Source organism: Streptomyces sp. NPDC002564, assembly GCF_042889645.1.
GTDB lineage: Bacteria > Actinomycetota > Actinomycetes > Streptomycetales > Streptomycetaceae > Streptomyces.
Window position 1 is genome coordinate 165,202 of record NZ_JBIARE010000006.1, and the last position, 56,430, is coordinate 221,631.

Here is a 56,430-nt window from a genome sequence, read left to right on the forward strand (position 1 = left end):
CGAGCCTCGCCGCGTACGAGCAGTACCGCACGGACAGCACGAGGGATCCCGAGTGCCAGGAGGCGTTCGCGCTGGCGCGCCGGACGGGGTGTATCAGGCGCTACGAGCGGAGGTTCTTGCGACCGCTGCAGTGATCACCCGGAGGGGGTGAACCACCCCTCGGCGTCGTGGCGCAGCCCCAGCTCGCTCGCCTTGCGGGCCACGTCGTGGAACGGCATGGAGACACGGGCGGCGACGGTCACCAAGGCAGTGAGGGTGAGGGGGGCGTGGTTCCACTCGCCGAGGGTCAGGTCGGGGGTGTCGCTCTGGAGTGCCCGCGTCAGATCCCATTCGGCGTTGCGTGCCCTGGTCCACTCGGGGGTGGTGGGGGCGGGGTCGTAGCCGAGGTAGCGCAAAGCCTGGAGCAGGTCGGCCAGCTCCGGGCCGTACTTGCCGGTGTGCAGGGCGACGGCGTACTGAGCGGCGAGGGGGATCGCGCCGCTCTCAGGGTTCGGCACGTTGTAGGAGAACCGCAGGATGTCGTTGTCCGACTCCCGCAGGGCGGCGAGCGCGGCCGGGTCGGGCTTACAGGTGTAGCCCAGGCTCCGGAGGCGGGCTGCCGCCTCGGCGGCGGAGACGCCGGCGTCCCGTGCCACATCCGCGATGTCGACCAGGGAGATCGAGTCCTCCGGTGAGCGGTCCAACACCACTCCGAGGAATTCGATGTCGTCGAAGGACAGTTGCTCGTCCACCGGCCGTGGAGGCGGCACGTCGAAGCCGAGGGCCCGCAGTCGGTCCGCCGTGGCCACCACGGAGCCGTACCGGCGGGAGACGGCGACGACATAGGCCCACGGCACGGGACGGTCGGGCCAGAGGGATGCGTCTCCGTGGTCCATGAGGGCCAGGTCGTCGTCGGTGATCTCGGTCTGGAGCGGGTCCACCGAGAAGCCGAGCCGGGCGAGCACGTCGGCGGTCTGCCGGGCGGGGAGGCCGCAGTTGGCGGTCACCACGGCCAGCTGGGCGGGTGTCACCCCCTGCTGCATGCCGTGCGGTGCCGACTCGTCGTGCATCATCCACAGGCAGCGGATCACCGCCAGATCCTCCGCCGTCCATCCGTCGCGGTCGGGGACCACCGCCGGGACGGTGAAACCCAGTTCACGCAGCCGCGCGACGGCCCGTGCGGTCGAGCACTCGGCGCGTGCCGCGCTCACACAGACCTGGGCCGTGGTGAGCGGCTTCCCCGGCCCGAGCCAGCGAAAGTACGCGTCGAAGGACCGCAGCAGAGGCAGGTCCTCCGGAAGGACCCCCGCACAGGCGCCCAGCGGCTCGACCCGATAGCCGAGCGTGCTGAGCCGGTCGGCGACCGCCGCCGCGGAGAGGCCCGTGTGAAAGACGCGGATGAAGACGTCGCCGATGCCGAGGGGACGGTCCGCGTCCCACCAGGGAAAGAGCAGGCTGAGGCTGGGGGCGCCGGACCCGAGCAGGAACGGTGACGCCTGAAAACCGGATCGGGCCGCGCCCTCGGGGCCCCGGCGCCAGATCGCGAAGTCCTCGTCCCACGAGAGGAACGATCCGTTCAGGGACACCAGGGCCAGATCCGACGGCCGGGCACAGGGGTCCTGGGCGTCCGGCGCCCCCTCGGCGAGGGGCACACCGAGCCCGGCTCCGTACAGCGCTCGCAGACGCCAGCGCAGCACCGCAGGGGGCATGGTGCAGAGGTACGAGGCCACGTACATCGAGTCCCGTTCCGGGAAGCGGCCCGTGACGAGCGGGAGCAGTGTGGCGTCCGGCGGGAAGAAGCCCACGTCGGTGAAGGGCACCACCGACCCGTCGCCGAGATCCCACGGGATGTCTCCGTCCCGGGCGCGGGCGGCGATGTGGTCGGCCAAGTCCACCGACTGGTTGCAGAACCGGTCGAGCCACGCTCCGGTCAGCAGGGACGGCTCGGCGCCGAAGAGACTGTCGGCCGCCGCCGCGACCCGCTCCTCGATGTGGTCCCACTCGTACTCCTGAATGGTGGAGCGGCTGACGCTGAGCTCCGGTTGGTGCTCGCCGTACAGGTTGATCACGAAGCCGTGCAAGGAGTGCACGCCGCGGGGCGCCGCCCACACGCCGTCCGCAAGGAGCCAGCCCGCGCCGTCCACCCACCACAGATCGGGGTCGGACGACGGCACCACGACACGGCTGCGCCTCTTCACCGGGATGCCCTGGCCGCCCGATGCCTGGACCAGCTCCATCCCCACCTGCGAAGGCTCACCCGGTTCCCACGTGTGACGGCGGGCCCCGTGCTCGGCCGTCGTCCGGTAAGGGGCCACCCAGAGCACCTTTCGGAGCACCTCGACGCAAGAGACCGGCTTCTCGCCCTGCGTGAGCAGCAGCCGCACCGTCGTCCCGCTCTGCGTCCCCGGCCCCAGGTCCTCGACCCGGAACAGGTTGCCGGGGCCCGCGATCGAGACCCTCAGGAGGTTGCCGGGGCGGCCGTCGCGGCCCAGGCGGCAGGTGTGGACGACGATCTCGTCGGCCAGCATGAAGTAGCTCAGCACCCCGATACCGAAACGGGAGTTGGGGTACAGCTCGATCCTCGGGTCCGGCAGTTCCGCCCAGGCCGCCTGCTCCTCCACGTACTCCGGCAGGTCGACGAACCGCGCCCCGCCCTGCGAGAAGACGTCACGCAACTCCCGTACGCCCATGCCGATGCCGTTGTCCCGGCACTCCAGGTAGGGGCGGCCGTCGTCGTCCACGCCCTGCACGAACTCGATGCGGCCCTCCCAGGGCGGCGCCGGGCGGCCGGTGCGGCGCAGGAACTCCCGGCGGCGGTCGGCGTAGCGGACCGCGTCCAGCGCGTTCTGGTAGATCTCGCGGACCGCCAGGTCCCGCTCCCCGTAGAGCTCCTCGCCCATCAGGAGCTCCTGGACGCGGTCCTCGGCGAGCTGGAAGCGGATGCCGTCGGAGAGCTGCTCGGGCGTGTTGGTGCCGAGCCGTACCCGGGAACCGTCCGCGTACGGCGGCAGGGCCGCGAGCAGGGCCAGCGCGGAGCGCGTGGAGCGGTTGATGTCGCGCAGCAGGCCGTCCACTCGTCCGGCGTGCTCCCGCAGCGCGATCTGCACCGCGGGGTGGCCGCAGACGGCGTTCAGCGACCGGCCCGCGCCGGAGGTGCGCCAGTCCGACGCCCGGACCGTGGACCGCAGGGCGGTGAGGTCGACGTCGTCGGAGATGCCGAGGTGCTCCACGACGATCTCCGGAAGGTCGACGGGGTCCACCGCCATGGCATGGGCGGCCTTGTGCAGCGCCGCGACCAGCGGCTCGCGCACCTCGTGCTCGTCGCCCGTGCTCGCCGCGACGGCATCGTGCTCCCGCAGGGAAGCGCCCCGGGACAGTGCGCAGGGTGCCGCGCGGTGTTCTTGGAGGAACCGCATCAGACGGGGCCCGGCGAGTGCCTCCGTGACCCAGCGGGGATGGTCGAGGCCGTGCGCGACGTCCTCGACGAGCGCCTTCAGGGACTCGGCCGCGTACACCTCGGGCTGCCGGATCAGCCAGCGGTGGAACAGCCACCAGCGGATCCGGCGTACCGACTCGTCCCCCGCCCCGGCCTGCTCCAGGGCGCGGAGCCTGCGCTTGACCCGCGGGAACCCCTGGGCGAACTTCCGCAGCGGATCGTGTTCCGGGCCGGGGGCGTGCTCGTTCTCGGTGAACACTCCGATGCGCCGTTCCGCCTCCTGGCACCAGAAGGTCTGGCCCACCAGCGGCAGCAGCACGGCGAGGGCGGCCTCGGTGGGGGACAGTTCGGCGTCGTCACCGAGCCGGGCGGTCAGGAAGTCCAGACGGTCCAGGGCGCGCTGGGCCAGCTCTGCGTCGTGCCACGGGTCGTCGCGCAGCACCGCCGCGGACGCCTCGTAGGCGTCGGCGAGCCGGCCCGCCAGCGTGCCGCACAGTTCGTGCAGGACGTCCCGTGCCCGTCCCTGGCCCGTGTGCTGCCATACGCGGTGCCGGGTCACCGAGCGCACCCACGGGCGTTCCCCGGTCCGGCGGCGGTCGGGTCCCGGAAGGAGGGGGAAGTCGGCCTCGCCCGCCCCTAGTTCACTGATCACCTTGACCTGCTGCGGGGCGCGGGCGTCCCGCTTGTACGCGCGGTGCAGCGTCTCGACGCGCGCCTGGACCTCCAGGGCGAACTCCTGGAGGCGCATCGCGTGCGGGTGCGCGCGGACCACGTCGCAGACCGCCCGCGAGAAGAGGCTGAACGACTCGCCCGGCGTGATGCCGGTGTCGGCTTCGGGGAGCGCCGTCTCGGACTCCCGTACGAAGAGTGCCTGCTGGGCCGCCGAGCACGCGTACACGTACGCGACCTTGCGACGCAGACTCTCGGCGACCTTGCGGCGCGACCAGCGCTGGATACCCGGCGGAGAGCCCTTGGCATCCCGCTGGATGCCCTCCCGGCAGGCGTCCACGAGGAAGACGACGTGGGCCGCCCGGCACTCCTCCAGCTCCTTGCGCCAGCCGATCTCGACGCAGGAGTCGGCGAACGGTTCCACGTCGTACGTGGCGTCCTCGGGGATCAGGTAGTCCTGCCCCTCGAAGTGGTGGCCGTGCCCGCTCAGCACGATCAGCAGCGTGTCGTCGGGTCGTGCGTCCCGCAGGAACTGGCGGACCTGCGCGTGGATCACGCTGGGGATGATGCCCCGCTTGCTCTCGACGATCTCCGGTGGCTGGAAGCCGCGTTCGGCGAACACGTCCCGCATCAGCGCCAAGTCGTCCTGGACGAAAGGCAGGTGGTCGATGCGCGGCTCGTCATAGTCGCTCGCCCCGATCAGCAGGGCCTTGTGCTGGGCCACCGGCGGGCGCTCAGGTGGTCGGGCGCTTGAACGTCAGGGTCAGGCCCCTCGTCCCCTGCACCTGGCCGGTGCCGATGAGCTGGATCGAGCCGCTCGCCGTCACCTGGAACGACAGCTGCGCCTCGGCGAAGGCCAGCGTGTCGTCACGGTCCGCGACCTCCTTGAAGACCTGCTGCAGCGCGTCGACCGTCTCCGCGAGGTTCTTGCGGAGCGGGCCCAGCGGGACCGAGCGCAGCACGGCCTCGCCGTCCCGGTTGAAGAGGCTCTTGGAGTCGCCGCCCGGGCCCGTTCCGTAGTCCTCGTCGGTGGCTTCCACCCAGAAGGCCAGGGACTGCCCCTCGACGCCCGCCCCGAGCCGATCCGCGCCGTTCTCGGTCATCCCGCCCCCTCCGACGTCCACCTGCTCCAACTCTAGTTCCAGGAGGGGCCTTTGGTGTTGGTCCCGGCAGGTTCCGGTGAGATCTCCGGCGGCGTGTCCGCGGGCATCGCCCCGGAAGCGGCGACCACGCGGCCCGACGCCGTGCGCGCCCGGTGCAGGCGCAGCGAGATCGCCGTCGCCGCGATCGCGAGGGCCGTCATCGACGCGCCCGCCCACGCCGTCGCCCCGTAGCCGAGCTTCAGGTCGATCACCGCGCCGCCGAGCCACGGGCCGCCCGTGTTGCCGAGGTTGAACGCGGCCGTCGTGGTCGCGCCCGCGAGCGTGGGGGCGGCGCCCGCCACGTTGAACATGCGGGCGTTGAGCGCCGGGGCCGTGTAGAACGCGGAGACGCCGATCAGGAAGCTCAGCGTGATCGCCGCGGCCGGGGTGGCGGCGAACAGGGCCAGCGAGACCAGGAACACCGTGGACGCGGCGATGCCGCTCAGCAGGACGCCGAAGAGGTGCGCGTCGGCCACGCGCCCGCCGATCGTCGTGCCGACCAGGGCGCCGACGCCGAACAGGCCGAGGATCGACGGGACCCAGCCCTCGGAGAGGCCCGCGACGTCGGTGAGGAGCGGGGAGAGGTACGAGAACGCGCAGAAGACGCCGCCCGCGGCGAGCGCGGTGATCGCGATCGACAGCCACACCTGGCGGTCCGCGTAGATCGACAGTTCCTTCTTCAGCTGCGGCTTCTCCGCGGGCAGCGGGATCCGCGGGATCAGCGTCAGGACGCCGACGAGCGCGATCGCGGAGGCGGCGCCGACCGCCCAGAACGCGGAGCGCCAGCCGAAGTGTTCGCCCAGGAAGGCGCCCGCCGGGACGCCCAGGACGTTCGCGATCGACAGGCCGCCGATCATCACGGCCATGGCGCGGGCCCGCTGGTTGAACTCGACCGTCGCGATGGCGACGGCGGCGCCGACCGCCCAGAAGCCGGCGCAGGCCAGGGCGCTGACCACGCGGGACGCGAAGAGGATCTCGTAGGTCGGGGCGAGCGCGCCCGCGACCTGGCCGAGGCCGAAGACCGTGATGAGGGTGATGAGGGTCGTACGGCGGGGGAGGCGGAGCGTCGCCACGGCGAGCAGGGGCGCGCCGATGACCATGCCGATGGCGAAGGCGGAGATGAGGAGGCCGGCGCGGGGGATGGAGACGTCCATGTCGTCGGCGATGGGCGGCAGGAGCCCGGAGAGCATGAACTCGCTGGTGCCGAGGGCGAAGACGGCGAGGCCGAGCATGTAGACCGCTATGGGCATCCGCGCGGGCATCCGGGCGGGGGTGCGGGGCGTGGGGGCGGGGGTGGGCATAACAGGGGTGAACGTATGGGTGACCCCTGACATTCCCTGGCCCCTGGGCCTTGGGCCTTGGGCCTTGGGCCTTGGCCGCTGACCCTGACCCTGACCCTGGGCCTTGGCCCCTGGGCCTGGAGGGCCACGCAGCGCGGGGCGTCAGGGGCGTCAGGGGCGTCAGGGGCGTCAGGCGCGTCAGGCGCGTCAGGCGCGTCAGGGGCGTCAGGGGCGGTGCAGGGCGTACGCGTGGTTCGGCGTGCGGTCCGCCTGGCGGATGTAGCCCGCCGCCTGCGCCACCGCCTGGGACGCCGTGTTGTCCGGTTCGACGACCGCCAGGAGCGACGTCAGCTCGGGGCGCGTGAGGGCCCACGCGGAGAGCGCGCGCAACGCCTGCGTGGCGTACCCCCGGCCCCGCGCCCCGGGCACCAGGTCGTAGCCGACCTCCGCGCAGCCCTCCTCGTCCGGCGGCCCGTGGAAGCCCATGCCGCCGACGGCCAGCTCGTCGTCGGTGCGGACCAGGGCGAACATCCCCCACTCGGGCCGGTGCACCCCCGCCGCGTACGCCTTCGTCACCATCTCCGCGGCCCGCCGCGTCCCCTCGAAGGGCGCGCCGTCCAGCCAGGTCAGCCCGCCCGTGCCGCCCATGGCGAGATCCGCGGCGGCCGCGGGCGTCACCTCGCGCAGGGCGACGGGCCCGGCGGGCAGCGCGTACGTGTTGTGCCAGCGCCAGCGGGCGAGCCGGGCGCGCCCCGGCAGGGTGCCCCGGCCGGTGGCCCACAGCAGCGTCGCCCACGGCGTGCTCCCCGCGGGGGCCGGCGGCACGTGGGCGAAGAGGTGCGCGAGGAGGTCCTCGCACAGCTCCGCGGGCGGCTCCGCGTCGACGCCGAGCACGCACGCGATGTCGTAGGTGTGGAGGAGGACCTCCGCGATCCCCATCGCCGCGAAGCCCGCCGCGTCCGCGCTCCCGGCGGGGTAGGGGTGGAAGGCGCGCACCCCGCGCGGCGTCGTGCGGACGGCCGCCGCGAGCAGGCGGCCGGTCGCCTCGACGGCGTCGATCGCCCCCTCGGGGCCCGTGCCCTCGTCGAGCACCGCCCCGAAGGGCACGTAGGCGTCGGCCGCCCGGCTCGTCAGCTGGCACGCGTACGCGACGAAGTCGCCCACGATGTGCTCCGCCGTCTTCAGACAGCTCCAGTCGAGCCCGCCCGCGGGCACGCTCCAGTCCTGCCCGGCCACTCCCCGCAGCACCTTCGCCGCATGCTCGACAGCCTCTTCGATCCGGTCCCCGCCCATGGCAAACATGCGCTGAGCGTACGGCGGCCGGCGTCACCCGGCCCCCGGTTTTTCCGGCACGGGGTCACGGTGCCAGGAGCGCCAGTTCCGTCGCCAGGTTCTCCCGCGCGGGCGCCTCCCAGTGAGTCGTCCCGTACGGGGTCCTGAACAGGCGGGGCAGCGCGACGAGTTGGCGCAGCACGTCGGCCCGCCCGGTGCGGAAGGTCTCGTCCGGCACGAAGCCGTACTCCTCGCGGACCGCGGCCGCGTAGGCGGCGTACGCGTCCGGGGCCGCCGCCAGGATCGCCAGGTCGGCGTCGCACAGCGCCTCGCCGTTGCGGTCGCCCTCGGCGGGGTCGTGCGTGACGGTCAGCCGCACCAGGCGGGCGACCTCGGCGGTCTGCTCCCCGGTGAGCCCCGCCTCGGGGAGCGCGCGCTCGGCCAGGCGGGCCGAGCGCTCCTCGTTCTCGGAGCGGTCGGGCGCGTACACCGCGTCGTGGAACCACGCGGCCAGGCGCACGAGTTCCGGGTCCTCGGCGTGCTCCTCCAGGGCGTCGAGGTGCGCCAGGACCGCCGCCAGATGATCGGCGGTGTGGTAGCGGCGCTGCGGTTCGGACCAGCGGGCCAGGAGCTGGTCCGCGTAGGGCGCGGGGTCGGGGGCGTCCCGGCTCGCGCGGAGCAGGGTGACGGCCCAGCGGGCGTGGAGGTCCTTGTCGTCGGCCATGGGGTGATCCTAGTCACCAGGTACCCGAGGGGGGTATGCAGGGCGTTGCCGTCCGACGGCTTGGACTGTTTGGCTGTGGTCATGACGAGTATCGACGAGACGTACGAGCCCGAGCGTGCGGGCCGCATCCTGGCCGCCGAACGCGACGCTCTCGTACCGCTGTTGAGGGCCGCGCCCGCCGAGGCGTTCGCGGTCCGCACCTGTTGTCCCGGCTGGACCGTGCGCCATGTGCTCGCGCACTGCGGCTCCGCGCTGATGCGGGTCGTCGAGAGCCGTTTCGAGGAGGGCGTGTTCTCGCCCGAGTGCAACGACCGCGACATCGCCGAGCGCGCCGACTGGCCGGACTCCCGGGTCGTGGACGAGCTGGAGCGCGGCATGACCGAGGCCGGGCCCGTCCTCGCCGCGGCCGGGGGGCGCCTGGACGGCGTCGCGCTGGGCGAGTGGGTGCACGCCGGGGACGTACGGGAGGCGTGGGGGAAGCCGGGGGCGTACGGCGGGGACGGGCTCGCCGACGTGCTGACCCTGCTCGAACAGGTCAGCAGGTCGGGCCGGGTCGCCACGCTGCCGCCGCTGCACGCCGACGTCGACGGCCGGGACGAGCCGCTCTCCCTGGGGCGGCCCGACGGGCAGCGGTCCCCGGCCCGCTACATCGGGGACGCGCCGACGCTGATCCGGCTCTGCACGGGACGGCCGCTGACCGGCACCCGGTACGAACTCGCGGGCGCCGCGGAAAAGGAGTTGAACCTCTTCGGCTGACCTGGATCATGAGGGGGTCCGTCCCGCCGTCCCGCTGAGGAGCCGCTGCCCGATGTCCACCGGTGCCGCCGTACCCGCCGATCCGAACGTGGTGCACCCGATGCCCGGCCAGGAGCGGGTGGTGCTGCTCAAGCCGCTCGTGACCTCGCCGCTGATCGAGGTCGGGGACTTCTCGTACTACGACGATCCCGACGACCCGACCGCGTTCGAGACGAAGAACGTGCTGTACCACTACGGGCCCGAGCGGCTGGTCATCGGGAAGTACTGTGCGCTGGGGGAGGGCGTGCGGTTCATCATGAACGGCGCCAACCACCGGATGGACGGGCCCTCGACGTTCCCCTTCCCCATCATGGGCGGCTCGTGGAGCGACCACTTCGACCTGATCTCCGGGCTGCCGGGGCGCGGTGACACCGTCGTCGGCAACGACGTCTGGTTCGGCTACCGCTCGACCGTCATGCCCGGGGTCCGGATCGGGCACGGCGCGATCATCGCCTCGGGTGCCGTGGTCGTCGACGACGTCCCCGACTACGGCATCGTCGGCGGCAATCCGGCCCGGCTCATCCGGCACCGGTTCCCGGCCGCCGACATCGAGCGGCTGCTCGAACTCGCCTGGTGGGACTGGCCCGCGGCGCATCTGACCCGGCACATCAGGACCGTGATGTCGGGCTCCGTCGACGAACTGGCCGCCGTCGCGCCCGCATAGCCCGCACCCGCACGGGCCCGCACAGGGGGATGGTGGCCCGGCCGTCAGTGCCCGTGGGGGGTGGTCCTCTCCTCGGGGTCGGGGCCGCCGTGCCCCTCGCCGTCCGCGTGCACGGTGAACTCCGCCGTGCGGACCTCCCCCCGGTGCTTGAAGTCCAGGAACAGGCGGTACGTGCCCGCGCTCGGCGCCGCCGCCGCGAACGAGATGCCCGGGCCCGCCTTCGTCCTGCCGTCGCCGGGCGTGCCGTTCGGGTGGACGTGGAGGTAGGCGAGGTCGCCCGCGCGCAGCGCCACCAGGTGGCCGTACGCGCCGAGATAGGGCTGCAGGTCCGTCACCGGCCTGCCGTTCCTCGCCACGTCCAGGGTCAGGTCGCCGCCCGCGCCCGTCCTCAACGCGCCCTTCAGCGTGACGTCGTAGCCGTCGACCTTCGCGGTCGCGCGGTGCCCGGGCAGGTCCTTCGGGGCGTACGGGCCCGCCACCCCGAGGTCCGCGCCCAGCGTCAGTGCCTCCTGCGCGCCCGACGGCCTGAAGTCGGCGAAGACGCGGTAGCCGCCCGCCTCGGGCAGCCGCACCGGGGCCGACCAGGTGCCGTCCGCCGCGCGGACCGGGTGCAGGTGGCGGTAGGTGGTCAGATCGCGTGAGGCGACGATGAGGTGCAGTTCCTTGTCGTGCTCCTTCTCGTACGCGGTGACGTTGCGGCCCGTGGCGTCCTCGACGACGGCGAAGCGCAGCCGCTGCTCCTTGTCCGCGTCGACGCGGGTGCTCCGCAGGTCCAGCGTGTAGCCGCGGTCGGAGATCTTCAGGCCGCCCGGCTCGCTCGCGCCGTGCCCCGCGTGCCCGTCCCCGTCGTTCCCGACGCTCTCCGGGTGCTTCTTCTCCCGGCCGCCGTCGTGCTCCGCGTGCCCGGCCGCCGGCGCCTCGGCCGTGACGGGGTCGATGCCCCTGCCCACGCCGTACGCGCCGCCGAAGGTCGCGGCGACGGCCGCGGCGAAGGCGGTGATCTTCAGTCCGGTGTTCATGACGGCTCCCTCTGGTCCCTCTGGTCCCTGGTCCCTCTGGACGGTCCGCGATCCGCGGTCCGCGGTCGATGGCCGGTCGGCCGCGATGTCCGCACCTCTGAAGATACCCCCTGGGGGTATCAAGTCAAGCCGGGGCCGCTCTTGCGTCGGGTACCCCCCAGGGGTATACATGGATCTCGCAAGCGGATACCCGCCCCGGGTATCCGTGCCGTCGACCCGTACAGGAGCCCCCATGGCCGCGCTGACCCCCACCCCCGGCGCGCAGGACGCGGCGCCCGCCGCCGAGGTCGAACTCGCCATCGGCGGCATGACCTGCGCCTCCTGCGCCGCCCGGATCGAGAAGAAGCTCAACCGCATGGACGGCGTCGAGGCGACCGTCAACTACGCCACCGAGAAGGCCAAGGTCACCTACCGCGGCGCCGACGTCTCCGTGGGCGACCTGATCGCCACCGTCGAGGCCACCGGATACACCGCCCGGGAGCCCGCTCCCGTACGGGACGCGGCCGCGGACGGGACGGAGCCGGACGACGCGGACGAACTGCGTCCGCTGCGCGCGCGGCTGGTCACCGCGGTACTGCTGTCGGTGCCCGTCATCGCCATGGCGATGGTCCCCGCCCTGCAGTTCACGTACTGGCAGTGGCTCTCGCTCACCCTCGCCGCGCCCGTCGTCACGTACGCCGCCTGGCCCTTCCACAAGGCCGCCCTCACCAATGCCCGGCACGGCGCCGCCACCATGGACACGCTGATCTCGGTCGGCACGTCGGCGGCGTTCCTCTGGTCCCTGTGGGCGCTCTTCCTCGGCACCGCGGGCACGCCCGGCATGACGCACCCCTTCGAGCTGACCATCGCCAGGAGCGACGGCGCCGGGAACATCTACCTGGAGGCCGCCGCCGGCGTCACCGCCTTCATCCTCGCCGGGCGGTACTTCGAGGCCCGCTCGAAGCGGAAGGCGGGCGCCGCGCTGCGGGCGCTGCTCCGGCTCGGCGCCAGGGACGTCACCGTGCTGCGGGACGGCGGGCGCGAGGAGACCGTCCCGGTGGACGGGCTGGCCGTCGGCGACCGCTTCCTCGTGCGGCCCGGCGAGAAGATCGCCACGGACGGCCGGGTCGTCGAGGGCTCGTCGGCCGTGGACGCGTCCATGCTCACCGGGGAGTCCGTGCCCGTCGAGGTCGGCGCGGGCGACGCGGTCACCGGCGCCACCCTCAACGTCGGCGGACGCCTGGTCGTCGAGGCCACCCGCGTCGGCGCCGACACCCGGCTCGCCCGCATGGCCCGGCTCGTGGCGGACGCGCAGAACGGCAAGGCCGCCGCCCAGCGCCTCGCCGACCGGATCTCCGCCGTGTTCGTGCCCGTCGTCATCGGCCTCGCGCTCGCCACCCTCGGCTTCTGGCTCGGCAACGGCGCGGGCCTGACCGCCGCCTTCACCGCGGCCGTCGCCGTCCTGATCATCGCCTGCCCGTGCGCCCTCGGCCTGGCCACGCCCACCGCCCTGATGGTCGGCACCGGACGCGGCGCGCAGCTCGGCATCCTCATCAAGGGCCCCGAGGTCCTGGAGACCACCCGCACCGTCGACACCGTCGTCCTGGACAAGACCGGCACCGTCACCACCGGACGGATGGCCCTGCTCGCCACCCACACCGCCGACGGCACCGCGGAGGCCGACGTGCTGCGTCTGGCCGGGGCCCTGGAGCACTCCTCGGAGCACCCCGTCGCCCGCGCCGTCGCCGCGGGCGCCGCCGGGCGGGTCGGCGGACTGCCCGTCCCCGAGGACTTCGCGAACGTCGCCGGGCTCGGCGTGCAGGGCGTCGTCGAGGGCCACGCGGTGCTCGTCGGGCGCCCGCGGCTGCTCGCCGAGTGGGAGATCCGGCTGCCCGCCGCACTGGAGCGCGCCAGGGCCGCGGCCGAGGCGGCCGGGCGCACGGCGGTCGCGGTCGCCTGGGACGGCGAGGCCCGCGCGGTCCTGGAGGTCGCCGACGCCGTCAAGGACACCAGCGCCGAGGCCGTCCGGCGGCTGCGCGCGCTCGGCCTCACCCCGATCCTGCTGACCGGCGACAACAAGGCCGTCGCGGAGTCGGTCGCGGCCGAGGTCGGCATCGCCCCGGAGCACGTGATCGCCGAGGTCATGCCGCAGGACAAGGTCGACGTGGTCGAGCGGCTGCAGGCCGAGGGCCGCAGCGTCGCCATGGTCGGCGACGGCGTCAACGACGCGGCGGCGCTCGCGCGGGCCGACCTGGGCCTGGCGATGGGCACCGGCACGGACGCCGCGATCGAGGCCGGCGACCTGACCCTGGTCCGGGGCGACCTGCGGGCCGCGGCCGACGCGATCCGGCTCTCCCGCCGCACCCTCGCCACCATCAGGACGAACCTGTTCTGGGCCTTCGCCTACAACGTCGGCGCGCTCCCGCTCGCCGCCGCGGGCCTGCTCAACCCGATGATCGCGGGTGCGGCGATGGCCTTCTCCTCGGTCTTCGTGGTCGGCAACAGCCTGCGCCTGCGGGGCTTCCAGCCGCTGCCCTGACCCCCCGCGGCCGCGCCGCCCGCGCGATCGATTCCCCCGCCCCGGTACGAGCGACTCGGCTCGCGCCGGGGCGTTCTGCGCGTAGGCTGTCAATTGGACTAGACCTATGTGACTGGGCTGTGTGACCGACCGACGTGACCGGCCCACGTGACTGATCTGTGTGACTGACCTGTGTGACTGGGCTCGCGACCAGAAGGAAGAGACATCCATGAGCAAGCGTGCAGTCCTGGAGGTGATCGCCCTCGACGCCGAGGACGCCGTCGCCGCCCAGGCAGGCGGAGCGGACCGCCTCGAGCTGGTGACCGACATGGCCGCGGACGGCCTCACCCCGTCCCGCGAGACCTTCGCCGCGATCCGCTCCTCCGTCGACATCTCGCTGCGCGTGATGCTCAGGCTGGCCGACGGGTTCGCGGCGGGCGACGTCGACGCCCTGGTGCGCCACGCCCGCGGGCTGCGCGACGAGGGCGCCGACGCGTTCGTGCTCGGCTTCCTCGACGAGTCGGGCGCCCCCGACCTGCCCGCCGTCGAGGCCCTGGTCGACGCGCTCGACGGCTGCCGCTGGACCTTCCACCGCGCCATCGACCGCGCCGCCGACCGCGACGCCCTGCGCAAACAGCTCGCCGACCTGCCCGGCCTCGACACCTACCTCACCGCGGGCTCCGCGGCCGGGGTCGACGACGGCCTGCCGACCCTGCTCGCCGAGGCGGCCCGCCGCGGCGAACCGGGCTACGAGCCGCAGCTCCTGATTGGCGGCGGCCTGCGCCTCGACCACCTGCCCGGCCTCCGGGCCGCCGGCGTCGACGCCTTCCACATCGGCGGGGCCGCGCGCCCCGACGGCTGGTCGGCCCCGGTGTCCGCCGCGGCCGTCGCCCAGTGGCGGGCCGCCGTCGACGGTTGATCGTTTCTCCGCGGGACGCGATAGAACTGGATCGACACGGAGGGGACTTCATGCCGACACCAGCACACCACACGCGTCCCGCGGAGCGGACGCTCGCAGCGGGCACGCTGCCCGTGGCCGCGACCCTGCTCACCGGGACGGTCGCGTTCTACATCACACTCGTCGCGTTCGGGAACATCACCGACTTCGGCACCAACCAGCAGTTCGTACGCCATGTCCTGTCGATGGACACCACGTTCAAGGACGACAACCTGATGTGGCGCGCGGTGGAGTCCACCGCGGTCCAGGACGCGGCGTACGTCGGGATCATCGTCTGGGAGACCCTGGCCGGGCTGATCCTCGTCGCCGCGACGGTCCTGTGGGCCCGCGCGCTGCGCCGCCCCGCCCTCGTGCGCCTGGCCCGGCAGGCGGGCACGATCGGCCTGTTGATGATCCTCGTCCTGTTCGGCGTCGGCTTCATCGGCGTCGGCGGCGAGTGGTTCGCCATGTGGCAGTCCAAGGCGTGGAACGGCCTGGACGCCGCCACCCGCGTCATCACCCTCGCCGGGATCGTCCTCGTCGTGACCCACCTGCCGTTCACCGGGACACCGGCGCACACCGCGCCGGACACGCAGGGCACGCAGGACACGAAGGGCACGCAGGGCGCCGATGGTGAGGAGGCAGCCGCAGGGGCGACGGGCTAGGGGGCGTCTCTCCGATCTTCGCGGGTCCGCGACGCCTGGCACGGCACCTCGCCGCACGGCCGGACCGCCCTCGTACCACCAGTACGAGGGCGGCCCGGCCGCACGGCGATGCACCGCACCAGACGCCGCGGCCTGTCCACGAAGATCGGAGAGACGCCCCCTAGCGGCCGGGCCCCGCGCCCCGTGCCCCGCGGTCCGGCCGGGCGGCTCAGCCGAGTTGATCCGGGAGCGCGGCGCTGTGCACGACGACCAGGCCCGACACGGCACGGGTCAGCGCCACGTACAGGCGGCGCAGGCCCGTCCGCTCGTCGGGCTCGCCGTCGACGACGGCGGCCGGCTCGTCGAGCACCACGTAGTCGTACTCCAGGCCCTTGGCCAGGGACGCGGGCACCAGCGTGAGCCGGGTGTCGGGCGTCGTCTCCTCGCCCGGGGACAGACAGGTGATCCCGGCCGCCGCGAGCGCCCCGGCGAGCGCCGGTACGCGCGCGTCGGCGGCGATCAGGCCGATGGAGCCCTCCTGCCGCAGCGACTCCTCGCACGCCGCGAGGCAGGCCGCGTCCAGCTCCCCGGCGTCCGCCACCCGGCGCACGTCGAGCGAACCGGGCGACTCGCGCACCGAGGCGACCGCCGCGAGGCCCGGCGCGATGTCCGGCAGCAGCCGGGAGGCGTACGCGATGACCTCGCGCGGCACACGGAAACCCGCCGTCAGCTCCTCCACCACGGCGTCGCCCTTGCCCAGGTGGCCCAGCGCCTCGGCCCAACTCCGCGTCGCCCAGGGCGTGGTGCCCTGCGCCAGGTCGCCGAGGACGGTCGCCGAACCCGTCGTGCAGCGCCGCCCCACCGCCCGGTACTGCATCGGGGACAGGTCCTGCGCCTCGTCCAGGACGACATGGCCCAGCGAGTGGGTGCGGGACACCAGGTCGGCCGCCTCGTCGACCAGCACCGCGTCCGCGGCCGACCACGGGGCGCTCTTCACGCTCCGCGCGGGCTTCGCCCACAGGATCGTGCGCTGCTCCTCCTCGTCGAGGATCCCCTCCGCGTGCGCGGCCAGGAAGTCGGCGTCGCCGAGCAGCCGCAGCACGAGCTTGGCGGGATCCACGGGCGGCCACACGGCCTTCACCGCCGCCTTCACCGCGGTGTTGCGGGCGACGGCGTCCTGCACGCGGTCGTCGGGCGCCTCGCCCGCCTCCTCCATGCGGACCAGCACCGCGTGCGCGATGCGCTGCGGCAGCGCGTCCCGCGCGGCCCCGTACCGGATGTCCCGCGCGAGCAACTCCGCGGCGATCTCCTCCAGTTCGTACGCGGGAATCCGCCACCTGCGGGAGCCGCGCACGACCACGACCGGCTCGGTGGGCATCGTCACGTGCGAGCGCACCGCGTTGCGCAGCACCCGTGCCATCCGGGCGTCGCCCTTGACCAGCGCGGCGGGCGCCTCGTCCGCCCCGCGCACCTCCACATGGGCGACGAGGTCGCCGACGGTGGCCTGCTTGACCTCCAACTCGCCCAGCGCGGGCAGCACTTGCTCGATGTAGTGCAGGAAGGAGGCGTTCGGTCCGATGACGAGCGTGCCGGTGCGGGCCAGGCGCTCGCGGTGCGCGTACAGCAGGTAGGCCACGCGGTGCAGGCCGACGGCGGTCTTTCCGGTGCCGGGGCCGCCCTGCACGCAGACGCTGCCGCCGAGCCCGCTGCGGACGATCTCGTCCTGCTCGGGCTGGATGGTGGCGACGATGTCCCGCATCGGGCCCACGCGCGGCCGCTCGATCTCCTGCTGGAGCAGCTTGCTGGTGCGCTCGTCCTCGGTGGCGTCGCTGAGGTGCTCGTCCTCGTACGCGGTGAGCTCGCCGCCGGTGTAGCCGAAGCGGCGGCGCAGCGCGATGTCCATCGGGTCCTTCTTGGAGGCCCGGTAGAACGGCTGGGAGACCGGCGCGCGCCAGTCGATGACCATCGGGTCCCCGTCGGCGTCGTGCACGTGCCGCCTGCCGATGTAGAACTGCTCGCCGTCGGCGCCCTCCGCCCGCTCGGCGCCGGGCGCGTGCAGGTAGTCGAGGCGGCCGAAGAACAGCGGGGTGTGGGCGAGGTCGGCGAGCGACTTGATGCGCTCGTCGAGCTGGCGCTCCAGGACGGCGGCGTTCACCCAGTTCGCGGTGACGTCGCGGATGTCGAGGGACTCGGCGTCCTCGCGCATGGCGCGCAGGGCGGACCGGGACGCGGCGAGGTGGCCGCGCTCACGGGCGAGCGGGTCGGCGGGATCGGGTACGGCGTGCGCGTGCACGGGGTGCCTCCGGCGGTTCAGCGGCGGTACTCAGGGCGGGAGACCGCCCGGTTTCCGTCCGGACGGCGGCGCTCCGCAGGGGGAGGCGGGAAGGGGGCATCCTAGAGCGCGAAACGAGCCGGATGCCAATGCATTTACCTCCACGACCCACCTCAGAGACAACCCTCAGGCGAGGCTTGGGGGGGCGCGGGGAACTGCGCGACGAGCCCCGCAGGGGCGAGCTTTCAGGGGCGCGGGGAACTGCGCGTCGAGCCCCGCAGGGGCGAGGTCTGAGGGGCGCGGGGAACGGCGCGACCGGCGACGACGGACCCGCACCGGACGACCACCCCCACCCGCCCCGGCCCGGGAGGGCTACTCCGCCAGCTCCGCGACCCCCGTGACGCGATGCAACGGATACGTGCGGACCTCGTCCGCCGTGTGGTCGTACGCCGTCACGAACCCGCCCTCCACACGGACCGGCGCGATGACACGCTGACTCGCCGTGCCCTCGGCGTTCACATAGCCGATCCACACCGCCTCGCCGGTGAGCACCGCCGCCTGCATGGTCGCCAGCGTCTCCGCGGCCGTGGTGCGCGGCAGCCGCCCGTCCGCCGTCGCCGGGGCCTCCTTGCGCGGCGCCGTGGACGCCAGATCGCCCGCCCGGATCGCCCGCACCGCCGCGTCGACGAGCGTCGGACCGGGCAGCGGCGGCCCGTCGGGCACCGGCTCCGGCGCCGAGCGGGGCGGCGTGCGGTAGGCGTGCGCGCGGGTGATCAGGACGTCGCCCTCCGCGCTCTCCGCGGCCGGCGCGAAGCCCATCGCACGCAGCCCCTCGAGGAGCGTGCCCGGATCCGCCTGGGCGGCCAGCACCGTGGGCGCGAGGCGCCGCAGCCGCAGCCCCTGCGCGCGCTTGTCCGCCAGGATCTCGTTGAGCAGCGCCTCGTCGTCGCAGCGCACGTACGCCGCGGCGGCGCCGATCCGCAGGTGCCCGTGGCGGCGCGCCACGTCGTCGATCAGGTACGCGAGGGGCTGCGGGACCGGCGTACGGGAGTGCGCGGCGAGGAAGGCATGCAGGTCCGACGCGGACTGCCCGGCGTCGAGGGCGCGGCGCACGGAACCGGGCGTGAAGCGGTAGACGGTGGCGCCGCCCTTGGACTCGATGTCGGCGAGGACGGCGAGCGCGTCGCCGAGCGGCCGCTCCAGCGGGCCGGGGGCCACGGCGGTGAGGTCGGCCTGCAGCAGCACGTGGTCGAGGGGCTCGGGCAGCAGGGGCGCGAGGAGCCGGGCGGCACGGGCGGCGCCCACCTCCCGCTCGGCGGGGCTCTCCTGCTGCGCCGCGCCGGGGTCCTGCGGCAGCAGCGCCCGCCCGTGCGTGGCCAGCGCGCCCCGCCCCGTGATGCCGAGCAGCTCGGCCTCGTCCAGGGTCCAGCGGGCGATGCGGGCGCGCAGGTCCTGCGGGGCGGCGGATTCGGCGGGGTCGGCGGGGTTGGCCGGGCCCTCTCTGGAGGGCCGGCCGCGGCCGGCCGGGGGCCGCTCCCAGCGGAGCCTGGCCCCCAGGGCGTCCGGGTCGGGCGCGGCGCCCTCGGGCAGCCCGGCCAGCAGGGCGAGGACCCGGTGGCGGACCTCGGGGGCGGCGGAGCGGTCCAGGTGTGGGCCGAGGGCGGACAGCGTGCGGTCCTTGCCGTCCCGGCCGCCGACCAGGCCCGCGGTGCGGGTGGCGGCCAGCCAGGCGGTGGCAAGCACCGACCAGCGCCGGGGCGCGGGCAGCTCCTGCCAGTCGTCGTAGGCGGGGGTCGCGGCGTACCGCTCGTCGGCCTCGCCGTCGGAGGCCAGCAGGCCCGCCGCGTAGGCCAGTTCGACCCAGAAGGCGGCGAGCGGCTCGGCCGCGTCGAGCGCGACCGCGGTCCGCTTCAGGTCGCGCACGCTCAGGCCGCCCGCGCGCAGCACGGCGGGGCCGCCCTCGTCCCAGTCCTTCAGGAGTTCCTCGACGGTGGCGAGCGCGGTGTAGGCCTGCCCGGCGGCGGTGGCGTCCACAACCTGTGGACGGTGCTCGCGCGCGGCCACCACGGGCGGCGGCGTCGGCTCGGGCGTGCGGTGCGCGCGCCCGGCGCGCAGGTGCAGGGCGGCCTCGCGGGGCAGCACGACGGTGCCGGGCGCGGTAGGCAGCAGCAGGCCCCGGTCCAGGAGCCAGCGCAGATGACGTGCCGGATCGGCGGTGACCTGCCCGTACGGCGGCCCCCACACCAGCCGGGACAGCACCTCCACGGACTCCGCGGGCGCCTCGTCGAGCAGCGCCGACATCCGGGCGCGGTCCGTGAACAGCGCGGTCAGCGACGCCACGGCGGACACCGGGTCGTGCGTGGTGGGCAGCCCCGCCGCCGCGACGATGTCCTGCACCCGGGTCGGCGACATGCCCGCGGTGGCCTCGGCGACGGTCGGCCCCAGGCCGGTCGGCGAGGGGTGCTGCGGGGCGGGGGCGAGGAGCTCGCGGGCGGTGCGCACCAGCCGCAGCCGGTCGTCGGGCCCCCACACCAGGGCCTGCTCGTGCAGGGTGGCGAGGGCGCGGGGCAGCGCCTCCTCGACGGCGGCGTCCCCGTCGTCCCCGGCGAGCAGGGCGCGGACCTCCTCGTACGAGGCGGGGTCGGGCGCCACGGCGAGCACCTCGGCGACCTGCTGCGCGAACCGGTCGAGCCGTTCCAGGGCGCGCACCACCGAGGCGCGGGTGCCCGCGCGGGTGGCGAGCTGGGTGAGGTCGCCCGGCACCGGTCCGAGCAGGTCGGGGCGCGCCCGCAGCAGCCCGGCGAGCTCGCCGTCCGAGCGCGACCGCAGCGCCTCGGCGAGGGACCGCGGCGGGTCCGCCGCACGCGGCGGTGCGGTGGCGCTCGCGCTGGCGCTGTCCGTGGGCTGCGGCTGGGTGCTCATCCGGTTCACGGTAGCGGGTCGGGCGGGCCCGCCGGTGTGCTCACACCCGCCCCGCGGGCCCCGGATGCGCCGCGCGGGCCGCCGCCCTGTCGCCCACGTCACCACCGCGGGCCGCCGCCATGCGGCACACTGGACGTTTGGCCTAAACGAAAGGCGCTCGCGTGAACGGTCCCCTCATCGTCCAGTCGGACAAGACCCTCCTGCTCGAGGTCGACCACGAGCGGGCCGACGCCTGCCGCCGTGCGATCGCGCCCTTCGCGGAGCTGGAGCGCGCCCCCGAGCACATCCACACCTACCGGGTCACCCCGCTCGGGCTGTGGAACGCGCGGGCCGCCGGACACGACGCCGAGCAGGTCGTGGACGCGCTCGTGGAGTTCTCCCGGTACCCCGTGCCGCACGCGCTGCTGGTCGACGTCGCCGAGACGATGGCACGGTACGGCCGCCTCACGCTCTCCAAGCACCCCACCCACGGGCTCGTCCTGACCACCACCGACCGGCCGGTCCTGGAGGAGATCCTGCGGTCGAAGAAGGTGCAGCCCCTGGTCGGCACGCGCATCGACCCGGACACCGTCGTCGTGCACCCCTCCGAGCGCGGGCAGATCAAGCAGACGCTGCTGAAGCTGGGCTGGCCCGCGGAGGACCTCGCCGGATACGTCGACGGCGAGGCCCACACGATCGACCTGGACGAGAGCGGCTGGTCGCTGCGGCCCTACCAGCAGCAGGCCGTCGAGGGGTTCTGGCACGGCGGCAGCGGTGTCGTCGTGCTGCCCTGCGGCGCCGGCAAGACCCTGGTGGGCGCCGGGGCGATGGCGCAGGCCAAGGCGACCACGCTGATCCTCGTCACCAACACCGTCTCCGCCCGCCAGTGGAAGCACGAGCTGGTCAAGCGGACCTCCCTGACGGAGGACGAGATCGGCGAGTACAGCGGGACCAGGAAGGAGATCCGGCCCGTCACCATCGCCACGTACCAGGTGCTGACGACGAAGCGGAAGGGCATCTACCCGCACCTGGAGCTCTTCGACTCCCGGGACTGGGGCCTGATCGTGTACGACGAGGTCCACCTGCTGCCCGCCCCCGTCTTCAAGTTCACCGCCGACCTCCAGGCCCGCCGCCGCCTCGGCCTGACCGCCACCCTCGTCCGCGAGGACGGACGCGAGTCGGACGTCTTCTCGCTCATCGGGCCCAAGCGGTTCGACGCCCCGTGGAAGGAGATCGAGGCGCAGGGCTACATCGCGCCCGCCGACTGCGTGGAGGTGCGGGTCAACCTCACCGACAGCGAGCGCCTGGCGTACGCCACCGCGGAGGCCGAGGAGAAGTACCGCTTCTGCGCCACCACCGCGACCAAGCGGAAGGTGACGGAGGCGCTGGTCAAGAAGCACGCCGGCGAGCAGACGCTCGTCATCGGGCAGTACATCGACCAGCTCGACGAGCTCGGCGAGCACCTGGACGCGCCCGTCATCAAGGGCGAGACGACCAACGCGCAGCGCGAGAAGCTCTTCGACGCCTTCCGCGAGGGCGAGATCTCCGTCCTCGTCGTCTCCAAGGTCGCCAACTTCTCCATCGACCTGCCGGAGGCCACCGTCGCCATCCAGGTGTCGGGCACGTTCGGCTCGCGCCAGGAGGAGGCCCAGCGCCTCGGCCGGGTGCTGCGCCCCAAGGCCGACGGGCACGAGGCGCGCTTCTACTCGGTGGTCGCCCGCGACACCATCGACCAGGACTTCGCCGCCCACCGCCAGCGCTTCCTCGCCGAGCAGGGGTACGCGTACCGGATCGTGGACGCCGACGACCTGATGGCCGGCTGACGGACGGCGGGGCGGCGGCGCCGGGTCAGGCTCCGCCCGCCGCCTCGACGCGGGCGACGGCCTCGCCTTCGGCTCCGGCGCGGGGGGCCGGCAGTTCCGTGCGCGTACGCGGGTACGTGCTCAGCAGCGGCAGCAGGGCCAGCGCGAGCAGCGGGTACGGCGCCGCCAGGGGCTGCTGCCACCACGGCAGCCGCAGGTCCAGGTCGCCCTGGTGGGGGAGCAGCCAGAAGGTGCGGGCCGTGAAGAGCACGGCGACGGCGACGGCCGCGCGCGGGCGTCCCTCGGCGACCAGCAGGGCGATCAACGGCACGCACCACACCCAGTGGTGGGACCAGCTGATGGGGGAGACGAGGACGGCCGTGAACGCGGTCAGGAGCAGCGCGCGGGGCTCGCCGGGGGCGCGCCGCGCCAGCCACAGCCCGGCGCACGCCGTCAGCGCCGCGGGGACGGCCCACGCGGCGCCCGGTGCGGCCTCGTGCAGCAGGCGGGCGATCAGCCCCTGCAGCGACTGGTTGTCGACGATCCACGCCTTGCCGACCCGGCCCGTCTCGAAGACCCGCCGGGTGAAGAACTCGGCGCTGGCGGCGGGCAGCACGAGCGCGCCGAGCAGCACGGTGCCCGCGAGCCCGCCGAGCGCGGTGCAGGCCTCGCGGGGGCGTCCGCGCAGGAAGAGGTACGCGATGAAGACGGCGGGCGTCAGCTTGATGCCCGCCGCGACGCCGAGCGCGAAGCCCTTGCCGAGGGCGCCGGGCGGCCGGGTCAGGTCCCACAGGACCAGGCAGGCGAGCGCGAGGTTGATCTGGCCGAACAGGACGGTCTGGAAGACGGGTTCGAGCCAGAGGGCGAGCGCCGTGGCGGCGCAGACGGGCGCGGCGCGCACGGGCAGCCCGGCGAGCCGGCAGGAGAGGCGGACCAGCAGGGCGAGCAGGGCCACGTTGCCGACGAGGAAGACGGCCTTGAGGGCGCCCAGCGGGAGCCAGGCGGTCGGCACGAAGAGGATCGCGGCGAACGGCGGGTAGGTGGCGGGCAGTTCCCACTCGGTGACGGTGAACCCGTACAGGTCGCTGCCGTTGGCGACGGCCGCGCCCTCGGCCCGGTAGACCAGGGTGTCCGCCATCGGGACGTCCCGTACGACGCACAGGGCGGCCAGCGCGGCGACGGAGACCGCGAGCAGCAACCCGGCTGCGGTGGGTGAGGGGTTGGTCACTGTACGTGTGTCCACGGGCGTGACCCTAGTGGAGCGGGGGGTGCGGACGGGGCTGCCGTGCCCGGGGGCGGGCGCCCGGTGCGGCCCGGCCGCCGGTCAGTGCTGTCGTACGCCTGCTTCCTCGGCGAACTCGCCGAGCACGACGACGCCGAACGCGGCGCCCACGAGGACCTTGGCGGTCCGCAGGGCACCGCCGAGACGGCCGGGCCGCGCGGTGACGCCCGTGTCCTGGCCTGCGCCGGAGGGGGCGGATGCGGGTGCGGGGGTGAAGGTGGCTGCGCTCATACCTCCATGCTGCCGCCGCCCTCTGGCCCCCACATCGCCCTGCGGTCCACTCCGCGCTCCTCCCCGGGGGCACCTGAGGAGGACCCCGTACACCTTGAGACGGAGAAAAACCCCGAGACACCCCCGACCCCGACCCGCCCCCCGAACCCCGACCCGCCCCCCGGCCCCCTCGAACTCCGGGCCGCCCCCCCCGGCCCGCCCGAACTCCGGGCCGCCCCCCCCCCCCCCCCCCCCCCCGAACCCCGGCCCGCCCCCCCGCCCCCCCCGAAGACGGACGGAGGCAGAAGGGCGGGTGGGTGGGTAAAACGCCGCGAAGCGGCGACGCATCAGCTTCCCCCCATGGGCGCCCCCGCCAGAACCCGGTACGGTCGGAAACCCTGTGCACAACCGCGGCGCGTCAACGCAGCCGCCCCGGAGGGGACTTCGTGGGGATCGAGAGCGATCAGCTGGTCTACGACTATCTGAGCAGGGTCGGAGACCTGGCCCAGCAGCGGCAGTTGCCGTCCGGCGACCGGATGAGACTGGTCTCCGAGCTGCGGAACCGGATCGACCGCGGCCGGACCGCCGGTGTCGGCGACAGCCCGGCGGCCGTCCGCCGCATCCTCGCCCGCCTCGGCACCCCGGAAGAGGTCGTCGACGACGCGGCGGGCGGCACCACAGGCGCCGCAGGCACCACCGGCACCCCCGGCACGACCGCGGACCCGGCAGGACCGGGCGCCCCCCGCACCGCCGTCCCCGGGCAGCGCGGCAGCCGAACGCGCCCCCGCCGGGAACCGGACGAGGCCGACGGGCCCGGAAGTCCGGGAGGACCCGGGCGGTCCCGCGCACCCCGCGCACCCCGCGCACCCCGTGAACCCGCCCGGCGCCCCCGCGCCGAGGCCGGGGAGGAGGCCGCGCCGAGGGGCCTGCGCCGCATCGTCCCCCGCCCGCGCCGCGCCGCCCCCCGCACCCCGGAGCCTCCCGGGCCCGGCGGCCCCGACGACTTCGAGGGCTTCACGGGACCCGTGCCCTCGCCCCCGCACCTCGCGGGCGCCGACGAACTGGGGCCGAGCGGTGCGCAGCCCGACTGGTGGCGGGTGGACAGCAGCCCGTTCGGCCTCGCCGACAGCGTGCCCGGCTTCGTCGGCGGCGTGGAGATCCCCGAGATACTCAAGCCGCCGCCTACCGAGGACGGCTCCGCCGACGAGGAGGACGAGGAAGACGGGGCCGACGGGACAGAGGGGGCCGACGAGGAGGCCACCGAACACGTCCGGCGGCGGCGCTGGCGGATCCCGCGGCCGGGCGGGCGGGGTGTCCGCGCGGACACCGGACCGACGTTCGGCAACCCGCTGCTGCTGCTCGCCGCCGCGCTCCTGGTCGTCGGTGCGGCCCTCGGCAACCTCGTCGCGCTGGGCGTGGGCTGGCTGATCGCCTACATGTCCCGCCGGCTCACCCGCGCCGAGGCGAAGGTCGCCGTCCTCGTGCTGCCCGGCCTCGCGGCGGCCGCCGGGATCACCTGGCTGTGGGGGCGCGGCGAGGGGCGGTGGGGCGACCCGATCAGGGACGGCCACCTGAGCGACGCCATGGCCGACACCTGGCCGTGGGTGGTGCGGGGCGCGGCCGTCGCCTCCGCGCTCTTCCTGCTGTGGCGCTCGCAGCGGTACCGCCCCTGAGGAGGGTCCCCGTAGCCGTGAGGAGCTTCCCCGCACGCGCGAAAGGGCCCCGGACGCACCCGCGTCCCCGTCACCGCTTCTCCGTCACCGCTTCTCCGTCAGGTCCGCCCGCAGCTCGTCGAGGATCCGGTCCGCGGCGGTGTAGCCGATGCCCTGGATCCACAGTTCGTCGTCGACGGTGTGGACGTCGCCCGACCGCACGGCCCGCATCTTCTTCCACAGGCCGCTGCCCACGGTCTGCGTCTCCTTGGACTTCTTCGGATCGCCGTACGTGGAACGGAAGATGACGTCCGCGTCCGCGAGGTCGATCTTCTCGGGGGACAGGTCGTAGGAGAAGCCGTCCTTGGCCTTCGCGGTGATCGGCGGGCGGCCGAGGCCGACGTCCTTGAGGAGGGTGGCGATGTAACTGCGGTCGCCGTAGAGGCGGATGTCGGCGCCCTCGATGAAGCGCAGCACGTTGACCTCGGTGCGGGCGGCCTTCGCGGTCCCGCCGATGGCGGCGGTGACCTTCTTGGTGTGCGCGGTGTACTGGGCGACGGCCCGCTTGGCCTCGGCCTGCCTGCCGAGCGCCTCCGCGTGCACCTGGAAGTTCTGCTTCCAGGGGTAGCCGGTGGTCTCCGTCATGACGGTCGGCGCGATGTTCTTGAGCTGGTCGTACTGGGCGGCGTGCCGGATCTTGGAGGTGAGGATGAGGTCGGGTTCGAGTGCGGCGACGGCCTCCAGGTCGGGGTTGAGCATCTCGCCGACGTCCTTGACGCCCGCGAGCCTGTCCTCGGGCAGGTAGCCGGGGAAGCCCGCGGCCGCCTCGACGTGCGTGGCGCCGACCGGCCGCACGCCGAGCGTGAGCGCGGAGTCCAGCTCGGCGGTGTCCAGGACGACCACGCGCCGCGGTTTCAGGGGGACTTGTACGTCGCCCATGGCGGTCTGGACCGTACGGGTCCTGCCCGGTCCGGCACCGGATCCGCCGGAGTCCGACGCGCCGCAGGCGGCCAGCGCCAGCGCGCCGGTGAGGGCGAGCGCGCCGGTGGTGAGGGAGCGGCGGCGCAGCGGGGTGCGGGTGGGATTCATGGTGACGCCTTTCACGGGGGCCACGGGGCCACGGGGGCCACGGGGCGGGGGAGGGCGGGCGGCGGTGCGGGCCGGCTCACGACGGTGCCCCGGGGTCCGTCCCGGCGTCCGCCGACCACGGCGCGCCCGGCACGACCAGCGGCGAGCCGGTCACGGGGTCCGGGACCACCACGCAGGCGAGACCGAAGACCCGGCGGACGAGGTCCTCGGTGACGATCTCGGCGGGCGGGCCCTCGGCGACGACCTCGCCGTGCTGCATGGCGACGAGGTGATCCGCGTACCGCGCGGCCTGGTTGAGGTCGTGCAGGACGAGCACGACCGTGCGGCCGCGGTCGTGGTTGAGGCGGCGGACCAGGTCGAGGACCTCGACCTGGTGGGAGATGTCCAGGTACGTCGTGGGCTCGTCCAGGAGCAGCAGGCCGGTGTCCTGGGCCAGGGCCATCGCGATCCACACGCGCTGGCGCTGGCCGCCGGAGAGCTCGTCGACGGGGCGTTCGGCGAGCGCGGTGACGTCGGTGCGGGCCATCGCCTCGGTGACCGCCCGCTCGTCCGCGTCGGACCACTGCTGCCACCAGCGCTGGTGCGGCTGGCGGCCGCGGGCGACGAGGTCGGCGACGGTGATCGCCTCGGGCGCGACGGGCGTCTGCGGGAGCAGTCCGATCTGCCGGGCGACCTGGCGGGTGGGCAGTTCGGCGAGCGAGCGGCCGTCGAGCAGGACGCTGCCGGAGCGCGGCTTGAGGAGGCGGCCGAGGGCGCGCAGGGTCGTGGACTTGCCGCAGGCGTTGGGTCCGACGAGCACGGTGACCCGGCCGTCGGGGACGGCGAGGTCGAGGCGGTCGACGACGGTGCGGTCGTCGTAGGCGAGGGTCAGTCCGCTGGCGGCGAGGCGGGCGGGGGCGGTCACGTCGTGCCTCCAGTGCGGGCGGTGCGGGCGGACCGGCGGCCGCCGGGGCCGCGCACGATCAGCCAGATCAGGTACGGCGCCCCGACGGCGGCCGTGAGGACCCCCACCGGCAGCTCGGTGGGCGAGAAGAGGCGGCGGGCCGCGAGGTCGGCGAGGACCACGGTCAGCGCGCCGAGCAGCGCCGAGCAGCCGAGCGGGATCTGCGCGGTCCCGGTCAGCCTGCGGGCGGTCTGCGGGGCGAGGAGCGCCACGAAGTCGACGGGGCCCGCGGCGCCGGTCGCCACCGAGGCGAGGACGACGCCGAGCAGGACCAGACCCAGGCGTACGTGTCCCAGGCGCGTCCCCAGGGCCGTGGCGGTGTCGTCGTCCAGGGTGACCGCGCGCTGGGCGCGGGCGGCCCACAGGACGCACGGGAGCAGGGCGAGCAGGACCACGCCGAGCGGGTTCGCCTCGGCCCAGCCGCGGCCGTTGAGGGAGCCGGTCATCCAGATCTGGGCCTGCTGGGCGACGAGGTAGTCGCCCTTGGTCATGAAGAGGGTGGTCACCGACCGCAGGGCGATGGCGATGCCGATGCCGACGAGGACGAAGCGGGTGGCGTGCAGGCCGCGGCGCCAGGCGACGGCGTACACGAGGGCGGCCGCGGCGATGCCGCCGAGCACGGACAGGTAGGGCAGTGCCGTGTACGAGGTGACGCCGAAGGTCAGCGCGCCGACGGTGAGGGCGCTCGCGCCCTGGCTGATGCCGATGACGTCGGGGCTGGCGAGCGCGTTGCGGGCCACGGTCTGCACGAGCGCCCCGGCCACGCCGAACGCGGCGCCCGCCAACAGGCCCACCACCATGCGGGGTTCGCGGAGGGTGCCCACGACGAGGGTGTCGGGGGAGGGCCGCCCGAGGACGACCTTCAGGGCCTCGGCGGGCGCGACGAAGGACGCGCCGACGCAGAGGTAGGCGAGACAGGCCGCGGCGAGCAGGACGGTGAGGGCGAGGGCCGTGAGGGCGGCGCGGCGGTGCACGAGGAAGGCGGCGGCGCGCACGCGCAGGACGGCGTATCCGGCGGGGCGGACGCGGGGGCGGGGTGCCGCCGCGGGCGCCGACGTCACGCGGCCACCGTCTTCCCGCGGACCAGGACGACCAGGAAGGGCACGCCGATGAGCGCGGTCATCACGCCCGCGGGCACCTCGCTCGGCGGGAACACGATCCGCCCCAGCGTGTCGGAGACCAGCAGCATCACGGGGCCGAGCACCGCCGCCGTGGGCAGGACCCAGCGGTGGTCGCCGCCCACGGCCGCGCGGGCGAGGTGCGGCACGGCCAGGCCGATGAAGGCGACGGGCCCGGCGGCGGCCACGCCCGCGCCGGTCAGGACCGTCGCGCCGAGCCCGCCGACGATCCGGACCGCCGCCACGTTCCGGCCCAGGCCCCGGGCCGCGTCCTCGCCGAGCGCGAGCGCGTCCAGGCCGCGGGCGACGGACAGCACGAGCACCAGGCCCACGAGCAGGAACGGCCAGATCCGGCCGACGATCCCGGCGTCGCGGCCGGACAGCGAGCCGACCTGCCAGAACCGGAATTCGTCGAGCGCGGAGCCCCGGGTGGTCAGCACGGCGGTCGTCACGGACACCAGGAGCGCGTTGATCGCGGCGCCGCCGAGCGCCAGCTTCACGGGGGTCGCGCCGCCCCGGCCGCCCGCGGCGATCGCGTACCCGGCGACGGAGGCCAGTCCGGCGCCGGCGAACGCCCACCAGACGTAGCCGGTCAGGGTGTGCACCCCGGCGAAGGCGATGGCGAGGACGACGCCGACCGCGGCGCCCTGGCTGATGCCGAGGATGCCGGGGTCGGCGATCGGATTGCGGGTCATGCCCTGCAGCACGGTGCCGGCCACCGCGAGGGCGGCGCCGACCAGCACGCCGATCGCGGTGCGCGGCACCCGCATCCCGCGGACCACCTCGGCGGCGTCGCCGTGCCCGCCGTGCAGCAGCGCGTCGAGCACGGCGGCGGGCGCGACGGCGCGGGCCCCGACGGCGAGGCTGAGCAGGACGGCCAGCAGCAGGGCCACGACGGCCGCCGTCAGCACGGCGGCACGTCGGACGGGCACACGCATCGGCTGGGCTCGTTTCACGCGGAGACGACGGACGGCGGAGACGACGGGCGGCGCTGGGGTAAGGCTTGGCTAAGTCTACGGGCGGGCGGGGTGCGGGTCGTCGGCAGAATGGGGGCATGACCACACACACGTTCACCGTCGGCTTCGACCTCGACATGACCCTGATCGACTCCCGGCCCGGCATCAAGGCCGCCTATCAGGCCCTTTCCGCGGAGACGGGGACGTACATCGACGCCGATCTCGCCGTCACCCGGCTCGGCCCGCCCCTGGAGGAGGAGCTGCGGAACTGGTTTCCCGAGGACAGGATCCAGGAGACCGGGGACCGTTACCGGGAGATCTACACCACATACGCCATCGAGCCGACGCTCGCGATGCCCGGCGCCCGCGAGGCGGTGGCCGCGGTGCACGCGCACGGCGGCCGCGCGATCGTGGTGACGGCCAAGCACGAGCCGAACGCGAAGCTGCACCTGGCACACCTGGGCATCGGGGCGGACGCCGTCATCGGCTGGCTGTGGGCGGAGGCGAAGGCCGAGGCGCTGCGCGAGCACGACGCGGCGGTGTACGTCGGTGACCACACCGGTGATGTACGCGGCGCGCGTACGGCGGGCGCGCTGTCCGTCGCGGTGGCGACCGGACCGTGCGACGCAGCGGAATTGCGCGCGGCGGGCGCCGACGTCGTCCTGGGCGGGCTCGACGCGTTCCCCGCGTGGCTCGACGCGTACGTCGCACGGAGCGCCGCGGCGGGCTAGGGCCGGGCGGTGCCGGACCTGGCCTGCCGGCGCTGGAAGGCGACGCCGCGCAGCACGCCGGCGGCGGCCAGCAGGAAGCCGACGCCCATCAGCATGCACACCGCGTAGGCGAAGGACGGAAAGGGCTCGGTGCCCAGGAACAGCGGGGCCACCGTGACCAGTGTGGCCACGGCTCCGACGAAGAAGACGATTGCTCCGGTCCGGACCATTCCATCGCCCGGTCCGGCGGAATTCGCTTGGGTTTTGTCACGCACCCGACCAGGGTAGTTCCCAGCGCGTAGGAAGAATCCGGGGACGTCTTGTCACCGGCCCCCGGACCAATAGTCTTGGGTTCGGCGGGTCGGGCGACCCGCTGTAGTGCTATCCAGAGCCGTTTTCGCCGCGTCGTACCGGACGGGCGGGGCCGGCACAGACGAGTGCGACGAGGACGAGGACTTCACGTGCCTACCGGCAAGGTCAAGTGGTTCAACAGCGAGAAGGGCTTCGGCTTTCTCTCCCGCGACGACGGCGGCGACGTCTTCGTGCATTCCTCCGTACTGCCCGCCGGCGTCGACACACTCAAGCCCGGTCAGCGCGTCGAATTCGGCGTCGTCGCCGGACAACGCGGTGACCAGGCCCTTTCCGTGGCGATTCTCGACCCGACCCCGTCGGTCGCCGCCGCCCAGCGCCGCAAGCCGGATGAACTCGCCTCGATCGTCCAGGATTTGACGACCCTCCTGGAGAACATCACGCCGATGCTGGAGAAGGGCCGCTACCCCGACAAGGCGTCCGGCGCGAAGATCGCCGGCCTGCTGCGGGCCGTCGCTGACCAGCTGGACGTGTGACGGACGGCCCGCAGGACCCGTCGCGGGAGCGATCACTCGAGGACCGCTAGGGGAACGCCAGAGCGTCCGGGCCGAGGGGCGGCACGAGGCCCTCGGCCGCGGCGCGCGTGAGCAGGCCGCGGACCGCCGCGTAGCCGTCCTCGCCGAGGTCGGCGGTGAACTCGTTGACGTACAGGCCGATGTGCTGGTCGGCCACCGCCGGGTCCATCTCCTGGGCGTGCTCCAGGACGTAGGGGCGGGAGGCCTCCGGGTCGTCCCAGGCCAGCCGGACCGAGGTGCGGGCGGCGTCCGCCAGCGAGCGCAGCGCGTCCGCGCCCAGCGACCGCTTCGCGACGATGGCGCCCAGCGGGATCGGCAGCCCCGTCGTGGCCTCCCAGTGCTCGCCCATGTCGGCGAGGCGGTGCAGGCCGTAGTTCTGGTACGTGAAGCGCGCCTCGTGGATGACCAGGCCCGCGTCGACCTTGCCGTCGCGCACCGCGGGCATGATCTGGTCGAAGGGCAGCACCACGATCTCGCCGACGCCCCCGCCGCCCAGGGTGTCCGCGGCCCACAGGCGGAAGAGCAGATAGGCCGTCGACTTCTCGCTGGGCACGGCGACCGTCCGGCCCGTCAGGTCCACGCCCGCCTCGCGGGTGAGCACGAGGGGCCCGCAGCCGCGGCCGAGCGCGCCGCCGCAGGGCAGCAGCGCGTACGTGTCCAGGATGTAGGGCAGCACCGCGTAGGAGACCTTCAGGACGTCCAGGTCGGACGTCTCGGCGGCGGACGCGGCGCGCTCCGCGATGCCGTTGGTGATGTCGATGTCCGCGAACGTCACGTCGAGGGCGGGCGCGCCGGGCACCCGGCCGTGCGCCCAGGCGTCGAAGACGAACGTGTCGTTGGGGCAGGGCGAGTACGCGATGCGCAGCGGACGGTCGAGGGGGGCCGCGGGGGCGTCGGGCTCAGTCATGTGTGGTGCAACTCCTCAGTACCGGCGCGAACTTCCCGAACGCGTCGCTCAGCGCGGTCAGCGCGTCGCCGATCCGCCAGGCGGCGCGGTCGCGCGGGCCGACGGGGTTGGAGACCGCGCGGACCTCCAGGACGGGCAGGCCGTGCAGGGCGGCCGCCTCGGCGACACCGAACCCCTCCATCGCCTCGGCCAGGGCCCGCGGATGGCGCGCGCGCAGCTCGGCGGCGCGGGCGGCGGAACCGGTCACGGTGGAGACGGTCAGGACGGTGCCGGTCGCGGCACCGCAGGCGTCGGCCGCACCCCGTACGAGGGAACGCGGCGGACGGTGGGTGACGGCGCCGAAGCCCAGCTCGGTGACGGGCGCGAAGCCGTCGGGGGTCTCGGCGCCCAGGTCGGCGACGGTGATCTCGTCGGCGACGACGAGCGAGCCGACGGGGGCGTGCGGGACGAAGCCGCCGCCGATGCCCGCCGACACGACGAGGCCGTAGGGCCGGTCCGCGGCGGCGGCACGGGCGAGTGCGGTCGCCGTGCCCGCCGCGGCGGCGGCCGGGCCCACGCCGACGGCCAGGACGTCCAGGCCGGGGATCCCGGTCAGCGCCCCGGCCACCGCGTCCCGTTCGGCGGGGACGGCGGTGGCGACCAGGACGCGCGGGGGTGTCCCCGGGGGCGCGGGGTGCGGGGTCAGGAGTCCTTCTCGAACTTGAACGACCACAGGCCGGTGGCCTTCGACTCGGAGCCCTTGCCGCCCTCGAGCAGGCTGACGGTCGACTTGGAGCCGCCGCCGCCGTACTGCTGGTTGAAGAAGACGCTGCCCGGGATGACCACGTACGTCTTCTTGCTGGCCTCGGTCAGCGGCTGACCGTTCATCAGCAGGGTCCAGCCCTTGTCGGCGATCTCCGGGTCGACGCCGAAGCGGACCTTCTCGTCGGGGTCGACCTTGACGGACTTCACGTCCTTGTCCTGCAGGCAGGACTTCAGCTGGGAGGGCTTCAGCTCCTTGCCGTCGTTGTAGCAGGAGGCTTCGGTGTTCACCGAGTCGCTGCCGACCGTCACGGTGGCCAGCGGCGTCGGCTTGTCGCAGGCCGAGAGGACGAGGAGGCCGGCGGAGACGGCGCCAAGGGCGGCCACGGTGCGGCGGCGGCGCGCCGCGCTGTTCACATTCGCGGCTCCGCCGCGGAGCAGGGAGGTCATGGGCGAAGGCTATCGGGCGCGTCGGGGGGTCCTGCTACGTGGGGGTCACGGGCGTGCCGTGCGCGGGGGCCGCGGACCGGCGCCGGGGCGGCGCGTCAGACCACCCGGGCGCGGCGGGGGCCGCCGCGGCGGGCCGAGGACAGCAGCCCGCGGACGGTCGAGAGCCAGCCGACCGCCACGATCGCGGCGGCCACCGACAGGCCGAGCGTCCCGATCAGCGGCAGCGCGATGCCGATGCCGCCGCCGATCACCCAGGCGACCTGGAGCATCGTCTCGGAGCGGGCGAAGGCGGAGGTGCGGACCTGCTCCGGGACGTCCCGCTGGATCAGCGCGTCCAGGGACAGCTTGGACAGGGCCTGGGCGAAGCCCGCGCAGGCGCCGAGACAGGCGACGCCGACCGCCCCGAAGAACAGCGCGGACGTGATCGCCACGCCGAGGACCACCGCGACGACGGTCACGATGATGACCTCGGGCGCGCGGGACTTCAGCCAGGCGCCCACCGCCGTGCCCAGCGCGTTGCCCGCGCCCGCCGAGACGCCGACGATGCCGAGCGAGACGGCGGCGCTCTGCCCGGCGAGCGGGTGCTCGCGCAGCAGGAACGCCAGGAAGAAGATCAGGAATCCGGACAGGCAGCGCAGCGCCGCGTTCGCGGCCAGCGCGTGGGTGACGGCGGGGCCGACGGTGCGCAGGCCCATGCGGCGCCTGCGCGTGGTGTCGCCGGCGGCCTCGGCGCGGGCGTGCAGGTGCAGGTGCTCCTCGTCGGCGGCGAGCAGCGCCTTGCTCTCGCCCTTGGACGAGTCGACCTTGTGCGGCAGCGAGAACGACAGGAACATTCCGGACATGAAGATCGCGAAGGCGCCGAACAGCGGCCAGCGCGGCCCGATGGCCTGCAGGCCGGCCCCGGCGGGCGCGGCGACGGCGGTGGCGAGCAGGCCGCCGAGGGTGACCCGGGAGTTCGCCTTGACCAGGGAGAACCCGGGTGGCAGCAGCCGGGGCACGACGGCGCTTCTGACCACGCCGTACGCCTTGGACGCCACGAGCACGCCGAGCGCGGCGGGATAGAGCTCCACGCTGCCGGTCACCACGGCGCCCGAGAGGACCAGGGCGAGCAGCGCGCGGGCCAGCATGGCGCCGGCCATCGCGGCGCGGCGGCCGTGCGGGAGGCGGTCCAGGAGGGGGCCGATGACGGGGGCGAGGAGGGTGAAGGGCGCCATCGTGATGGCGAGGTAGAGGGCGACGCGGCCGCGGGCCTCGTCCGTCGGCACCGAGAAGAACACGGTCGAGGCGAGGGCGACGGTGATCATGACGTCGCCCGCGCCGTTGACGGCGTGCAGCTCGATGAGTTTGCCGAGTCCCGACTCGCCCGCTCCGTGGGCATGGGTGGCCTTGCGGATGCCGCGGGCCGTGCCGGTGAAGGGGTAGTACAGGGCGCGGCCGAGCGCGCGGGCGGTCCGTCTCGCCGGTCCCGGCGAGACGGTTCCTACGGACATCGACCTGGTGGGGGCCACTCCGTCATAGTGCCCCCTCCGGGGGCCGGCAAGTGTGGATACGGCCTGTGAGCCGTGCCGGGCTGTCTTCGACGGGCCGTTCCACCGCGCGGCCCGCACGGAATTGTCCCGTCCGGAGGTGCGTGATCCCTTGGCGGGTGCCCGGCGATTCCAGGTGTCCCGGCACGTCCCGGCTGCGGCGCGCCCGCTGCGCGGCCTTTTCCCCACCCGCCCGCCCGATCCCCACCCGGCACATCCGGGCCCCGCGTGCCCGCTGCGCGGCCTTTTCCCCACCCGCCCGCCCGATCCCCACCCGGCACATCCGGGCCCCGCGTGCCCGCTGCGCGGGCTTTTCCCCACCCGCCCGCCCGGTCTCCACTCGGCGCGTCCCGGTCCCGCGTGCCCGCTGCGCGGGCTTTTCCCCACCCACCCGCCCTTGGTTGTCCGGCCGTCCGGTGGTGGTCAGGGCGGGTGGGTGGGGAAAACGCCGCGGAGCGGCGACGCTTTCAGGAGGTGGTGCCGGGGGCGTGGGGAGGGGGAGGCGCGACGCTTTCAGGAGGTGGTGCCGGGTGCTTGGGGAGGGGGAGGCCGCCGGGTCCCGGGGCGGGGGCGGGGGTGAAATTCGGGGTGGCGAGAGGGGCCGGGGCGACGGCGCGGAGCCCGGTCGCGTACGTCGGTGTAGGCCCAGGGGCCAGGAGAAGGTAGCGTGCGTAGCGCGCCTGCGGCGGTTGTTCTTGGCCGCGCGCCTCTCGGTCATCCCGCAGAATGGGTGACGTAGGCGCGCCCCGGAACGTCGGGCGCGGACGTTGACGCGGCCCTCTGGTCCGCTCCGTCCGCACCCCCGCGTAAGGGAGGCGCACTCGTGAGACGGCGTAGGAGAGAAGCGATACTTGTGAGCGCAGCGACAACGCGAAGCCGTACCCCGCGCACCCCGCGTACCCCGGACCGCCTGTGCGCCGAGGCGGTCGGCCTGGCACGTGCCGCGGCCGAGGAGGCCGCCGCGCCCGGTGTGGTCGGCGAGCACGTCGACGTCGTCGTCGAGGGCGACCGTGTCGTCACGCACCTCTTCGAGTGCAAGGAGTTCGGCTACCGCGGCTGGCGCTGGGCGGTGACGGTCGCCCGTGCCTCGCGGGCCAAGGTCGTCACCCTCGACGAGACCGTGCTGCTGCCGGGCCCCGACGCGCTGCTCGCCCCCGAGTGGGTGCCGTGGAGCGAGCGGCTCCGGCCGGGCGACATGGGCCCGGGCGACCTGCTGCCGACGGACGCCGAGGACCTGCGCCTGGAGCCGGGCTACTCGGGCGAGGAGGAGCCGCCGCCGAACTCCGTCGTGTCGCAGGAGATGGCCGAGCTCGTCGAGGCGGAGGACGCCGAGGTCACGCCCGCGCCGCCCGCCGAACTGCCGGTCGCGCCCGCCCGCGGCTCCATCGCGGCCGTCGCGGACGAACTGGGCATGCGCAGGGCGAGGGTGCTGTCCCGGTACGGGCTGCATGTCGCCGCGGACCGCTGGGACGAGGCGCACGGCGCGAAGACCCCGATGGCGCAGGCGGCGCCCGCGGCGTGCGTGAGTTGCGGCTTCCTGGTCCGGATCGGCGGTTCGCTCGGTCAGGCGTTCGGTATCTGTGCCAATGAGTTCGGGCCCGCGGACGGGCAGGTCGTGTCGCTGTCGTACGGGTGCGGCGGACACTCGGAGGCCGCGGTCATGCCGAAGCCGCCGCGGCCGGCGCCGCCGGTCCTGGACGAGACCCGGGTCGACGTCATGCCGCTGCGGCCGTCGGCGGACTCGGGTTCGGTGAGCGCGGCAGGCCCGAGCGAGGACCTCGGCCACTCATAGTTCCGCCCACCGGAGGAACGCCCCCCACGCGCCGCACCACACCGCGCCGCGTGGGGCCCGTGCGGTACGTCCTGCGCCACCGCGCCGGCCCCGCACAGCGCCGCGTAGAGCCGCCCCGGAACCGGCCCGGTCACCCCGTGCCGGAGCGTCCGCCCCGGCGGCCACCGGCCCGTGCGGTGCGTCCTGTGCCCTGCACCGGGTAGCGCCGAGCCGCACTGGAGACCGGCCCCGTCACGCCGTGTCAGATCGGCTGCCCCGACAGCCCATCCGGCCCGTGCGAGGCGCCCTACGCCCCCGCCCGGGTCACGCCGCGCCGCCCCGAGCCGCCCCGGAACCGGCCCGGTCACCCCGTGCCGGACCGCCCGCCCCGTGCAGCCCCCCCCGGGCCCCTCCGGAGTGCCCCGCGCCGAGCCGCTCGACACCGCACGGGACCACACAGCGCCGCACCGAAGCCGCACCAGTCGCACCGAACCCGCACCAGTTCGCGCCGAACCCGCACCAGTTCGCGCCGAGCCGCACCAGATCGCCCCGAGCCGCTCCGCCCCCACCGGGCTCCGCCCCCACCGCCCTCCACCCCCACCGGGCTCCGCCCGATCGCCCCCCGCCTCCGGGGGCGGGGACCCCCACCCCGAGGACCCGCCGCCCCACCCCCTCCCCCTCCCTCCGGTACCGTTCGCCCGCAGGCCAAGCCCCGTGGAGCCGGCGCAGTGCAGAGGCAGAGGAGTGACGACCGTGAGCAAGACCGTGTGGCCGGCCGGCGAGGGGACCGATCCCTTCGGTACCGCGCGTCTGCGCCGCGGAGTGCTCGATGCCTGGGCCGCCGCCCCGGCCCGGTTCCGGGAGGACGCCAACGCCGAGGAGGACCTCGCGCTCGGCGGCTACCGCGACCGGCTCGTCGTGGAGCTCGCGCAGAACGCCTCGGACGCCGCCGCCCGCGCGGGCGTGCCCGGCCGGCTCGCGCTGACCCTGCGCGGCGGCGTACTGGCCGCCGCGAACAGCGGCGCCCCCCTCGACGCCACCGGCGTCGAGTCCCTCGCCACCCTCCGCGCCTCCGCCAAGCGCGACGCGACCGGCGCGGCCGGCAGCGTCGGCCGGTTCGGCGTCGGCTTCGCCGCCGTCCTCGCCGTCTCCGACGAGCCCGCCGTCGTCGGCCGCACCGGCGGCGTCCGCTGGTCGCTCGGCGAGGCCCGCGAACTCGCCGCGGAGACCGCCCGGTTCAGCCCCGGCCTCGGCGACGAGATCCGCCGCAGGGACGGCCACGTCCCGCTGCTGCGGCTGCCGCTGGCCGCCGAGGGCACCGCCCCGGACGGCTACGACACCGTCGTCATCCTGCCGCTGCGCGACGCCGCCGCCGAGGACCTCGTGACCCGGCTCCTCGACGGCGTCGACGACGCGCTGCTCCTGGCCCTGCCCGGCCTCGAAGAGGTGCGGATCGAGACGCCGGACGGCACGGCCCGCACGCTGCGGCGCCGCGTCGAGGACCCGTACACCGTCATCGAGGACAGCCGCGACGGCACCACCCGCTGGCGCACCGGGAGCAGCCAAGGACCCCTGGACGCGGCCCTGCTGAAGGACCGTCCGGTCGAGGAACGGCTGCGTCCGCACTGGTCCGTCACCTGGGCCGTGCCCGCGGACCGGGACGGCGCGCCCGAGCGGCCCCGCACCACGCCCGTCGTGCACGCCCCGACGCCGAGCGACGAGCCGCTGGGCGTCCCCGCGCTGCTCATCGCGTCGTTCCCGCTGGACACCGCCCGGCGGCACGCCGCTCCCGGCCCGCTGACCGACTTCCTGGTCGAGCGGGCCGCCGAGGCCTACGTCGAACTGCTCGCGCGCTGGCGGCCGGTGGCCGAGGAGATCATCTCGCTGGTGCCCGGCCCGCTCGGCCGCAGCGAACTGGACGGCGCGCTGCGCCGGAGCATCCTGGACCGGCTGCCCCGCACCGCCTTCCTGCCGCCCGCGCTGCCCCGCGCCGAGGGCGACGAGGACGAGCTGCCCCAGGCCCTGCGGCCGCGGGACGCGGAGGTCGTGGAGGGCGCGGGCGCCGACACCGTCCGGGTGCTCGCCGAGGTGCTGCCGTGCCTGCTGCCCGCGGGCCTGGAGCGCCGCGCCGAGCTGCGCACCCTCGGCGTCGCCCGGGTCCCGCTGACCGAGGCGATCGACCGTCTCGCCGGTCTGGAGCGTGAACCGGGCTGGTGGCGGCGCCTGTACGACACCCTCGCCGGGGTCGACCCGGACCGGCTCTCCGGGCTTCCGGTGCCGCTGGCGGGGACGCAGGCCGCGCAGGACAGGGGCGCCGACCCGGACCTGGTCCTGGAACTGGGCCCCGACCCCGATGCCGGCCCCGGATTCGGCGCCGGGTCCCGGCCCACCGGGGCCGCGCGGACGACGATCGGGCCCCGCCAGGTCCTGCTGCCCGCCCCCGGCGCCACGAGCGACCCCGCCCTCCTCGCCCGGCTCGGGCTGAAGATCGCCCACCCGGACGCCGTCCACCCGCTCCTGGAGAAGCTCGGCGCGCTGCCCGCGACGCCCCGCGCCGTGCTGACCACGCCGCAGGTCCGCGCCGCCGTGGCCGCCTCCCTGGACGACGACACCTGGGACGAGGACGCGCCGGACGCCGAGGAGCTCGCGGACGTCGTGCTCGGCCTCGCGCGCGACGCGCACCTCGCGCCGGGCGACGAGCCGTGGCTCGCCGCCCTCGCGCTGCCCGACGAGGACGGCGAGCTCGCCCCGGCCGGTGAGCTCGTGCTGCCGGGCAGCGACTTCGCGCAGGTCATGCGGGAGGACGAACTCGCCCTCGTCGACGAGGAGCTGGCCGAGCGCTGGGGCGAGCAGCCGCTCGCCGCCTGCGGGGTGCTCGCCACCTTCGCCCTCGTACGGGCCACCGACGTCGTCCTGGACCCGGACGAACTGGAGCCCCGCGACGGCGACTTCGCCGAGCCGGACGACGCGGGCCTGCTCGACGCCGTGGACGTGTGGTGCGAGGACGTCCTCGACCGGCTGCCCGAAACGCCGGTGCCGCCGGTGGCCACCGAGATCGTCGCCGTGCGCGACCTCGACCTGGTGGACGACGACTGCTGGCCGCAGGCCCTCGCGATGCTGTCCCGGCCGCCGCTGCGGGACGCGCTGACGCAGCCGCTGCGGGTGCTGCTGCCGGACGGCACGACGGAGACCGTCCGCTCGTACACCGCCTGGTGGCTGCGCGGCCATCCGGTCATCGACGGGCGCAGGCCCGCCGGGCTGCGGGCCGAGGGCGGCGACCCGCTCCTGGCCGGTCTCTACGACGCGGCGGACGCCTCCGGCTTCGGCGACGAGCAGGTGCTGCGGGCGCTCGGCGTCCGCACGTCCGTCGAGGCGCTCCTCGCGGAGCCGGGCGGGGCGGCCGAGCTGCTCGACCGGCTCGCGGACCCGGACCGCCCGGTGTCCGCGGCCCAACTGCACGCGCTGTACGGGGCGCTGGCCGACCTCGACCCGCAGCAGGTGACGCTGCCCGACGAGCTGCGTGCGGTGGTCGACGGCGAGGTCGTGGTCGTCGACGCGGCGGACGCGGTGGTCGCCGACGCCCCCGACCTGCTGCCGCTGGCGCGGGGTGTGGCGTTGCTGCCGGTGCGGCCGGGCAGGGCGGCGGACCTGGCGGAGCTGTTCCAGGTGCGGCGGCTGAGCGGGACGGCGGCCGTGGAGCCGTCGGGGGAGGGCGCCGAGCACGAGGTGCCCGAGTCGGTGCGCACCCTGCTGGGCGCCGCGACCCCGCGGACGTACGTCGAGTACGAGGAACTGGTCGCGGGCGGCGTGGAGCTGGACTGGCGGCGCACCCCGGACGGCACGGTGCACGCGGCGACCGTGGAGGGCGTGGCGGCGGGGCTCGCCTGGGCGGCCGGGCAGTGGCCGCGCCGCTTCGAGGTCGCGGCGCTCCTGGAGGACCCGTCGCGGACGGCGGAGCTGGCGCGGGACCGCTGGTTCGACTGAGAGGCCGGAGGTTCGGCTGAGAGGCCGCTGGTTCGGCCGAACATGGCGGAAGGGGACATTCCATTACTCGGTCACATTTTCTTCACGCGGTGTACAACCAGGCGCCGTTGTCGAGGGTCTGATCTTGCGAGTCAACAGACTCCTAGATCACTTGGGACCCGCGTGACCGCGTCACGCTCCGCGGGTCCCCTTCTCCACCTGGGGAAACACATGCGCATCCGTGCCACCGTGGCCGCACTGTCCGGCACCCTGGCCCTTTCCGCACTCGCCGTCCCGGCCGCGCAGGCCGCCGACGGCCCGCAGCAGAAGCAGCTCCACGCCGCCGTGTCCGAGGTCGCCCAGAGTGCCGCCGCGGGCTCCACCAAGCTCACGAAGGTCACCGTGAACGGCGGCAAGGACGTCGTCGTCGGCACCACCGACAAGGTGAAGTTCTCCATCGCGATCACCGCGACCGACCCGTACGGCATCGCGGGCGCGAGCGGATTCCTCTACCACGGCCCGGACCTCGACCACGCCGACGGCGCCCTCATCCCCGACGACCTGAACGCCAAGTGCAAGGTCGTGAACTCCACCACGTCCACCTGCACGCTCAGCGTCGTGGCCGACCCGAAGACGGACTTCCTCAACAGCGCGGCCGGCTCGGGCTGGAAGCTGTTCGTCGCGGCGGACGGCAAGCACGGCGGCTACGTCGAGAACGAGAAGTACGCGTCCGACGCCCGCGTCCAGCGCGCCGCCAAGCTCACCACCAACGCCTCCCCCGAGCCCGTCAAGAAGGGCAAGACGCTCACCGTCACCGGCGCCCTGACCCGCGCCAACTGGGAGAGCAACAAGTACGCCGGCTACACCAAGCAGGACGTGAAGCTGCAGTACAAGAAGAAGGGCACCAGCAGCTACACGACCCTCAAGACGGTGAAGTCCGACACCAAGGGCAACCTGAAGACCACGCTGAAGGCGTCGGCCGACGGCTACTTCCGCTACGTCTTCGCCGGCACCTCCACCACCCCGTCCGTGACGTCGGCCGGCGACTTCGTCGACGTCCAGTAGGGGCTACGCCGGAAAGCGGCGGTCCACCCAGCGGTAGACGAACTCGATGGCCAGTGAGGCCACCGCCGCGATGGCGACCGCCGCCCACGGCATCGTCGTGCCCACCAGCTTCAGCTGGAAGAAGTCCTGGAGCCAGGGCACGGTGAGCACCAGCAGGAAGCCGAGACCCATCGCGCCGATCAGGCAGAGCCGCCACCACGTGTAGGGGCGGGCGATGATCGCGAGGACCCACATGGCGATCAGGAACAGCGCCAGCGTGGCCGCGCTGGTCTCGGCTTCCCGCGCGCCCGCGCCCGCGTAGTGGTGGCGGGCCAGCAGGTACGTGACGAAGGTGGCGACGCCCGCGATGACGCCGCCCGGGATCGCGTACCGCATGACCCGGCGGACGAAGTGCGGCTTGGCGCGCTCCTTGTTGGGGGCCAGCGCCAGGAAGAAGGCCGGGATGCCGATCGTCAGCGTGGAGAGCAGCGTCAGATGGCGCGGCAGGAAGAGGTACTCGACCTGCGAGCAGACCACGAGCAGCGCGATGATCACCGAGTAGACGGTCTTCACCAGGAACAGCGTGGCGACGCGGGTGATGTTGCCGATGACCCGGCGGCCCTCGGCGACGACCGAGGGCAGCGTCGCGAAGCTGTTGTTGAGGAGCACGATCTGGGCGACCGCCCGGGTGGCCTCCGAGCCCGAGCCCATCGAGACGCCGATGTCGGCGTCCTTGAGGGCCAGCACGTCGTTGACGCCGTCGCCCGTCATCGCGACGGTGTGGCCGCGTGACTGGAGCGCGCCCACCATGTCGCGCTTCTGCTGCGGGGTGACCCGGCCGAAGACGGCGTTGTCGTCGAGGGCCTGCGCCATCTCGTCCTGCTCGATGGGCAGCCTGCGGGCGTCCACGGTGTTCTCCGCGCCGGGCAGCCCGAGCTTGCCGGCGACCGCGCTCACCGAGACGGCGTTGTCGCCGGAGATGACCTTGGCCGCGACGTCCTGCTCGGCGAAGTAGCGCAGGGTGTCGGCGGCGTCGGGCCGCAGCCGCTGTTCGAGGACGACCAGGGCGGTGGCGCGGGCCCCGTCGGCCGCGGCGGGGTCGTCCAGGTCGCCGCTCGCGCGGGCGAGGAGCAGCACGCGCAGGCCCTGCCGGTTGAGCTCCTCGATCTCGGCGAGGGACGGGTCGCCGTCGGGCAGGAGCACGTCGGGGGCGCCGAGCAGCCAGGTCGACGTGGTGCCGTCGCCCTCGCTGAAGGAGGCGCCGCTGTACTTGCGGGCGGAGGAGAAGGGCAGGGACTCCGTGCAGCGCCAGTCGACGCTGTCGGGGTAGGCGTCGATGATCGCCTGGAGCGAGGCGTTGGGCCGCGGGTCGGACTCGCCGAGCGCGCCGAGGACCGTACGGATGTACGTTTCGTCGCTGCCGTTCAGCGGCCGCAGCTCGCTGACGTCCATGCCGCCCTCGGTGAGGGTGCCGGTCTTGTCGAGGCAGACGGTGTCGATGCGGGCCAGGCCCTCGATCGCGGGCAGTTCCTGCACGAGGCACTGCTGGCGGCCCAGGCGGATCACGCCGATCGCGAAGGCCACCGAGGTGAGCAGCACCAGGCCCTCGGGGATCATCGGGACGATGCCGCCGACGGTGTAGGCGATGGACTCCTTGAAGTTGTCGTCCTTGACGACGAGCTGGGAGATCACCAGGCCGATGGAGGTCGGGACCATCAGCCAGGTGACGTACTTGAGGATCGTGGAGATGCCGTTGCGCAGCTCGGAGTGGACCAGCGTGAAGCGGCTGGCCTCCTCGGCGAGCTGGGCGGCGTACGCCTCGCGGCCGACCCGGGTGGCGGTGAACGCGCCGCCGCCCGCGACCACGAACGAGCCGGACATCATCTTGTCGCCGGGCTTCTTGATGACCGGGTCGGCCTCGCCGGTCAGCAGCGACTCGTCGACCTCCAGGCTGTCGGTCTCGACGGCCTCGCCGTCCACGACGATCTTGTCGCCGGGGCCGAGCTCCACGAGGTCGCCGAGGACGATCTCGGAGGTGGAGATCTCGGCGGCCCGGCCGTCCCGCCGCACGGTGGGCTTGGCCTCGCCGATGACGGCGAGGCCGTCCAGGGTCTTCTTGGCGCGCCACTCCTGGATGATGCCGATGCCGGTGTTGGCGACGATCACGAAGCCGAAGAGGCTGTCCTGGATCGGCGCGACGAACAGCATGATCACCCAGAGCACGCCGATGATCGCGTTGAAACGGGTGAAGACGTTGGCCCGGACGATCTCGCTCAGGGAGCGGGAGCTGCGTACCGGTACGTCGTTGACCTCGCCGCGGGCGACCCGCTCGGCGACCTCCGCGGAGGTCAGGCCGGTGGCGCGCCCCGTGGGGGGCGGCACCGGGTGGACCGGGTCGAGTTCGGCGCCCGCGTCGATATGCGTCATGCATTCGACGGTAAGGGCGGTCCTGGGGCTTCACCCCTTGAATGCCCCAAAGATCCGACCACGGGAGGACGTGATCGGTCCCGTGGTCGTACGGCGTACTGCGGGCGCAGGACGTCCGGGCCCCGGGAGCCGGGACCTTCGGCCCTACTGCTGCGGCGCGGCGGCCTTCGCCCGCTTGATGGCGGCGTCGCGGGTGCGGACGTACCAGATGCCGATGAGGCCGAGGCCCGCGCCGGCCAGGCAGGTCCACACCCACCAGGTGGCGTCGCGGTCGTCGAACCAGCCGTAGAACGGGAGCTGGGCCAGGAAGAGGACGAACCAGAGGATCGTGCCGCCGGTGATGGTGGCGACCACGGGGCCCTCCAGGGGCTCCGGCGCCTCGTGCTTGGGGGTCCACTTCGCCATGCGTACAGCTTACGAGGGGCGCGCCGGGTCCCGTACACCCCTTGGGAGACGGGGGTCTACGCGCGGAGATAGCGATTTCTCTCTCATGTATTCATACTGAAACGGCTCGTTAATGGCCGATTGCTTTCGTACGAAAAAACAAAACGATCAGTATTCGTCGCCGAACGATCTTCCCCGTCTCTGAGTCCACGAGGTCCCGCATGCCTTCCTCGGCCACCGCCCCGGTCGACGCCAGCCCCGAGCCGCCGCAGCCCCCGCGGAACGGGCTCGACGGCTATTTCAAGATCTCCGAGCGGGGCTCGACCCTGGCCCGCGAGGTCCGCGGCGGTCTCGCCACCTTCTTCGCGATGGCCTACATCATCGTGCTGAACCCGATCATCCTGGGCAGCGCGAAGGACATGTACGGGCACCAGCTCGACAACAAGCAGCTGGTCACCGCGACCGTGCTGACCGCGGCCTTCACCACGCTCCTGATGGGCGTCATCGGCAACGTCCCGATCGCGCTCGCCGCGGGCCTCGGCGTGAACACCGTCGTCGCCCTGCAGCTCGCGCCCCGCATGTCCTGGCCCGACGCGATGGGCATGGTCGTCCTCGCCGGCTTCGTGGTGATGCTGCTCGTCGCGACCGGCCTGCGCGAACGCGTCATGAGCGCGGTGCCGCTCGGGCTCCGCAAGGGCATCGCGATCGGCATCGGCCTGTTCATCATGCTGATCGGCCTCGTCGACTCCGGCTTCGTCTCGCGCATCCCGGACGCCGCCCACACCACCGTCCCGCTGCAGCTCGGCGGCGACGGTCACCTCAACGGCTGGCCCGTCCTCGTCTTCGTGCTCGGCGTGCTGCTCACCCTGGCGCTGCTGGTGCGCAAGGTGCCGGGCGCCATCCTCATCAGCATCGTCGTCATGACGGTCGTCGCGATGATCATCAATGCCGTCGCGGACATCCCCTCCTGGGGCCTGACCACCCCGGAGTGGCCCGGCAACCCGGTCGCGACGCCGGACTTCGGGCTCGTCGGGCAGATCAGCCTGTTCGGCGGGTTCGAGAAGGTCGGCGTCCTGACCGGCGTCCTGTTCGTCTTCACCGTGCTGCTCTCGTGCTTCTTCGACGCGATGGGCACGATCATGGGCATCGGCGACGAGGCAAAGCTCACCGACGCCAAGGGCAACATGCCCGGCATCAACAAGGTCCTGTTCGTCGACGGCATCGCCGTCGCCGCGGGCGGCGCCTCCTCGGCCTCCGCCACCACCTGCTTCGTGGAGTCCACCGCGGGCGTCGGCGAGGGCGCGCGGACCGGCTTCGCGAACGTCGTCACCGGCGGCCTCTTCGCCGTCGCGCTGTTCCTGACCCCGCTCGCCACGATGGTCCCGTCCCAGGCGGCGACCCCCGCGCTGCTCGCGGTCGGCTTCCTGATCCTGTCCGGTTCCATCCGGCAGATCGACTGGGCGGACTACACGATCGCCGTCCCCGCCTTCGTGACGATGCTGATGATGCCGTTCACGTACTCGATCACGAACGGCATCGGCATGGGCTTCATCACCTTCACCGTGCTGCGCCTCGCGGCCGGACGGGGCCGTGAGGTGCCGGTCGCGATGTACGCGGTGTCGGCGGTGTTCGCCTTCTACTACCTGATGCCCGCGCTGAACCTGACCTGACCTGGCCCGGCCTGGCCCGGCCCGGGCGGGCCGCGGGGCCTCACACGGCCTTGTAGAACCGTTCCGTCTCCTCGACGGACGTGGCGAAGCGTTCGTCGAAGTCATCGCGAATGAGCGTCCGGACGACATAGTCCTGGACGCTCATTCCTCTTTTTGCGGCGTGCTGGCGGAGCCGGTCGTGCAGCTCACCGTCTATGCGCAGGCTGAGCACTGTCGATCCCATGCGTGACAGGGTCCACGGGCCGCGCGGGCCGGTGCGTCGCTTTCCGAAGTCACCTCACTCGTTCGGGTGACGAAAAGGTTCGGCGTGGTGAGTGAGGGAATCCAAGTGGTCTTTAGCTAGGGTAATGAGTTACGCTAACAAACATGCCGGACCTCTCCCATGGTGACGACGCCGTCGCCGTGAACGCCTTGCGCTCCGCTGTGATGCGCCTGTCCCGTCGACTCAAGCACCAGCGGGTCGACGAGTCGCTGAGCCCCACCGAGATGTCGGTGCTCGGCACCCTCGCCCGCTGCGGCTCCGCCACCCCGGGCGAGCTCGCCCGCAAGGAGCACGTGCAGCCGCCGTCGATGACCCGCATCGTGGCCCTGCTGGAGGCCAAGGGCCTGGTCCGGCTCGAGCCGCACCCCGAGGACCGCCGCCAGAAGGTGGTGACCCAGACCGAGACCGCCGAGGCCATGCTCGAGGAGAGCCGCCGCAAGCGGAACGCCTGGCTGGCCGGTCTGGTCGAGCACCTCGACGAGGACGAGTGGGCGCGTCTGCGCGCCGCCGCCCCCGTTCTGGAGAAGCTCGCGCACCTGTAGTCCTCCCGCACCCCGCGGGAGACGTGACGCACGCCGAAGGAGGCGAACCCACTTTGAGTACGGGATCCGGAGCAGACTCCGCCCCCGCACCAACCGCCCTCGACAAGACCGCCCGCCCCCGCAAGAGCTCCATGTTCAGCTCGCTGCGGATCCGTAATTACCGGCTCTTCGCCTCCGGCGCCGTGGTGTCCAACACCGGCACCTGGATGGCCCGCATCACCCAGGACTGGCTGGTGCTGAGCCTCACCGGATCCTCGGCCGCCGTCGGTATCACCACGGCCATGCAGTTCCTGCCGATGCTGCTCTTCGGCCTGTACGGCGGCGTGATCGCCGACCGGTTCGCCAAACGGAACCTGCTGTTCGTCACCCAGGGCGCCATGAGCCTCAGCGGCCTCTTCCTGGCCGCCCTCACGCTCAGCGGACACGTCCAGGTCTGGCACGTCTACTTCGCGGCCTTCTTCACCGGCCTCGTCACCGTCGTCGACAACCCGACGCGGCAGTCCTTCGTGTCCGAGATGGTCGGCCCCGACCAGGTCCGCAACGCCGTCAGCCTGAACTCCGCGAACTTCCAGTCCGCCCGCCTCATCGGCCCCGCCGTGGCGAGCGCGCTGACCGCGGCCGTCGGGCCCGGCTGGGCGTTCCTCGCCAACGGCCTGTCCTTCCTCGCGCCGCTCACCGGACTCCTCCTGATGCGCACCGCCGAGCTGCACCACACCCCGCGCAAGCCGCGCGGCAAGGGGCAGCTGAGGGAGGGCCTGAACTACGTCTCGAAGAACCCCGAGCTGATCTGGCCGATCGTCCTCGTCGGCTTCATCGGCACCTTCGGATTCAACTTCCCGATCTGGCTGAGCGCCTTCGCGGACGACATCTTCCACGGCGGCGTGGGGATGTACGGGCTCTTCAACACCCTGATGGCGATCGGCTCGCTGGCCGGCGCGCTGCTCGCGGCCCGCCGCGGCACTTCGCGGCTGCGGATGCTCGTCGGGGTGGCCGTCGCCTTCGGCGTGCTGCAGGTCGCGGCCGCCGTCGCGCCCGAGTACTGGATGTTCGTGGCGCTCATCGTGCCGATGGGCATCCTCGGCCTGACGGTGAACGTCACGGCCAACTCCTCGGTGCAGATGGCCACGGACCCGGAGATGCGGGGCCGTGTGATGTCGCTGTTCATGATGGTCTTCACCGGCGGCACGCCGCTGGGCGGCCCGCTCTTCGGCTGGCTGGCCGACGCCTACGGCGTGCGGATCAGCATGGCCGCGGGCGGACTCGTCTGCGCGCTGGCCGCGGTCGGCGTCGGCCTGATGCTGGCCCGCGCGGCGAACCTGCGCCTCAAGGTGGACCTGCGCCGCGGCCACCGGCACGTGCAGTTCGTGCCCAGGGAGCGGGTGCTCGCGGCGGCCGCCTGAGCCTTTCGCGGCCGCTCAGACGCGCCGGGCCAGCACCTGGCCCGGCCAGCTGCCGTCCGGGCCCGTGAAGGGCTCGGCGGCGGTGAAGCCGTTGCTCTCGTAGTACGCGACGAGCCTGCCGTCGTCGCCCGCGTAGCAGTCGACCCGGAGCAGGGACACGCCCTGCCTCCGGGTCTCTCGCGCGGCGTGCGCGAGGAGCGCGCGGCCCACCCCGCGTCCGGCGAAGCGGCCGTGGTCGGCGGCGAGGATGTGCACGTACCGCTCGGGCTCCCCGGCCCGCGGGACCGTGTCGCCGCCCGGCCCGTCGGTGAGCGTCAGGGTGCCCACCACCACGCCGTCGATCTCGGCGATCCAGGGCTCGCCCGTCGTCACGTACCGCTCGACCATCGCGACGGCCCGGGGCAGCTCGGACCACGGCGTGCTGCCCCACTGCCCGGTCCTGCCCCGGGCCACGAGCCACGCCACGGCCCCGTCGAGGAGGCCGATGATCGCGGGGATGTCGCCGGCCCCGCCCTTCCTGATCCGTATCGGGCTGATCCGTATCGGGTCCGTGTCGTCCATGGGGGGAGGGTAGGGCCGCCCGGTGGATCTTGTCGCGGGTGCGGGGTCCCCCGGTACGGCCGGATCCGCCGGACACCCCCTAGCGTTCCCTTCCATGAGACTCTTCGCCGCGGTCCTCCCGCCGGACTCCGCGACCGCCGAACTGGCCGCCGCCGTCAGCGCGTTGAAGGAGCTGCCCGGCGCGGACGGGCTGCGCTGGACCGGCCGGGACGGCTGGCACCTCACGCTCGCCTTCATGGCGGAGGCCGACGCCGCCGCCGCGGCGGACCTGGCCGGCCGCCTGGAGCGGGCCGCGCACGCCACCGCGCCCTTCCCGCTCGCCCTGCGCGGCGGCGGACGCTTCGGCGACCGGGCCCTGTGGGCGGGCGCCACGGGCGACGTACCGGCGCTGCGGCGGCTCGCCTCGCGGGCCGACGCGGCGGCGCGGGAGGCGGGCATCACGATGGAGGACCACCGGGCCTACCGCCCGCACCTGACGGTGGCGCGCGGCCGGGGCGAGCGGGACCTCGGGCCGTACGCCGAGGCGCTCGACGGGTTCGCCGGCACGGCGTGGACCGTGCGCGAACTCACCCTCGTGCGCAGCGATCTGCCCCGCGACGGGGTGCCGGGGGCGCGGCCGCGCTACGAGGCCGTCGGGCGCTGGGTACTGGGAGGCGGCGTCCGGGGACCCGGCGCGGCCGGTTAACCTCGACGGTGTGGACCCCAAGACCAGAAACCGGATCATGGCCGGTGTGCTCGTGATGATGTTCGTCGTGGTCGCGGTGGCGGCGGCGTTCGGCTGACGACACCCCCGCCCCGCGCCCACCCGGCACCCGGCACCCGGCACCCGGCGCCACCGGACGCCCGGCCGCCTCACCAGGCGAAGGACTCCGGTGACGGTCCGGGGCCGGGAAGATCTCGTCCAGCGCGGCGAGCAGCTCCTCGGACAGGTCGAGCCCGACCGCGCGCACGGCGGAGTCGAGCTGGGCCGCCGTGCGGGGGCCGACGATCGGCGCGGTGACGCCGGGGCGGGTCAGCAGCCAGGCCAGGGCGACCTCGCCAGGCGCCAGACCGTGCTGGTCGAGCAGGTCCTCGTACGCCTGCACGCGGGCCCGCATCTCCGGCTTGGCGAGCTCCGCGGCGGAGCGGCCCCCGGTGCGGCGCGCGCCCTCGCCCTCCCGCTTCAGGACGCCGCCGAGCAGTCCGCCGTGCAGCGGCGACCAGGGGATGACGCCGAGGCCGTAGTCCCGGGCGGCCGGGACGACCTCCATCTCGGCGCTGCGCTCGGCGAGGTTGTAGAGGCACTGCTCGCTGACCAGCCCGAGGACGCCGAGCCGCCGCGCGGTCTCGTTGGCCTGGGCGATCTTGTAGCCGGGGAAGTTGGACGACCCGGCGTAGAGGATCTTGCCCTGCCGCACCAGGACGTCGACGGCCTGCCAGATCTCCTCGAACGGCGTCTGCCGGTCGATGTGGTGGAACTGGTAGATGTCGATGTGGTCGGTCCGCAGCCGCTTGAGGCTGGCGTCGACGGCCCGGCGGATGTTGAGCGCGGAGAGCCGGTCGTGGTTGGGCCAGACGTCCTCGCCCTGGGCGCCCATGTTCCCGTACACCTTGGTGGCGAGCACGACCTTGTCGCGCCGTCCGCCGCCCCCGGTGAACCAGGTGCCGAGGATCTCCTCGGTGCGTCCCTTGCCGGTGTTCTGGCCGTAGACGTTGGCGGTGTCGAAGTAGTTGATGCCCGCGTCGAGCGCGGCGTCCATGATCGTGTGGCTGTCGGCCTCGTCGGTCTGCGGCCCGAAGTTCATGGTCCCGAGCGTGAGCCGGCTGACCTTGAGCCCTGTGCGTCCCAGCTGCGTGTACTCCATGGCACCCCAGCCAACGGCGTGGAGTGGGCTCTAGGCAAGGGCGGCGGCGGTCGGCGCGGCGGGCCCGCCGGCCCGGGCGGCCGAGCCGGCCGAGCGCGCCCGGTACCGCCCCGGTGTCGTGCCGAAGGTGCGGGTGAAGGCGTGGGAGAGGGCGTAGGGGGTGCTGTAGCCGACCTGGCGGGCGATCGTGTCCAAGGGGGCGTCCGTGTCCCGGAGGAGGGCCGCGGCGCGGGACATGCGCCACCAGGTCAGGTAGGCCATGGGGGCGCGGCCGACCAGGGCGTTGAAGCGGCGGGCGAGCGTGGCGCGCGAGACCCCGGTGCGGGAGGCCAGCTCCGCGTTGGTCCACGGGGCTTCGGGGCGTTCGTGCAGCAGCCGCAGGGCGGCGGCCACCACCGGGTCGCCGAGCGCGGCGGGCCAGCGGGCCGCGCCCCCGGTGGCGGGCCCGGTGAGCCAGGCGCGGACCATGTAGACCAGGAGCAGGTCGAGGAGGCCGGGCACGACGATGTCGCCGCCGCAGCGGGAGGCGCCCGCCTCCCGGCCGAGCAGGTCGACGGCGGCCCGCAGTTCCGGGTGGTGCCCGGCGTGGCGCGGCAGGTGCACCATGTCGGGCATCTCGGCGAGCAGCGGGTGGGCGAGCCCGCGGTCGAGGCGGTACTTGCCGCACAGCATTTCCACGGCGGGGCCCGCCGGCCCGGGGGAGGCCAGGTGGAGGGGGCCGGGCGGCGGTGCGTGCGGGACGGGGCCGGGGGCCGGTCCGTCGTGCGTGACGGGGAGTCCCGCGGACTCCAGCCACCGGTCGAAGGGGACCGCGCGGGCGACGGCGGCCGGGTCCGCGGGCGTGTCCGCGAGGACGTGTCCGCTGCCGCGCGGCAGCAGCACCGCGTCGCCCGCCGCGAGCGTGAACGGCTCGCCCCCGTCGTCCGGGAGGACCCAGCAACTCCCCTCCAGGACCACGCGGAAGCCGATCCCGTCGTACGGGGGGAGCCGGGTGCACCAGGAACCGGTGACCCTGATCCGGTCGGAGACGGGCCGGCCGATCCGTACCGCCGCGATCGCGTCGCTGACCACATCCATGACGTGAGTCTACTGCGGTGAGACGTTCGCGTATCTGCTTGAGGCGAGCGGGCATTGAGAAGCTCACCGCCGCTTCCTACGGTGGGTCCATGAGCGAACTCACGCACGAGCAGATGGTGTTGGGCGACGTCGAGGTGCGCGGCGTCGTCGAGGTGGACCGGTTCCCGCTGCCGGCCGCGACGGTCGTCCCGGACGTGCCCGAGGAGGTGTGGCGCACGCACGCGGACCGGCTCGCGCCCGACCACCCCGACCACCCCGACTCCTACGACCCGGCGAGCGGCGAGGCCCTCGCGGTCATCAGGACCTGGGTGCTGCGCAGCGGGGGGAGGACGGTCCTGGTCGACACGGGCATCGGCAACGGCCGGGTGCGGCCGGGCGTGCCCGCCTTCGAGCACCTGGACACCGACTACCTCGGCCGGCTCGCCGCGGCCGGGGTGCGCCCCGAGGACGTCGACGTCGTCGTCAACACCCACCTGCACGGCGACCACATCGGCTGGAACACCCGGCAGGCGGACGGCGACTGGGTGCCGACCTTCCCTCGCGCCACCTATCTCCTGCCCGCCGCCGACCACGCCTTCTACGGCCCGGAGCGCGGCGACGCCGTCCCCGGGGCGAACCGGGCGGCCTTCGCCGACAGCGTCGCGCCGGTCGTGCGGGCCGGGCAGGCCGTGCTGTGGGAGGGCGCCCACCGCATCGACGCCCGCCTCACCCTGGAGGCCGCGCCGGGCCACACGCCCGGCTCGTCCGTGCTGCGGCTGCGCTCGGGCACCGACCGCGCGGTCTTCGCCGGCGACCTGCTGCACGTGCCGGTGCAGGTCCTCGAACCCGGCTGCAGCAGCTGCTTCTGCGAGGACCCGCGGCAGGCCGCGGCGTCCCGCGCCCGGGTGCTCGGCCGGGCCGCGGACGAGCGGGAGCTGCTGGTCCCGGCGCACTTCGCCGGGTCGGGCGCGGTCGAAGTGCGGCGCGACGGGGCGAAGTTCGCGATCAGCCGGTGGGTGTCATGACCGGGGTGGCGTAGGGGCCGCCGATGGCCCACGCCTGTGCCAGCGCCGCCGCGAAGGCCGCGGCCAGCTTGTGCTCGCCGCTCGCGTTCGGGTGCGTGCCGTCGTACGTGTCCGTGTGGATGTCGTACGCGGGCGGGCGCGAGGCGAGGAGCAGCGGCGAGGCGCCGGTGTCCAGGTCGGCGACGGCCTTGGCCAGGAGCTCGTTGAAGCGGGCCACTTCGGCGGCGAAGGGCGCGTCGGTCTCGGCCCGGACGTTCGGGATCACCGGGAGCAGGACCATGCGGATGCGCGGGTTGGCGGTGCGGGCGGCGGCGACGAAGGCGCGGACGTTGGCCGCGGTCTGCTCCGCGTCGGTGTAGAAGCCCAGGTCGATCAGGCCGAGCGAGACGAGCAGCACGTCGGCGGGGTCGCGCTCCAGGGCCCCGGCGATCGTCGGGGCCATGTGCAGCCAGCCCTCGCCCCAGCCCGCGAGGTGGTGCCGGGGGAAGGCGGGGGCGGCGCCGGCGTAGTCGTGGGAGAGCGGGCCGCCGGCGGCCTGGTCGTAGAGGGCGGTGCGCGGGCCGACCACGGCGACGTCCTCGGGGCCGAGGGTGTCGCACAGGTGCCGCCACATCCGCTGGCGCCAGGTGTGTTCACCGGCGCTTCCGATCGTCATCGAGTCGCCGACGAACATGAACCTGAGCATCCGCTCATCATCCCGGATCGGGGGGCCCGCCTGCGATGTGAGGCTGCGCACGCCGCCCGGACCGGCAGATGGCACGCTTGGCCCCATGCGTTCGCTTCGGGCTGTTCCGTCTGTCCTCGCCGGTGCCGTGCTGCTGACCCTCGCCGCCGCCGTGCCCGCCGTGGCCGACGACCACGACGGGTTCACCATCGAGGACCCGCGGATCGTCGAGTCCAGCGGCCTCGCCGCCTCCCGCGCCCACCCCGGCGTCTACTGGACGCACAACGACCAGGACAAGGGCGCCTACCTCTACGCGGTCGACTCGAAGACCGGCGAGACGGTGGCCACCGTCACGATGACGGGTGTGGGCAAGCCGCGCGACGTCGAGGCGATCTCGGTCGGCAGCGACGGCAACATCTACGTCGGCGACATCGGCGACAACCTCAACGGCACCTGGCCGAACGTGTGGATCTACAAGCTGCCCGAGCCCGAGCGGCTGAAGGACCAGACGGTCCGCGCCACCCAGTACGTCGTGAAGTACGCCGACGGGGCGCGGGACGCGGAGGCTCTGATGGTGCACCCGAAGACCGGGCGGCTCTACATCGTCAGCAAGAACGAGGACGGCGGCGGCCTGTACGAGAGCCCGGAGCGGATGAGCGCCTCGGGCACGAACGTCTTCCGGCGCGTGGGCGACATCGATCTCTGGGTGACGGACGGCGCCTTCTCGCCGGACGGCCGACGGCTCGCGCTGCGCGGGTACTTCGGCGGCATCTGGTACGCCTGGCGGGGCGAGGGGAAGCTGCCCGAGCGCAAGGGCCGGCTCAGCGTGCCGCTGCAGCGCCAGGGCGAGTCCGTCACCTACACCCTGGACGGCTCCACGCTGATGTACGGCACCGAGGGCGCACGCAGCGAGGTGACGCCGGTCGAGGCGCCGGGCGGCTCGGGCGGCGGCTCCGGCTCGTCGTCGGGCGGCTCGGGCGGGGACGGCGGTGCGGGGTCCGGGGGTGACAGCACCCTGAAGACCGGCGCGATCGCCCTGGGGGCGGTGCTGCTCGCGGTGTTCGGCGTGAAGCGGCTGTCGCGGCGGGGCGGGCGGCGGGGGAGGTAGCCGCCGCGCACGACCGGCCCGGGGACCGGCCGCGCCGGGGGCCGTGGGTACGCGGGGGCCTGCCCGCTCACGATGATCTACGGCTCCTCCGGGGCGCCCGGCCACGAGGGGGGCGCCCCGGAGGAGCGCGGGGACTGCGCAGTCAGCGACAGCGCACCCGCGGACGATGAACGGCTAGAGCTTGTCGATGACGAAGTCGATGCACTTCGTGAGCGCCTCGACGTCCGCGGGGTCGATCGCCGGGAACATCGCGACCCGCAGCTGGTTGCGCCCGAGCTTGCGGTACGGCTCGGTGTCCACGATCCCGTTCGCGCGCAGCGCCTTCGCCACGGCGCTCGCGTCGATCTCGTCCGAGAAGTCGATCGTGCCGATGACCTGCGAGCGCTTGGCCGGGTCCGTGACGAACGGCGTCGCGTACTTGGAGTCCTCGGCCCAGCCGTACAGCGCGCGCGCCGACGCGGCCGTGCGGCCGGTCGTGAAGTCCAGGCCGCCCTGGCCGTTCATCCAGTCGAGCTGCTCGGCGAGCAGGAAGAGCGTGGTGAGGGCCGGGGTGTTGTACGTCTGGTTCTTGCGGGAGTTGTCGATCGCCGTGGGCAGCGAGAAGAACTCCGGCACGTGGCGGCCGGACGCGTGGATCCGCTCGGCGCGCTCGATCGCGGCCGGGGAGAACGCGGCGAGCCACAGGCCGCCGTCCGACGCGAAGGACTTCTGCGGGGCGAAGTAGTAGACGTCCGTCTCGGCGATGTCGACCGGCAGGCCGCCCGCGCCGGAGGTGGCGTCCACCAGGACGAGGGACCCGGCGTCCGCGCCGTCGACCCGGCGGATCGGGGCGGCGACGCCCGTGGAGGTCTCGTTGTGCGTGAAGGCGTAGACGTCGACGCCCGCCTCGGCCTTCGGGTCGGGGTGCGTGCCCGGGTCGCTCGCAATGACGGTCGGCTCGGCCAGCCACGGGGCGAGCTTGGCGGCCTTCGCGAACTTGGAGGAGAACTCGCCGAAGCTCAGGTGCTGCGACTTGTTCTCGATCAGGCCGTGCGTCGCGACGTCCCAGAACGCGGTGGAGCCGCCGTTGCCGAGGATCACCTCGTACCCCTCGGGGAGGGAGAAGAGGTCCTTGACGCCGTCACGCACCCGGCCGACCAGGTTCTTGACCGGGGCCTGGCGGTGGGAGGTACCGAGGAGGGAGGTGCCGGTGGCGGCCAGGGCGTCCAGCGCCTCCGTACGCACCTTGGAGGGGCCCGCGCCGAAACGGCCGTCGGCGGGCTTCATGTCAGCGGGAATCTGGATCTCAGCCACGGGGGGAGCCTAGCGGCTCGGGGCGGGCCGTCCTCGGGGTGTCCGTCGGCTGAGATCCCGCTGCCCCCGGCGCGGACGGCCCGGGGGCGGGGCCGGTTGCCGGGAGAGCTAGCCGTCGAGCCGTACCGGGAGCTCGTACAGGTCGTTCTGGGTGACCACCGGCTTGTTGCGCAGGGCCGTGGGCGGCACCGCAAGGGCCAGGTCGGGGAAGCGGGCGTAGAGCGCGGGGAGGGCGACGCCGGCCTCCAGGCGGGACAGGGCCGCGCCGGGGCAGACGTGCGGGCCGTGGCCGAAGGAGATGTGGCGGGTGGGCGAGGTGCGGGTGATGTCGAAGTCGCCCGCCGTGGGGCCGTGCGCCGCCTCGTCGCGGCCTATCGCGCCGTACGACACGATCAGCGCGTCGCCCCGGCGGATCACCTTGTCGCCGACGGGCACGTCCTCGGCGGCGAAGCGGATCAGGACGTGCGAGGTGGGGGTCGCGTAGCGCAGGGTCTCCTCGATCACCGCGTCCCAGCCGACCTCGCCGGAGCGCACGAGCGCGAGCTGGTCGGGGTGGGCGCAGAGGTTGACGACCGCGTTGACGATGAGGGAGATCGTCGTCTCGTGGCCCGCGGCGACCATCAGCTGGAGGGTCGAGACGATCTCCTCGTCCGTGAGGTGGTCGCCGCCCTCCGACGCCTGGACCAGGGCGCTCGTCAGGTCGTCGCCGGGCTGCTCGCGGCGGGCCGCGACGACCCCGCCCATCATCGCGGCGAGCTCGCCGAGCGTCGCGACGACCTCCTCGGGGGGCGTCTGGGTGGAGAAGAACTTGTCGAACAGGACCTTCAGACGGGGGTGGTCCGCCTCGTCGATGCCCATCAGGTCGCTGATGACGTACATGGGCAGCGGGTAGGCGAACTCGGCCTTCAGGTCGAC

At 74.0% G+C, this 56,430-nt stretch carries 46 protein-coding genes and 1 pseudogene (2 of these 47 cut by a window edge); 19 read left to right on the top strand and 28 right to left on the bottom strand.

Features of this window, described 5'->3' with window-relative positions:
* A protein-coding gene (locus ACFYXE_RS22430) for an NIPSNAP family protein (protein WP_389314933.1) crosses the window boundary here: on the top strand, nt 1–134 show its final stretch. It extends 169 nt beyond the left edge of the window; the window shows 134 of its 303 coding nt (coding positions 170–303); the start codon falls outside the window, past its left edge; its stop codon occupies nt 132–134.
* On the opposite strand, the gene ACFYXE_RS22435 is transcribed toward ACFYXE_RS22430, so the two are convergent.
* The 5 genes from ACFYXE_RS22435 to ACFYXE_RS22455 all read right to left on the bottom strand — a co-directional run bounded on the left by ACFYXE_RS22435 (nt 135) and on the right by ACFYXE_RS22455 (nt 8,502).
* Nucleotides 135–4,808: a caspase family protein gene (locus tag ACFYXE_RS22435; protein ID WP_389314935.1), complete on the bottom strand. Its 4,674-nt coding sequence runs from the start codon at nt 4,806–4,808 to the stop codon at nt 135–137.
* Between the two features lie 10 nt (nt 4,809–4,818).
* The gene (locus ACFYXE_RS22440; RefSeq protein WP_389314937.1) at nt 4,819–5,187 is read right to left on the bottom strand and encodes a hypothetical protein; all 369 of its coding nucleotides are present in this window, start codon (nt 5,185–5,187) and stop codon (nt 4,819–4,821) included.
* A gap of 32 nt (nt 5,188–5,219) precedes the next feature.
* On the bottom strand, nt 5,220–6,476 hold the full coding sequence (locus ACFYXE_RS22445; RefSeq protein WP_389315530.1) for a Cmx/CmrA family chloramphenicol efflux MFS transporter: 1,257 nt from the start codon (nt 6,474–6,476) through the stop codon (nt 5,220–5,222).
* Between the two features lie 255 nt (nt 6,477–6,731).
* Nucleotides 6,732–7,808 carry a GNAT family N-acetyltransferase gene (locus tag ACFYXE_RS22450; protein ID WP_389314939.1) on the bottom strand — a complete coding sequence of 359 codons (1,077 nt, stop codon included), beginning with the start codon at nt 7,806–7,808 and terminating at the stop codon, nt 6,732–6,734.
* Nucleotides 7,809–7,863: 55 nt separating this feature from the next.
* A complete protein-coding gene (locus ACFYXE_RS22455; protein ID WP_361173342.1) occupies nt 7,864–8,502 on the bottom strand; it encodes a hypothetical protein in 639 nt (212 codons plus the stop codon).
* An 81-nt stretch (nt 8,503–8,583) separates the two neighbouring features.
* Between ACFYXE_RS22455 and ACFYXE_RS22460 the strand changes: the two genes are divergently transcribed.
* The gene (locus ACFYXE_RS22460; RefSeq protein ID WP_361173339.1) at nt 8,584–9,258 is read left to right on the top strand and encodes a maleylpyruvate isomerase family mycothiol-dependent enzyme; all 675 of its coding nucleotides are present in this window, start codon (nt 8,584–8,586) and stop codon (nt 9,256–9,258) included.
* Between the two features lie 52 nt (nt 9,259–9,310).
* Nucleotides 9,311–9,961: a CatB-related O-acetyltransferase gene (locus ACFYXE_RS22465; RefSeq protein ID WP_389314941.1), complete on the top strand. Its 651-nt coding sequence runs from the start codon at nt 9,311–9,313 to the stop codon at nt 9,959–9,961.
* A 44-nt stretch (nt 9,962–10,005) separates the two neighbouring features.
* Here the strand turns inward: ACFYXE_RS22465 and ACFYXE_RS22470 are convergent, their stop codons facing one another.
* Nucleotides 10,006–10,980, bottom strand: coding sequence for a hypothetical protein (locus ACFYXE_RS22470; RefSeq protein WP_389314943.1), 975 nt, complete (start codon nt 10,978–10,980; stop codon nt 10,006–10,008).
* A gap of 232 nt (nt 10,981–11,212) precedes the next feature.
* Between ACFYXE_RS22470 and ACFYXE_RS22475 the strand changes: the two genes are divergently transcribed.
* The 3 genes from ACFYXE_RS22475 (at nt 11,213) to ACFYXE_RS22485 (ending at nt 15,079) form a co-directional block, all read left to right on the top strand.
* Nucleotides 11,213–13,498 (top strand): heavy metal translocating P-type ATPase, encoded by a 2,286-nt coding sequence (locus ACFYXE_RS22475; RefSeq protein WP_389314945.1) that lies wholly within the window; start codon nt 11,213–11,215, stop codon nt 13,496–13,498.
* Between the two features lie 208 nt (nt 13,499–13,706).
* Nucleotides 13,707–14,396 (top strand): copper homeostasis protein CutC, encoded by a 690-nt coding sequence (locus ACFYXE_RS22480; RefSeq protein WP_389314947.1) that lies wholly within the window; start codon nt 13,707–13,709, stop codon nt 14,394–14,396.
* A 50-nt stretch (nt 14,397–14,446) separates the two neighbouring features.
* On the top strand, nt 14,447–15,079 hold the full coding sequence (locus ACFYXE_RS22485) for a DUF2165 domain-containing protein (protein ID WP_389314949.1): 633 nt from the start codon (nt 14,447–14,449) through the stop codon (nt 15,077–15,079).
* 208 nt (nt 15,080–15,287) lie between these two features.
* Here the strand turns inward: ACFYXE_RS22485 and ACFYXE_RS22490 are convergent, their stop codons facing one another.
* The gene (locus ACFYXE_RS22490; protein WP_389314951.1) at nt 15,288–17,351 is read right to left on the bottom strand and encodes a HelD family protein; all 2,064 of its coding nucleotides are present in this window, start codon (nt 17,349–17,351) and stop codon (nt 15,288–15,290) included.
* A 351-nt stretch (nt 17,352–17,702) separates the two neighbouring features.
* Nucleotides 17,703–20,252: a helicase-associated domain-containing protein gene (locus ACFYXE_RS22495; RefSeq protein ID WP_389314953.1), complete on the bottom strand. Its 2,550-nt coding sequence runs from the start codon at nt 20,250–20,252 to the stop codon at nt 17,703–17,705.
* A 161-nt stretch (nt 20,253–20,413) separates the two neighbouring features.
* On the opposite strand from ACFYXE_RS22495, the gene ACFYXE_RS22500 reads away from it, so the two are divergent.
* A complete protein-coding gene (locus tag ACFYXE_RS22500; protein WP_361181420.1) occupies nt 20,414–22,054 on the top strand; it encodes a DNA repair helicase XPB in 1,641 nt (546 codons plus the stop codon).
* 25 nt (nt 22,055–22,079) lie between these two features.
* On the opposite strand, the gene ACFYXE_RS22505 is transcribed toward ACFYXE_RS22500, so the two are convergent.
* Nucleotides 22,080–23,228 carry a glycosyltransferase 87 family protein gene (locus tag ACFYXE_RS22505; protein ID WP_389315532.1) on the bottom strand — a complete coding sequence of 383 codons (1,149 nt, stop codon included), beginning with the start codon at nt 23,226–23,228 and terminating at the stop codon, nt 22,080–22,082.
* Nucleotides 23,229–23,357: 129 nt separating this feature from the next.
* Nucleotides 23,358–23,546 carry a hypothetical protein gene (locus ACFYXE_RS22510; RefSeq protein WP_389314956.1) on the bottom strand — a complete coding sequence of 63 codons (189 nt, stop codon included), beginning with the start codon at nt 23,544–23,546 and terminating at the stop codon, nt 23,358–23,360.
* Nucleotides 23,547–23,971: 425 nt separating this feature from the next.
* Here ACFYXE_RS22510 and ACFYXE_RS22515 point away from each other — a divergent pair, with 425 nt between their 5' ends.
* On the top strand, nt 23,972–25,198 hold the full coding sequence (locus ACFYXE_RS22515) for a hypothetical protein (protein ID WP_389314958.1): 1,227 nt from the start codon (nt 23,972–23,974) through the stop codon (nt 25,196–25,198).
* Nucleotides 25,199–25,282: 84 nt separating this feature from the next.
* Here ACFYXE_RS22515 and ACFYXE_RS22520 read toward each other — a convergent pair whose 3' ends face one another.
* From ACFYXE_RS22520 to ACFYXE_RS22535, 4 genes are all read right to left on the bottom strand, one after another.
* A complete protein-coding gene (locus ACFYXE_RS22520) occupies nt 25,283–26,266 on the bottom strand; it encodes an ABC transporter substrate-binding protein (RefSeq protein ID WP_389314960.1) in 984 nt (327 codons plus the stop codon).
* 76 nt (nt 26,267–26,342) lie between these two features.
* The gene (locus ACFYXE_RS22525) at nt 26,343–27,170 is read right to left on the bottom strand and encodes an ABC transporter ATP-binding protein (protein WP_389314962.1); all 828 of its coding nucleotides are present in this window, start codon (nt 27,168–27,170) and stop codon (nt 26,343–26,345) included.
* On the bottom strand, nt 27,167–28,270 hold the full coding sequence (locus tag ACFYXE_RS22530; protein ID WP_389314964.1) for a FecCD family ABC transporter permease: 1,104 nt from the start codon (nt 28,268–28,270) through the stop codon (nt 27,167–27,169). The genes ACFYXE_RS22525 and ACFYXE_RS22530 overlap by 4 nt, the downstream gene beginning before the upstream one ends.
* A complete protein-coding gene (locus ACFYXE_RS22535; protein ID WP_389314966.1) occupies nt 28,267–29,265 on the bottom strand; it encodes a FecCD family ABC transporter permease in 999 nt (332 codons plus the stop codon). Before ACFYXE_RS22535 ends, ACFYXE_RS22530 begins: the two co-directional genes overlap by 4 nt.
* 116 nt (nt 29,266–29,381) lie before the next feature.
* On the opposite strand from ACFYXE_RS22535, the gene ACFYXE_RS22540 reads away from it, so the two are divergent.
* Nucleotides 29,382–30,014, top strand: a complete 633-nt coding sequence (locus ACFYXE_RS22540; RefSeq protein WP_389314968.1) for an HAD family hydrolase — start codon at nt 29,382–29,384, stop codon at nt 30,012–30,014.
* On the opposite strand, the gene ACFYXE_RS22545 is transcribed toward ACFYXE_RS22540, so the two are convergent.
* Nucleotides 30,011–30,268: a hypothetical protein gene (locus tag ACFYXE_RS22545; protein ID WP_361180818.1), complete on the bottom strand. Its 258-nt coding sequence runs from the start codon at nt 30,266–30,268 to the stop codon at nt 30,011–30,013. The two genes, ACFYXE_RS22540 and ACFYXE_RS22545, sit on opposite strands and share 4 nt — an antisense overlap.
* Before the next feature lie 186 nt (nt 30,269–30,454).
* On the opposite strand from ACFYXE_RS22545, the gene ACFYXE_RS22550 reads away from it, so the two are divergent.
* A complete protein-coding gene (locus ACFYXE_RS22550) occupies nt 30,455–30,838 on the top strand; it encodes a cold-shock protein (RefSeq protein ID WP_076685560.1) in 384 nt (127 codons plus the stop codon).
* A gap of 46 nt (nt 30,839–30,884) precedes the next feature.
* Here ACFYXE_RS22550 and ACFYXE_RS22555 read toward each other — a convergent pair whose 3' ends face one another.
* The 4 genes from ACFYXE_RS22555 to ACFYXE_RS22570 form a co-directional block, all read right to left on the bottom strand.
* Nucleotides 30,885–31,784, bottom strand: a complete 900-nt coding sequence (locus ACFYXE_RS22555; RefSeq protein WP_389314971.1) for a 1,4-dihydroxy-6-naphthoate synthase — start codon at nt 31,782–31,784, stop codon at nt 30,885–30,887.
* On the bottom strand, nt 31,777–32,496 hold the full coding sequence (locus tag ACFYXE_RS22560) for a futalosine hydrolase (RefSeq protein WP_389314973.1): 720 nt from the start codon (nt 32,494–32,496) through the stop codon (nt 31,777–31,779). The genes ACFYXE_RS22555 and ACFYXE_RS22560 overlap by 8 nt, the downstream gene beginning before the upstream one ends.
* Nucleotides 32,466–32,975 (bottom strand): DUF2771 domain-containing protein, encoded by a 510-nt coding sequence (locus ACFYXE_RS22565; protein WP_389314975.1) that lies wholly within the window; start codon nt 32,973–32,975, stop codon nt 32,466–32,468. The genes ACFYXE_RS22560 and ACFYXE_RS22565 overlap by 31 nt, the downstream gene beginning before the upstream one ends.
* Nucleotides 32,976–33,070: 95 nt before the next feature.
* Nucleotides 33,071–34,465: an MFS transporter gene (locus ACFYXE_RS22570; RefSeq protein WP_389315534.1), complete on the bottom strand. Its 1,395-nt coding sequence runs from the start codon at nt 34,463–34,465 to the stop codon at nt 33,071–33,073.
* Between the two features lie 889 nt (nt 34,466–35,354).
* On the opposite strand from ACFYXE_RS22570, the gene ACFYXE_RS22575 reads away from it, so the two are divergent.
* The 3 genes from ACFYXE_RS22575 to ACFYXE_RS22585 all read left to right on the top strand — a co-directional run bounded on the left by ACFYXE_RS22575 (nt 35,355) and on the right by ACFYXE_RS22585 (nt 41,300).
* Entirely contained in the window at nt 35,355–36,293 is a 939-nt protein-coding gene (locus ACFYXE_RS22575; RefSeq protein ID WP_361181674.1) for a DUF3027 domain-containing protein, read from the top strand.
* 732 nt (nt 36,294–37,025) lie between these two features.
* Nucleotides 37,026–40,256: a sacsin N-terminal ATP-binding-like domain-containing protein gene (locus ACFYXE_RS22580; protein ID WP_389314977.1), complete on the top strand. Its 3,231-nt coding sequence runs from the start codon at nt 37,026–37,028 to the stop codon at nt 40,254–40,256.
* Between the two features lie 210 nt (nt 40,257–40,466).
* Entirely contained in the window at nt 40,467–41,300 is an 834-nt protein-coding gene (locus ACFYXE_RS22585) for a calcium-binding protein (RefSeq protein ID WP_389314979.1), read from the top strand.
* 3 nt (nt 41,301–41,303) lie between these two features.
* Here ACFYXE_RS22585 and ACFYXE_RS22590 read toward each other — a convergent pair whose 3' ends face one another.
* Both ACFYXE_RS22590 and ACFYXE_RS22595 read right to left on the bottom strand, forming a co-directional pair.
* Complete coding sequence (locus tag ACFYXE_RS22590; protein WP_389314981.1) at nt 41,304–43,706, bottom strand: HAD-IC family P-type ATPase; 2,403 nt, start codon at nt 43,704–43,706, stop codon at nt 41,304–41,306.
* Nucleotides 43,707–43,850: 144 nt separating this feature from the next.
* The gene (locus ACFYXE_RS22595; protein ID WP_361180703.1) at nt 43,851–44,111 is read right to left on the bottom strand and encodes a DUF2530 domain-containing protein; all 261 of its coding nucleotides are present in this window, start codon (nt 44,109–44,111) and stop codon (nt 43,851–43,853) included.
* Nucleotides 44,112–44,311: 200 nt separating this feature from the next.
* Between ACFYXE_RS22595 and ACFYXE_RS22600 the strand changes: the two genes are divergently transcribed.
* A complete protein-coding gene (locus tag ACFYXE_RS22600; RefSeq protein ID WP_361180705.1) occupies nt 44,312–45,760 on the top strand; it encodes an NCS2 family permease in 1,449 nt (482 codons plus the stop codon).
* Nucleotides 45,761–45,800: 40 nt separating this feature from the next.
* Here the strand turns inward: ACFYXE_RS22600 and ACFYXE_RS22605 are convergent, their stop codons facing one another.
* Nucleotides 45,801–45,983, bottom strand: a complete 183-nt coding sequence (locus ACFYXE_RS22605) for a toxin-antitoxin system HicB family antitoxin (protein WP_361180706.1) — start codon at nt 45,981–45,983, stop codon at nt 45,801–45,803.
* Between the two features lie 143 nt (nt 45,984–46,126).
* On the opposite strand from ACFYXE_RS22605, the gene ACFYXE_RS22610 reads away from it, so the two are divergent.
* Complete coding sequence (locus ACFYXE_RS22610; protein ID WP_359643815.1) at nt 46,127–46,564, top strand: MarR family transcriptional regulator; 438 nt, start codon at nt 46,127–46,129, stop codon at nt 46,562–46,564.
* A 53-nt stretch (nt 46,565–46,617) separates the two neighbouring features.
* Entirely contained in the window at nt 46,618–47,964 is a 1,347-nt protein-coding gene (locus tag ACFYXE_RS22615) for an MFS transporter (RefSeq protein WP_389314984.1), read from the top strand.
* A gap of 15 nt (nt 47,965–47,979) precedes the next feature.
* Here the strand turns inward: ACFYXE_RS22615 and ACFYXE_RS22620 are convergent, their stop codons facing one another.
* Nucleotides 47,980–48,525, bottom strand: a complete 546-nt coding sequence (locus tag ACFYXE_RS22620; protein ID WP_389314986.1) for a GNAT family N-acetyltransferase — start codon at nt 48,523–48,525, stop codon at nt 47,980–47,982.
* Between the two features lie 94 nt (nt 48,526–48,619).
* On the opposite strand from ACFYXE_RS22620, the gene thpR reads away from it, so the two are divergent.
* Entirely contained in the window at nt 48,620–49,210 is a 591-nt protein-coding gene (gene thpR, locus ACFYXE_RS22625) for an RNA 2',3'-cyclic phosphodiesterase (protein ID WP_389314988.1), read from the top strand.
* A 167-nt stretch (nt 49,211–49,377) separates the two neighbouring features.
* On the opposite strand, the pseudogene ACFYXE_RS22630 reads toward thpR, so the two are convergent.
* Together ACFYXE_RS22630 and ACFYXE_RS22635 are read right to left on the bottom strand one after the other, a co-directional pair.
* A pseudogene (locus tag ACFYXE_RS22630) lies at nt 49,378–50,369 on the bottom strand (aldo/keto reductase).
* Nucleotides 50,370–50,399: 30 nt separating this feature from the next.
* Nucleotides 50,400–51,446 carry an AraC family transcriptional regulator gene (locus ACFYXE_RS22635; protein ID WP_389314990.1) on the bottom strand — a complete coding sequence of 349 codons (1,047 nt, stop codon included), beginning with the start codon at nt 51,444–51,446 and terminating at the stop codon, nt 50,400–50,402.
* 89 nt (nt 51,447–51,535) lie between these two features.
* Here ACFYXE_RS22635 and ACFYXE_RS22640 point away from each other — a divergent pair, with 89 nt between their 5' ends.
* The gene (locus tag ACFYXE_RS22640; RefSeq protein ID WP_389314992.1) at nt 51,536–52,450 is read left to right on the top strand and encodes an MBL fold metallo-hydrolase; all 915 of its coding nucleotides are present in this window, start codon (nt 51,536–51,538) and stop codon (nt 52,448–52,450) included.
* On the opposite strand, the gene ACFYXE_RS22645 is transcribed toward ACFYXE_RS22640, so the two are convergent.
* Entirely contained in the window at nt 52,431–53,135 is a 705-nt protein-coding gene (locus ACFYXE_RS22645; RefSeq protein WP_389314994.1) for a GDSL-type esterase/lipase family protein, read from the bottom strand. The two genes, ACFYXE_RS22640 and ACFYXE_RS22645, sit on opposite strands and share 20 nt — an antisense overlap.
* Nucleotides 53,136–53,220: 85 nt before the next feature.
* Between ACFYXE_RS22645 and ACFYXE_RS22650 the strand changes: the two genes are divergently transcribed.
* On the top strand, nt 53,221–54,222 hold the full coding sequence (locus tag ACFYXE_RS22650) for a WD40 repeat domain-containing protein (RefSeq protein ID WP_389314996.1): 1,002 nt from the start codon (nt 53,221–53,223) through the stop codon (nt 54,220–54,222).
* Nucleotides 54,223–54,396: 174 nt separating this feature from the next.
* Here the strand turns inward: ACFYXE_RS22650 and serC are convergent, their stop codons facing one another.
* Both serC and ACFYXE_RS22660 read right to left on the bottom strand, forming a co-directional pair.
* Nucleotides 54,397–55,515, bottom strand: a complete 1,119-nt coding sequence (serC, locus tag ACFYXE_RS22655; protein ID WP_389314998.1) for a phosphoserine transaminase — start codon at nt 55,513–55,515, stop codon at nt 54,397–54,399.
* Between the two features lie 108 nt (nt 55,516–55,623).
* On the bottom strand, nt 55,624–56,430 hold the 3' portion of the coding sequence (locus ACFYXE_RS22660) for a cytochrome P450 (protein ID WP_389315000.1). The gene runs 402 nt beyond the window's last position; only the last 807 of its 1,209 coding nucleotides appear in the window; its start codon lies beyond the right edge, outside the window; the stop codon is at nt 55,624–55,626.

What these genes read in the sequence shown, in the direction of transcription:
- ACFYXE_RS22440 (WP_389314937.1), bottom strand. Translation starts at nt 5,187, where the DNA reads ATGACCGAGAACGGCGCGGATCGGCTCGGGGCGGGCGTCGAGGGGCAG.
- ACFYXE_RS22445 (WP_389315530.1), bottom strand. Translation starts at nt 6,476, where the DNA reads ATGCCCATAGCGGTCTACATGCTCGGCCTCGCCGTCTTCGCCCTCGGC.
- ACFYXE_RS22450 (WP_389314939.1), bottom strand. Translation starts at nt 7,808, where the DNA reads ATGTTTGCCATGGGCGGGGACCGGATCGAAGAGGCTGTCGAGCATGCG.
- ACFYXE_RS22455 (WP_361173342.1), bottom strand. Translation starts at nt 8,502, where the DNA reads ATGGCCGACGACAAGGACCTCCACGCCCGCTGGGCCGTCACCCTGCTC.
- ACFYXE_RS22460 (WP_361173339.1), top strand. Translation starts at nt 8,584, where the DNA reads ATGACGAGTATCGACGAGACGTACGAGCCCGAGCGTGCGGGCCGCATC.
- ACFYXE_RS22465 (WP_389314941.1), top strand. Translation starts at nt 9,311, where the DNA reads ATGTCCACCGGTGCCGCCGTACCCGCCGATCCGAACGTGGTGCACCCG.
- ACFYXE_RS22470 (WP_389314943.1), bottom strand. Translation starts at nt 10,980, where the DNA reads ATGAACACCGGACTGAAGATCACCGCCTTCGCCGCGGCCGTCGCCGCG.
- ACFYXE_RS22475 (WP_389314945.1), top strand. Translation starts at nt 11,213, where the DNA reads ATGGCCGCGCTGACCCCCACCCCCGGCGCGCAGGACGCGGCGCCCGCC.
- ACFYXE_RS22480 (WP_389314947.1), top strand. Translation starts at nt 13,707, where the DNA reads ATGAGCAAGCGTGCAGTCCTGGAGGTGATCGCCCTCGACGCCGAGGAC.
- ACFYXE_RS22485 (WP_389314949.1), top strand. Translation starts at nt 14,447, where the DNA reads ATGCCGACACCAGCACACCACACGCGTCCCGCGGAGCGGACGCTCGCA.
- ACFYXE_RS22495 (WP_389314953.1), bottom strand. Translation starts at nt 20,252, where the DNA reads ATGAGCACCCAGCCGCAGCCCACGGACAGCGCCAGCGCGAGCGCCACC.
- ACFYXE_RS22510 (WP_389314956.1), bottom strand. Translation starts at nt 23,546, where the DNA reads ATGAGCGCAGCCACCTTCACCCCCGCACCCGCATCCGCCCCCTCCGGC.
- ACFYXE_RS22520 (WP_389314960.1), bottom strand. Translation starts at nt 26,266, where the DNA reads ATGAATCCCACCCGCACCCCGCTGCGCCGCCGCTCCCTCACCACCGGC.
- ACFYXE_RS22535 (WP_389314966.1), bottom strand. Translation starts at nt 29,265, where the DNA reads ATGCGTGTGCCCGTCCGACGTGCCGCCGTGCTGACGGCGGCCGTCGTG.
- ACFYXE_RS22540 (WP_389314968.1), top strand. Translation starts at nt 29,382, where the DNA reads ATGACCACACACACGTTCACCGTCGGCTTCGACCTCGACATGACCCTG.
- ACFYXE_RS22555 (WP_389314971.1), bottom strand. Translation starts at nt 31,784, where the DNA reads ATGACTGAGCCCGACGCCCCCGCGGCCCCCCTCGACCGTCCGCTGCGC.
- ACFYXE_RS22565 (WP_389314975.1), bottom strand. Translation starts at nt 32,975, where the DNA reads ATGACCTCCCTGCTCCGCGGCGGAGCCGCGAATGTGAACAGCGCGGCG.
- ACFYXE_RS22570 (WP_389315534.1), bottom strand. Translation starts at nt 34,465, where the DNA reads ATGTCCGTAGGAACCGTCTCGCCGGGACCGGCGAGACGGACCGCCCGC.
- ACFYXE_RS22585 (WP_389314979.1), top strand. Translation starts at nt 40,467, where the DNA reads ATGCGCATCCGTGCCACCGTGGCCGCACTGTCCGGCACCCTGGCCCTT.
- ACFYXE_RS22590 (WP_389314981.1), bottom strand. Translation starts at nt 43,706, where the DNA reads ATGACGCATATCGACGCGGGCGCCGAACTCGACCCGGTCCACCCGGTG.
- ACFYXE_RS22595 (WP_361180703.1), bottom strand. Translation starts at nt 44,111, where the DNA reads ATGGCGAAGTGGACCCCCAAGCACGAGGCGCCGGAGCCCCTGGAGGGC.
- ACFYXE_RS22600 (WP_361180705.1), top strand. Translation starts at nt 44,312, where the DNA reads ATGCCTTCCTCGGCCACCGCCCCGGTCGACGCCAGCCCCGAGCCGCCG.
- ACFYXE_RS22605 (WP_361180706.1), bottom strand. Translation starts at nt 45,983, where the DNA reads ATGGGATCGACAGTGCTCAGCCTGCGCATAGACGGTGAGCTGCACGAC.
- ACFYXE_RS22610 (WP_359643815.1), top strand. Translation starts at nt 46,127, where the DNA reads ATGCCGGACCTCTCCCATGGTGACGACGCCGTCGCCGTGAACGCCTTG.
- ACFYXE_RS22620 (WP_389314986.1), bottom strand. Translation starts at nt 48,525, where the DNA reads ATGGACGACACGGACCCGATACGGATCAGCCCGATACGGATCAGGAAG.
- thpR (WP_389314988.1), top strand. Translation starts at nt 48,620, where the DNA reads ATGAGACTCTTCGCCGCGGTCCTCCCGCCGGACTCCGCGACCGCCGAA.
- ACFYXE_RS22635 (WP_389314990.1), bottom strand. Translation starts at nt 51,446, where the DNA reads ATGGATGTGGTCAGCGACGCGATCGCGGCGGTACGGATCGGCCGGCCC.
- ACFYXE_RS22640 (WP_389314992.1), top strand. Translation starts at nt 51,536, where the DNA reads ATGAGCGAACTCACGCACGAGCAGATGGTGTTGGGCGACGTCGAGGTG.
- ACFYXE_RS22645 (WP_389314994.1), bottom strand. Translation starts at nt 53,135, where the DNA reads ATGCTCAGGTTCATGTTCGTCGGCGACTCGATGACGATCGGAAGCGCC.
- ACFYXE_RS22650 (WP_389314996.1), top strand. Translation starts at nt 53,221, where the DNA reads ATGCGTTCGCTTCGGGCTGTTCCGTCTGTCCTCGCCGGTGCCGTGCTG.